Source organism: Pseudomonas putida, from assembly GCF_022627325.1.
Classification (GTDB): Bacteria; Pseudomonadota; Gammaproteobacteria; order Pseudomonadales; family Pseudomonadaceae; genus Aquipseudomonas; species Aquipseudomonas putida_X.
Genome location: NZ_JAETZZ010000009.1, coordinates 115,344 through 171,068 on the forward strand (window position 1 = coordinate 115,344; position 55,725 = coordinate 171,068).

Below are 55,725 nucleotides of genomic sequence, written 5' to 3' on the forward strand. Positions count from 1 at the left end.
TGAGCGATGGGGAATTGGTTGGGAGGCTGTATAGGTAGAGCATGTGGTTGTTTTAAATATAAAGTGCTCAGCGGTCTGTATTAGGCTTGATAGCTTTGAAGTGTGGTGTGTTTGCAGGTCTGCCGTTCAATTATTATAGATGGAGTTCTACAGCCTCCGGAAATAAAAAGCAGCTGAAAAAAAACCTTCAGGTGCGTGTCTTATTTCACTTCAGAAATCGCTTTATCCCTGCGGTAGCGATTGCCGAACCCCGCTGCGCTGCATACTTAACGCTTTGCTCGAACTAGTCAACTTCACATACTGATCACTGCGAAGCGCACTATAGTCCGGTTCACACTGGAAATATGATCCTGGCCAGTACTGACAGCATCTTCACCCCGCTCAATCTAACTACGAACGTACACCGCATAATCAGCCAGAATCTGCCAATCAATTCGTCGCACATCAACGGGGAGGGGCATTGCTGTTTGTTTAATCACAACTGGTTTTCATTGTTCACCTTTCCTATTATTTGGGTTGCTACTGTAAAGCGCAAAGAAATACGGTCCCGCCAGTATACTTCCGGCTAAGTAGACTGCCCATGTGTCTAAATCAGTCAGACATTTGATTAAGCCTGCGCCGGCGCTAAACACTGTTCCGTAAAGAGTGGCTCTTGTGTACAGGTTTGAGTAGAGAATATTTGGTGATTCAAGCAAGAAGAAAGCTATCTGTTTGTCAGCAATGCTTTGCCTAATTTTATTTGCTTTCTGGATGCCGTAGCTGCAAATCAAACCAAAAACAAAGAAGAGAACAAGTAGCGCGATCGTAAACGTGCGTTCAGAAGATAATTCTATGTTAAAAAATGGAATTGTATAATTGGTTTTTCCTTCTTTGGAAATTACCATTGAGTATGCAACAGCACAAACTATTAATCCTGATACTAGCGCTCGTTGAGCCAGTGTAAGCGCTTCGTTGTAATAAGCCACCTTCAATTCTTCAATGCTCAAAGTTCATAGTCCTATGGTTGCTTGCTGGTAAAGTTTAGGTGAAAGCTCGATTTATAGTGCTCTGCGGTCTAGAGTGGCCCGCTTTAATCTAAGAATGACATTTCTATGTTTGTTAGTATTGATGTCGAGGCTGTCATTTCTCTGTGTGCCATCCGAATTCTTTAGCGTGCCACTGAAAATAGCTAGCGCTTCCGGGCCACTTGTCAACACTTCTGCCTACAATGAAATTCACGGTTTCCTCTAAGTTTTCTGGTAACTATCGTCGTGGGTTATGCAGAATTTTCCCATCCACCACATATACAAAGCCATATTCAAATAAGCTGCCGCAGCCTAATGAAAACATGAGCATGGCTATGTTTTCCAAGTCCAAGCGCCGCAGGGACATCGATATTGAGGTGGCATCCATCACATGGGTAGTGACCGCACGAGCTGCCGGACCCGAATCGTACTTGCGGGTGAACCACCGCGGGAGCGGCGTGACCTTAAAGGTTCGGATCACTTGGGGTGCTGTCATCGACAGCTCTTGCGCTTTCCGGTCTACGCTTGTGGACAATATTCGTCAAGCAGCGCGATATCAGGGATTTAGCACCTGTGGATAAAACTATCCCCGGTGGACATCAGTGGTTTTCCACAGACGTAAGATGTGCCAGCAGTTTTTTTCTTAGGTATGGTCCTTTCAAACGGGACGGCTTTGCAGCCGCATTTGAAAGGACCCGCGCGGAGGAGCTTCATGCGGTGCTGTGGGTAACTTCACAGCGAGTTGAGGTGGTGGTGCCGCGGGCTACTCGGTCCTCTTGGCACTGCGAAGGCGCGTGACGTTCTCGCCCGTCTGTTTGGCAAACTCGTGCGGGGTCACATGGTCCTCGCGGTTCGCCTCCAGAAACCGACTCCACCAGGTCATGATCATCCGGCGCTCTTCGAGGAACTAGGCCTTGTGGGTATAAGCGGCCCGTACGTTATTGCGTTCCTTGTGACTCATCTGCAGCTCGATAGCCGTCTCCGACCACAGCCCGGACTCGACCAGCGCGCTGCACGCCATGGCTCGGAACCCGTGGCCGCAGATATCCACCTTGGTGTGGTAGCCCATCGTCCTGAGTGCGGCAAACCCCGGCCCCAAATGAGGTCGAACTGATTTCAGCGGGCGAGAGAAACACGATATTTCAGGGTCAAACCGCGAAACATTTCTAATTCCGCCAGCTGCAAGCCACTGCGCTAGATTCCCTTCTCCTGGCATCCATGCCGTCCCCAATCCAGCATCTCGCCGTGGGTACACCGTTGAAAAAGTTTGCGTTTGTGAGTGCAGCTGCTGAGCGTGAATACAAAGACCTTCCCAAAGACGTTCAGGACGATTTTAGTAAAGACCTGCGACGCATCCAGTATGGCCAGGACCCAGAGCGGCCGATCAAGTCGTTGTCCGAGTCGGTAGGGGCGGGTGCGATTGAGCTCATCATCAACGGCAGCCCTGCATTCCGATGCGTGTATGTGGCCAAATTTGCAGACATGGTCGTCGTGTTGCATTCGTTCGTAAAAACGACCAACAGGTCCGACCGGCACGCGATGCAGGTCGCCGAACAGCGGATGAAGGAGTTGAAGCAAGAACTGAGAAAAATGGGATACAGGGTTTAGCTGCCAGGCCTTTGGGTGATCACGATCTGGGGCGGTGAACCTGCATCGTTTGAGGGCAGGGTCAGGGTTGTGCGAAAGCCGAGCTTGTCCAGCATGTCCATCATGGCGTCCAAGGTGAATTTCTCGATCTTGCCATTTGCAAGCTCGGATATGCGGGATTGGGTTACGTTCAGCTTGGCTGCGGCATCATGCTGTTTGAGGCCCATTTTTTTGATGCAGTCAGTGATGAAAATGGACAAGTCCATTTTCAAGGCCATTTTGCTGGCGGTATCTGCGTCGTGGGTGGCGTGGAAAGGGCTTTCGTGGAATTGAAGCGCCATTGGCTTGCCTCGACAGAAATATCTAAAATTTGCGATAAATCGTAGTGGGGATTGGTTGGCTAGTCAAAGCGTTTGTGTTGGAGGGTGTGTCTGTTTGTGAGCTGGGCTGGTGATCAGAGAATTGCTTCTGCTTGGGGTGGTTGGGGCTGCTGCGCAGCCCATCGCAGGCAAGCCAGCTCCTACACCGATCGTGGTGGCTTCAGGGCATCTGTAAGGCAGGGGATTGGGCGCTGCAGGGGGGAAAACAAAAAAGGCCCACCTTTCGGTGAGCCTTTTTTGATACTGCGTATGGTGCCGGCACCAGGAATCGAACCCGGGACCTACTGATTACAAGTCAGTTGCTCTACCATCTGAGCTATACCGGCAATGGGGCGTCATTATAACGATCGGTTGGCGCCTGTAAACCACTTCCTTGCGATTGTTTGAAAATGACCTAAGTCACCGGCCTAAAAGGAGAAATTTCCTACCAGCCGCGGTGGATGGTGTTGACGTTTGGTTCGGTCTTGGCGGGGTTGAAGAACAGCTTGTCGTTATCGCAGCCACGCTTGCGGCAGGGGCTTTCTACGCGCAGGGGCAGGCCGTTGTCGCCGCCCAGTTGCATGCCGGGGGTGTTCCAGTCCAGGTTGCTGGTGTGCTGTGGCGTGGTACCGCTGCCAGTGGCGCAGGCAGTCAGGGCCAAGGAGAAGGTCAGCAGGGCAAGGGATTTGGCGTGAGGCACGATGTCGAGGTCCGTTAGTCCATGTCGATTCTGGCGCAACGCCAGACGGTCGCGGGGCTGGAGGGCAGCGCGCGACGTAGCTTTTTAGTGATTTGGGGGCGGATCATACACCGTTGGGCCGGGCTCGCGGTGGATCTGCGTCGCATTGTGATCACTGTGTAGGCCTTCCGAGGTTAAACACGCCCCCCAAAATACGGTGGTGCTCTTTCGCTGGGAGCGCAGCTGTAAGGTATTTCTGAATCTAAAACCAAATGCTTCAGTAACGGAGCACTTGGGAATTATCCTACGAGCGCTACCGAAGCTTCACTGTTGGCGGGGAAATGCCCCAGGGATACCGTTCCTGGGTCGCCAATTATTCCTGGTGACCGGGCGTGAGAAACCCGATGTGGAGCTACTTGGCTAGCCTGTTATGGCGGTCGTACGCGGGCAGACTTCGGTCTGGCCGAGCTTTGTAGCTCCCTCGGTTTTCTCACCCCGCGTATGACTGCCACCTAGATCTGTGAGAAAGATCCGCGTGGCAGATTCCCAGTCAACGGAGCTGCTGCCATGAAGAAAATCGTTCCAGACCCACCTCGCCCTCTCATCACCACCCCGTACTTCACCATCCACAGCGACATTTCCCCAACCGACGCCATCGCGCACGCCGGCGAGCTCCTGCGTGCCGTAGTCGAAACCCTCGACGACCACTGCCGTGACCACGCCGGCGAGCCCGGCCTGAACCTGCTGGCAAACGCCAACCACGCGGCCTACTCAGCCTATGTACTGATCCAGCATGCCAAGCGGAGCTGGGACGATACGCAGAATGGGGAGTCGTTCACATGAGCCTTGAAACAAAGCCCCTCACCACAGCCGGTGTCGAAACGTTTCTCGAAGTCGGCAACCCGCCCGTGAAGCTCTTGCGCGTACAACCCGGCATCCCTGTAGACCACGCCTATGAACAGGTTTCGATATTGCTGGGCTACATCAAACACCTGGTGCGCGAAGGCGATATGGAAGATGACCACAAGCTGTTGGGCGCCGCCGATTACCTCAGCGTATTGGCCAAGGCGTTGATGAACGATATCGAGATGGCCAAGAACAAACTGCACTGACTTGGAACGCACCCGTGGGCCCGGCAAGCCGGCGCCCACAATCAGGCAGTAGCCGCACCAATCCAGCGCTATTTGCCTAATCGAATATTTGTTTATGCACAAGAGGCATCAGCCCCATTCGCGAAAGGCGTGCCGATCCCATGCACCGCTGGTCTTTGCGCAAAGGCCTGTTTTTACTGGGGTTGCAGCTGCAGCGGGAATAAGCCGAACGGTTGAAATAACGCTTGGATCCAACCATTCATCACAAGCTTGTTCACAGACTTATCCACAGGTTGTGCCGTGCTAATGGTCGCGCTCGGCAAGCAGCAACAGATTGCGTGGGGTGAGTGGATAATCGCAGAACGTGCCCAGGCGTACGGCGTAGCCTTGCGCTTCTAGAAACAGGGCGCGGTCGAGTACCAGCCACATTTCCAATGGCCTTCTGAACAGGTTGCGTACCCGTTCCAGGTTGCGCACCTGGGCAAGGCGTTGCCAGCCCTCGGCTTCCAAGGCATCCCAGTCGGGGTTGATGGTCAGGTCCAGCTCACGCAGGGCGGCCAGATCGCGGCAGTACTGCTCGAAGGGTTTGGCCAACCAGGCCACCGGCAATGACGGTGTGGGCAGGTACTCATCACACTGGCGCTGGCGGCGCTGCAGCAGGTCGAAGCCAAGGCGCCTGGCCATCGAGCAGTCGCGCTGGTGGCGAACCCGGGCGCCGGCGGTGACGGTCTCGCTTAGAGGCAGGCCCAGGTCCAGCAGCGAGAGTTGCAGCGACGAGTGCTGCGCAGCGGTGGATAACGGCTGGTAGTGCTCGCCCTGGATGCGGTTGTAGCAGCAGGGCGCCACGGCAAGATGGCGGCAGCCTTGCTCACTGGCCACACGCAGCAAGTGCACATGCAGGTCGCCGCAGGCATGCAGGGCGACCACGCTCTTGTCGCTGCCCAGGTGGCGGCAGCTGTCCGCTGCCATCACATCCTGGTGCACATGGGTGGCCGGTAGCTGGTGGTGGTCACTCAGCGCTTGGCCGGCGGTGACCAGTTGGGCGTCGTACTCCAGGCAGGTCAGCTGCTGGCCGGGCTGCAGCAGGCGGCGGCCGAGGTAGCCTTTGCCTGAGCACCAGTCCAGCCAGTGCTGGGTCTGCGTGTGGAAGCTCAGGCGGCGGCTGAAGGCCTCGATCTGCTGCCACTTACGGCCTGGGACATTGACGTCCAGGCGGTGTGCGGCGGGCGGCAGGCCGATGTCAGGCAGCTCGCCCAGGGCGCTCAGCCGTTGGGCTTGTTGGGCAAGGTGTGGAAACGGTGCGGGCACGCCTTGCGGGTCGAGGGCGGCTTCGGCATCGCTCAGGCTGCATTGGCGCAGGTGGGCGGACAGTACGGGGTGTTCGGCTTCCCAGGGCAGGCGCAGGGTGGTGAACGGCCTGGGTTTCCACAGCGGCTGGTGCTCGGTCAGGAACTGGTCGAGGGCCAGGAAGCGGTCGCGTAGTTGGTGGCTGTGGAGAAAAGGGGGCATGGCGCTAGGCATTGGTTAAGGTGAAGGGCCCACCGCCGTCAAACCGGCGTGACGGCGGTGGGTAGCAGAGCAGCCCGGTGGTCGTTAACGCCCTTGGCAGGCATCCACCCGCAACCAGCGTTCCAGCAGCTTGAAACCTTGCACCAGCAGGAACGAGATCACCAGGTAGAACACCCCGGCAGCGAAGAAGATCTCCACCGGCAGGTAGGTACGGGCAATGATGGTCCGTGCCATGCCGGTCAGCTCCAGCAGGGTCACCGTACTGGCCAGGGCGCTGGCCTTGAGCATCAGGATCACTTCGTTGCTGTAGGCCGGCAGGCCGATCCGCGCAGCGCGGGGCAGCATGATGTAGAACAGCGTCTTGCCACGGGACATGCCCAGCGCCCGCGCCGCTTCAATTTCACCCTTGGGGATCGACTGCAGCGCGCCGCGCAGGATCTCGGCGATATACGCAGCAGTGTGCAGGGTCATGGTCAGCACCGTGCACCAGAACGGATCGCGCAGGTAGGGCCAGAGGCTGCTCGAGCGCACCGCGTCGAACTGCGCCAGGCCGTAATAGACCAGGAACAGCTGCACCAGCAGCGGTGTACCGCGGAAGAAGAAGATGTAGCTGAAGGGCAGGGCGCGCACGTACCAGTGCCGCGACGAGCGGGCGATACCCAGCGGTATCGCCAGGATCAGCCCGGCAACGACCGCGATGGCTACCAGCTCCAGGGTCAGGGTGGCACCCTGGGCCAGGCGCGGCAGCCACTTGATGATCACTTCCCAGTTCATTGTTCGGCCCTCGCAAAGCCGCGAGCGGCGCGTTTTTCCATGAAGTGCATGCCGGTCATGGCGACCACGGTCAGGCCCAGGTAGATGCAGGCTGCGACCATGTAGAAGGTGAACGGCTCCTTGGTCACGGTCACGCCGATCTGCGCGTGGCGCATGATTTCTTCAAGGCCGATCACCGATACCAGGGCGGTGTCCTTCATCAGGATCATGAACAGGTTGCCAAGGCCCGGCAGGGCGATGCGCCACATTTGCGGGAGGATGATCCGCGAAAGGATGCGCCCTTTGGAAAGGCCCAGCGCCAGGCCCGCTTCACGGTGGCCCTTGGGGATCGCCAGGATGGCGCCACGGAATACCTCAGTGGCGTAGGCACCGAAGCACAGGCCCAGGGCGATCACGCCGGCGGCGAAGGCACTGAGTTCCAGGCCGGGCATGTTGAGGGCTTCGCCGAGGCTGTTCATCAGGCCGACGGTGCCGAAATAGATAAGCAGGACCCAGAGCAGTTCGGGCACGCCGCGAACCAGGGTCGAGTAGAAGCCGCCAAGCCATTGCAGGGGCTTGAGCGGGGAGGTCTTGGCCAGGGCGCCGAGCAGGCCCAGGACCAGCCCCAGCAGCAGGGCGCAAAGCGCCAGTTTTACGGTCATCAGGGTGCCAGCCGCCAGGGCCGGACCGAATCCGTGCAGGTCGATATTCATGGGCAGGGTCGTTCTAGGGACCGGCGCGCCGCAAGGGCGCGCTGGTCGGGGCGAATCATTCGATGCTGAATGGGAAGTACTTGTCGTTGATCTTCTTGTACGTTCCGTCAGCCTTGATTTCTGCCAGGGCCTTGTTCAGCTTCTCGCGCAGCGGGTCGCCCTTGCGTACGGCGATGCCGATCTTGTCGCTGTCGACCACAGGCTCGCCTTTGAACTCGAAGTTCATGCCGTCCTTGCTCTTGAGCCACTCGTACTGCACGTACTTGTCGGCCAGGATGCCGTCCACTCGGCCAGAGATCAGGTCGAGGTAGGCGTTTTCCTGGGTGTCGTACAGCTTGATGTCGATATCGCTGCCGTAGGTGTCTTCCAGCCAGGTGCCGGCCAGCGTGGCGCGCTGAGTGCCGATGATCTTACCTTTGAGGTAGGACGCATCGGTCTTGAAGTCGACGTTCTTCGGCGCGATGAACTGCAGCTTGTTGGAGTAGTACGGGTCGGTGAAGTCGACGGCCTGCTTGCGCTCGTCGGTGATCGACAGCGACGACACCAGGAAGTCGAACTTCTTGGCGTTGAGGGCCGGGATGATGCCGTCCCAGTCGGAGGTGACGACCGAGCACTCGACTTTCATCTTGGCGCACAGGGCGTCGCCGATGTCTTTGTCGAAGCCGACCACGTTACCGCTGGCGTCCTTGTTGTTGAACGGCGGGTAGGCCGCTTCGATACCCATGCGCAGTTTTTCTGCAGCCATGGCGTTGGCCGAAAACACCAGCGTGGCGGCAGCTGCCAGGAGGAATTTCTTGTAAGTCTGCATGTGTTGCTCCGTTAGCGGTGGCTGGACATGAATTGCTTGCAACGCGCCGAGGTCGGGTTTTCGAAGACCTGCTGCGGCGATCCTTGCTCTTCAACCAGGCCCTGGTGCAGGAAAACCACTTCACTGGACACCTGGCGGGCAAAGTTCATCTCGTGCGTCACCAGCAGCATGGTACGGCCTTCTTCGGCCAATGCGCGGATAACGTTAAGCACTTCCTGGACCATTTCCGGATCGAGCGCCGAGGTGGGCTCATCGAACAGGATGACTTTAGGCCGCATGGCCAGGGTGCGGGCGATAGCAGCACGCTGCTGCTGGCCACCGGAAAGCTGGGCGGGGTAGCTGTGGCGTTTGTCGTAGATGCCGACCTTGTTCAGCAGTGCTTCGGCCGCTTCGGTGGCTTCGGCCTTGCTCTGGCCGAGTACCCGGCGTGGCGCCTCGATGATGTTGTCGAGGATCGACATGTGCGGCCACAGGTTGAAATTCTGGAAGACGAAGCCGATTTCGCTGCGCAGGCGGTTGATCTGGCGGTTGTCGGCAGCGATCAGGTCGCCGTTCTTGGCGGCCTTGAGCTTGAGAGCCTCACCGGCAACCAGGATTTCGCCCTGGTGCGGGTTTTCCAGCAGGTTGATGCAGCGCAGCAGGGTGGACTTGCCGGAGCCGGACGATCCCAGAATGGAGATCACGTCACCGTCACGCGCGGTCAGCGAAATGCCCTTGAGAATTTCCTGGTCGCCGTAGCGTTTGTGCAGGTTGCGGATTTCCAGCGCGGGCGTGGCCTGGGCCATGTGCGGTCCTCATGTGTTCGGGTGCGTTCCCAGCTGTTGGCGGCCTTCCTGGCGTGCGCCAAGCTAGCATAGCGGCATCAGGGCGGCCAACAGGGTCGCAAGGGGCTTTGGGCAATGCTGGGGCAGTTTGTCGCATCGCTGCAGTGCAACGTCGCGCAGATGTCCGCGAGGGTCTCGCCCAGCGCCGTAGCCTTGATGAAAAAAGGCGCGATGGTGCCAGCTTTGGGCGGCACTGGGAAGCGCTTTTGGGCCGTTTGCGGCTAAAGGTGCTGTCGCTGGCGAGCATTCGGGGCTACCCAACGATAGGCCAACCGCAGCAAAGGGTTGTACCGCAGGGTTGCACTTTTTTGCATTGCAACGGTGCAAAGGTGTTACCGAGGAGCACCTTTGGTGCGATTGTAAGTGGGTATTTCTGTAATCTTACCCTTCCTGCCGCTTTTGATGGCCTTTCGGTCAGGCCTTGGCCGAATGGCCTGCAGGCCGCTCGCTTTGCGGCCTGCCAGCTTCATATGACGAATGTGCCGGGCAGGTGGCCCGCTTATTGCCCTATGCAAACCGCCGATTGCAGTGACGCCTAAATCAACCCCGGGCGCGCTTTAACCCACAGTCGGGTGGTCCACTCCTTACAAAGGTAGTTTTATGAGCGGTAACAATTCCAATGACCTCGCTCAGGGGCTCAAACAACGGCATGTGACCATGCTGTCCATTGCTGGCGTTATCGGCGCCGGCCTGTTCGTCGGCTCCGGCCACGCCATCGCTGCTGCAGGCCCTGCCGTGCTGCTGGCCTATGCCGCTGCGGGCACCCTGGTGGTGCTGGTGATGCGCATGCTGGGTGAAATGGCGATCGCCTCGCCGGATACCGGTTCCTTCTCCACTTATGCCGACCGCGCGATTGGCCGCTGGGCCGGTTTCACCATCGGCTGGCTGTACTGGTGGTTCTGGGTGCTGGTGATCCCGCTGGAGGCCAACGCCGCCGCCGCAATCCTGCATGCCTGGTTCCCGGCCGTTGACCTCTGGGCCTTCTCCCTTTTGATCACCTTGGCGCTGACCCTGACCAACCTGTGCAGTGTGAAGAACTACGGTGAGTTCGAGTTCTGGTTCGCCCTGCTCAAGGTGCTGGCGATCATTGGCTTCATCGTTGTGGGCTGTATCGCCATGTTCGGCCTGATGCCGAGCAGCCAGGTCAGCGGTGCCAGCCACCTGTTCGACACTCAGGGCTTCATGCCCAATGGCCTGGGCGCTGTGCTGGCGGCCATGCTGACCACCATGTTCTCGTTCATGGGTACCGAGATCGTCACCATCGCTGCTGCCGAATCCAAAGACCCGGGCAAGCAGATCAGCCGTGCCACCAACTCGGTGATCTGGCGTATCTGCCTGTTCTATCTGGTGTCGATCTTCCTGGTGGTGGCCCTGGTGCCGTGGAACGATCCGGCGCTGGCCGAGGCCGGTTCCTACCAGACCGTGCTGAGCCGCATCGGCGTGCCGAATGCCAAGCTGATCGTCGACATCGTGGTGCTGATCGCTGTAACCAGCTGCTTGAACTCGGCGCTGTACACCTCCTCACGCATGCTGTTCTCGTTGAGCAAGCGCGGTGATGCTCCGGCCATCGCCCAGCGCACCACCAAGGCGGCGACCCCGCATGTGGCCGTGTTGCTGTCCACCGCGGCGGCGTTCCTGTGTGTGTTCGCCAACTACGTGGCGCCTGCCCAGGTGTTCGAGTTCCTGCTGGCGAGCTCCGGCGCCATCGCGCTGCTGGTTTACCTGGTGATCGCCGTTTCGCAGCTGCGCATGCGTAGCCAGCGTGAAGCGCGTGGTGAAAAGATCGTCTTCAAGATGTGGCTGTTCCCGGGGCTGACCTGGGCGAGCATTGTCTTCATCGTTGCCGTGCTGGTGGTGATGGCGCTGCGTGAGGATCACCGAGCGGAGATCATTGCGACTGCACTGCTGAGTATTGGTGTTGTGGCGGCTGGCTTGCTGGTGCAACGCAAGCGGCAGGTTGCCGGGCGGGTGGCGCTGGATCACTGATCCGCGCTGGCTTCAAGGCAAAGGCCGCGCCCTGCGAGGGGTGCGGCCTTTTTTGTGTGCCTGGGCTGGCCCTATCGCCGGCAAGCCGGCTCCTACATGGACTGCGCCGGCTTTTAGCAATTGGGTAAGACAGTTGTTTCCACAGGGTTAGGCAGCGCAGCACAGACGGTGGCGCAAAAAGCTCACCGGCAAGGGCATCGAATTTGCGCTGCCAGGGCCGGTGAGCATTCAGCCGAACTGTTTCTGCTGCTGTTGCTGCTTGGCCACCAGTTCGGAAGCGGCGATATAGGCTTCCTGGAACTCGTCGCTCTCCAGCCAGGCCATGGTGGTGTCTTCGTCGGCGCCATCTAGCCAGGTGCGATAAGCGTTGAACACCAGCACGATGTAGTCGGTGGCGTGCTCTTCCTTGTGGCCCTTGAGCACCAGTGCCAGCAGCGGGTCCACCAGGAACACCGAGATCATCGAAACCAGGCTGGTCTCCTGGGCGGCCTTCATCTTCACGAACAGCTCTTTGTAGCTGTCGGTTTCCATGGCCTTGTTGAACACCTGCTCGACACTGGCGCTGTCACCGGCGCTGGGTTTCACGGCCTGGCCGCTGCGCACCATGCGGTTTTGCTTGGCCTTGCTGGCGGCGCGTTTGGCGCGTTTCTGTTGCTTGGTAGTGGTGGCCATGGGGCGGGAAATCCTTGGGGGCGAAAATGTGCGTATTGAAGCCTAATTGCCCGGGAAACCCAAGCCCCGGCCATTCAGCGCTCAGGCGTACAACTTTCATCCTCCTCGAACCCGCGCGAAGCCCGGCCAACCAGCAAGTCATCCGGCGCGTACGCCACGCTGGGGTCCTTGCCCGGGTAATCCAGCGAATGCAGGAAATGCCGGATGCAGTTGATCCGCGCACGCTTCTTGTCATCGGACTTGATCACCGTCCACGGTGCATCGCCAGTGTCGGTGTGGAAGAACATCGCCTCCTTGGCGGCGGTGTAGTCCTCCCACTTATCCAGTGACTTGATGTCGATAGGCGAGAGCTTCCAGTGCTTGAGCGGGTCGTCCCGGCGTGAGATGAAGCGGCGCAGCTGCTCTTCGCGGTTCACCGAAAACCAGTATTTGAACAGCAGGATGCCGCTGTTGCACAGCATGCGCTCCAGGTCCGGCGCCTGGCGCATGAACTCCAGGTACTGCAATGGTGTGCAGAATTCCATCACCTTCTCGACCCCGGCGCGGTTGTACCAGGAGCGGTCGAAGAACACCATTTCACCAGCCGTGGGCAGGTGTTGGATGTAGCGCTGGAAATACCACTGGCCCTTTTCCTGCTCGGAAGGTTTCTCCAGCGCGACGATGCGCGCACCCCGTGGGTTCAGGTGTTCCATGAAGCGCTTGATGGTGCCGCCCTTGCCTGCCGCATCCCGCCCTTCGAACAGCACCACCACGCGCTGGCCGGTGTCCTTGACCCAGCTTTGTACCTTCAGCAGCTCGATCTGCAGCGCGTGCTTGGCCTTTTCGTATTCCTGGCGGCGCATGCGGGTCGGGTAGGGGTAGCTCGCCGGTAGCCGGGCAGAGGTGCTGTCCTCGTTGCTGCCTTTCGGCGCGCTGGCCACTTCCAGGGCCGCCGGTTCCTGGCTGACCTGGGTGATGGAGGGCTCAGGTTTGCGTTGGCGGGCGCGGCGGGCGCGAGGCTTGGGTGCGGTGCTGGGCGTCGGTTCTGCGGGGGCGGGGAGCAGGAGGGGGGATTCTTCGCTCATGGAGGTCCTTGCGAGGTCGATTCGAATGTTCGACTGCAATTGTGGGTTTGAGCGAGAGGGGGTTAGTTGATGCGGGTCAACGCTACGGGGTAGGCAAACAGGCTGAAAAATTCCAGGCAACAAAAAACCCGCACTGGGCGGGTTTCTTGTTGTCGCTTCGGGTAACTTTGCAACCACCAGAAGCTGAAGGTGGTGCCCAGAGACGGAGTCGAACCGCCGACACGAGGATTTTCAATCCTCTGCTCTACCGACTGAGCTATCTGGGCGACGAGGTGAATTAAATAGATTTCCAGACCGCTCGTCAACGACTTTTTGAAAAAATTTTAAATTAATTCCGTCGCTTACGATTTTCAGGGTCATTCGGCCGGTGGAACGTAACCTTCCGCCTGCGCGTAATCTTCGCCGGCGAAAAACTTGTCCATCTCGCCCTGAAGGAACTTGCGGTCCTCGGCGTTCATCATGTTCAGGCGCTTCTCGTTGATCAGCATGGTCTGGTGCTTCTGCCAGTCGGCCCAGGCTTGCTGCGAGATGTGCTCGAAGATGTCCTGGCCCTTGGCGCCCGGGTAAGGCGGGCGCTCCAGGCCTGGCAGTTGTTCTTTGTATTTGCGGCACATCACGGTGCGGGTCATCGGGCATCTCCTGCAATCAGTTCGTTGGCCGCGCGTTTGAGCAGCTTTTTGACCGGGGCGGCGAGGCCCAGGCGCGGCGGGGTGGCGAGGTTATACCAGAGCCAGTCGGCCTCGGCCACGTGCTGGCCGACGGGGTCGACACGCACCAGCCATGGCTCGATCGCCAGCTGGAAATGGCTGAAGGTATGGGTCAGGCCGTCCAGCGCGCGGCTTTCGGCCAGGCGCAGGCCATGCTGGTAGGCCAGGTCATCGAGCTGCTCGATGGCGTCCAGCTCCGGCAGGCTCCACAGGCCGCCCCACAGGCCGCTGGACGGGCGCCGGTACAGCAGGATGGCGCCTTCATGGTTGGCCAACAGCGGCATCAGCGTGCGCCGCTGGGGCAGCGCTTTGCGCGGTTTGGGTTCGGGGTAGCGCGTTTCTTCGCCATGCAGGTGCGCTTCGCAGCCGCTGCGCACGGGGCACAGCAGGCAAGTTGGCTTGCTGCGGGTGCACAGCGTGGCGCCCAGGTCCATCATCGCCTGGGTATAGTGGTTGGCGCGTTGTTGCGGGGTGAAGCGCTCGGCGGTGGCCCATAGGGCATTGGCCACCTTCGGCTCGCCTGGGTAACCGGCCTGGGCGGTGAAGCGGGCCAGCACGCGTTTGACGTTGCCGTCGAGGATCGGCGCACGGATACCCATGCTGATGCTGGCAATGGCACCGGCGGTGGAGAGGCCGATACCTGGCAGCTCGGTAAGCTGTTCGACACTGCGCGGGAACTCACCGCCGTATTGCTCGACGACGATCTTCGCGGCCTTCTGCAGGTTGCGTGCGCGGGTGTAGTAACCCAGGCCGGTCCACAGGTGCAGCACCTCGTCCTCCGGTGCTTCGGCCAGCGCCTGCACGGTGGGCAGGGCCTGCATGAAGCGGTCGAAGTAGTTCAGCACGGTGCTGACCTGGGTCTGTTGCAGCATGATTTCCGACACCCACACCCGGTAAGGGTTGATGCCTTGCTGCCAGGGCAGGTCGTGCCGGCCGTGCTGGTCGTACCAGTCCAGCACGGCGCTGGAGAACTGCGCAGGGCTCATCGCTTGAACAGCCCCTTGAGCGCGTCTTTCAATTCTGGGCTCACTTTGTCTCCGAGTTTTTCATCAAGTTTTTCATCGATCTTGTCTTTGAGGCGGTTGCCGGCCAGCTTGGCGGCAACCTTGCCCAGGCCGTCCTGGTCAAGGCGGCAGGCCTTGGCACCAAGCTCCAGCGGGCCACGGCAACGCAGCGGCAGTTCGACGCCGACGTAACGCTCATTGACCTGGCAGGCCGGGTCGGGCATGGCGCGCTGGTCACCTTCGACGATCACCCCGACGTTGTAGTCCATGCCGAGCACGCGCAGGTCCAGGTCGCCGTGGCCGTTGACGGTCAGGCCTGGGATGCGTGCCTTGAGGTCCGGGTTGCTGGCCACGCCGTTGCGCACCACCAGGCTGCCGCGCAACTCCTGGAACGGTGTGTCCTTGCCGCGTGGCTCGCCGCTGAGGGTCTTGCGGTTCAGCGTGGCGATGGCCTGGCAGAGCTGCTGTTCCAGGTTGGCGTTGACCAGCACGCCGTCGTTGATGGTGAAGTTTGCGTTGCCGTTGAGGGTGTCCACCAGTGCCTTCTGGCTGTTACCGGTGGCTGTCAGGTCGCTGCTGAGGGTCAGCAGGCCTTTGACCGGCGGGGCCTGGTCTTTGTCTTCAGCCTTGATGAAGTGCTCAACCGGCACGCGGTTGATCTTGGTGTTGACGCCAATCTGCGGCACGGCTGGGCGCACATCGACGGTGCCTTTGGCTTCGAAGCTGCCGTTATAGAGGCCGCCGCGCAGGGTCTGCAGGGTGATCAGGCCGCCCTGGCCGTTCGCTTGCAGTTGCGCGTCGTTGATCGGCAGCTTGTCCAGGGTCAGTGAGCCGAAGGCCAGGTCGGCCTGCAGGTCGAGCGTGCGCAGGCGGTCCACCGGCAGCAGCTTGTCGTTGCTCCAGGCTACCTGGGTGGGGGCGTTAGGCAGCGGAGAACTGCCGGCACCGGCGATGGCGCTGGCTTCCTGTTGCTTGACCTCGTTCTGGCGCGCTGCGGTGGCACCCTTGGCTTCATCGCTCTTGGCCGGCATGTAGCGGTCGGCGTCGAACGTGTCGGCCTTGAGCTGCAAGCGCAACGCTTGCTTGGCAAAGTTCTCGACGGCAACGCGGCCGGTGAAGGTGCTGTCGTCGAGTTTTACCGCGAGGTCTTCCAGGGCCAGGCTGTTTGGCGTGCCCTGCAGGCGGCTGACCAGCTCCAGCTTGTTGAAGGCTGCGGGGTCGCTGGTGGCCGGCAGGGGGTGGCCGATGCCATCGAGGAAGGTGCGCAGGTCGAACTGCGCGATGGACAGCCCACCGCTGAGCTGCGGCGTCTTGTCCAGGTCGCGCAGGTTGAGCTCGCCCAGGGCGCGCAGCTGGTTGGCCGAGATTTTCAGGCCGTTCCAAGTGGCGACGTTGGCTGCCATGTCGACCAGCAGCTGGCCTTGGGCCGCGAAGGTCATGGTCTTGCCGGCCAGCGGCTCGCCCGAGGTTTCGCCGGACAGGCGCATGTCCTCGAAGTTATAGCGCTTGAGCTTGCGGTCAAAGCGCAGCTCGCCGGCAAGTTCGGTGCGTGCCTTCATGTTCGGCTGGCTGGCGCTGAGGAAGGCGCTGGCCTTGAGCGGGATGTTCGCACCCTCGTGAATCGGGCCGGTGCTCAGCTGGATGCTTTCGGCGCTGTAGCTCTGGCCGGTCTTGGCATCGCTGTAGTGCACGCGGGCGTTGTTCACGGTCAGGCTGTCGATGTCGAGCTTGACCGCACGTTCGCTGCTGCTCTCTGCAGAGGCGTTGGGCTGATCTGCAGGCGCAGGTGCACTGGCGGTCGGGCCGGTTTGCGCAGGCAGCGGTTTGCCGATGTCTTCCCAGTTGCCATGGCCCTGTTCATCACGGTTCAGGGTCAGGTTCAGGCCTTCGACGCGCACATCGCTCATCTGCACTTCACGGCGCAGCAAGGGCAGCACGCGGACCGACAGGCCAAGCATCTGCAGGTCGGCGAACGGCTCCTTGGGCTTGTTCAAGGTGGCGATGCTGGCTTCGTGAAGCTCCAGGCCCAGCCAGGGGAACAGGCTCCAGCCGATGTCGCCATTGAGGGTCAGCTCGACGTGGGCCTTGTCGCGCGCCAACTGGCGGATCTCGTCTTTATAGTCGTTGGGATCGAAGAGGTGGGTCAGGGCGAAGCCCAGCGCCACGATGATCAGCAGCAACCCGAGAAGCCCCAGTCCCAGGAGTTTGCCGAACGCTTTCATGGGCGAGTCCTTGTAGTCCGTATTTGATTTTCAAGCGCCAGAGTATAGCGCCGCAGTGGTATGCCCAGCGTACTCGACAAGAGATACAGAGCATTTCCTACCGATTGATCAGGTGTTGTGGCTTTCGACAGTTGTGGTTTGGGCAGTTCCTTTTACCTGTACCGCAAGCAATACCGATTCAGCCGTTCGAAAAATAACGATATCAGATTGCTTTCATGTCATAGGCGAACTGGTACTCTTTCGGCGCCTGCGAAGCGGCCGCGACGTATTGTCGCGGAACGTTGCCATGAAACGGCCGAGCCTTACGTGCCAGCAAAAGAGCCGGGCATTCAATGCGCACGCATCGTCTACCTACAAAAGGATCACATCCATGAACAGCAGTATCACGGCAGGAGCGGTGGCCAGCGCGCCAAGCTTCTTGTCGAAGGAGCGCATCATCGCCCGCCCCGGTTTCAACCGCTGGCTGGTACCCCCGGCCGCGCTGGCCATTCACCTGTGTATCGGCATGGCCTACGGTTTTTCCGTGTTCTGGTTGCCGCTTTCCCAAGCCATCGGCATTACCGCCCCGGTAGCGTGCTCGGCGGACATGGGCTTCATTGCTCGCATGTTCAGCGCCGAGTGCGACTGGCCCATTTCCATGCTGAGCTGGATCTACACCCTGTTCTTCGTGTTCCTGGGTTGCTCGGCAGCGGTGCTGGGCGGTTGGTTGGAGCACGCAGGGCCGCGTAAGGCGGGCCTGGTGTCGGCCCTGTGCTGGTGCGGCGGCATGCTGATTTCGGCGATTGGCGTGAAGACCCATCAGCTGTGGCTGATGTGGCTGGGCTCCGGCGTGATCGGCGGTATCGGCCTGGGCCTGGGTTACATCTCGCCGGTTTCGACCTTGATCAAGTGGTTCCCGGACAAGCGCGGCATGGCCACTGGCATGGCGATCATGGGTTTTGGCGGCGGTGCCATGGTCGGTGCACCGCTAGCCACTGCGCTGATGGGGCACTTCGGCAATGAGCATGAAGTCGGCGTATGGCAGAGTTTCGTGGTCATGGCGGCGATCTACTTCGTGTTCATGACCGCTGGCGCCCTGGCGTACCGCGTGCCGCCGACCGGCTGGAAGCCAGAAGGCTGGACTGCGCCGGTGAAGAAAGCCAATGCGATGGTCACCGACCGTCACGTGCACGTCAGCGTTGCCTGGAAAACCCCGCAATTCGCGCTGATCTGGCTGGTGCTGTGCCTGAACGTTTCTGCGGGCATCGGCATCCTGGGCATGGCGTCGCCGCTGCTGCAGGAAGTGTTCGCTGGCAAGCTGCTGGGCAACGAGCTGAGCTTCAGCGAGCTGAACGCCGCACAATTGGCGCAGATTGCCGCCATTGCCGCGGGCTTCACCGGCCTGCTGAGCCTGTTCAACATCGGTGGGCGGTTCTTCTGGGCGTCGTTCTCGGACTACATCGGCCGCAAGAACACCTACTTCGCCTTCTTCGCCCTGGGTGTGGGCCTCTACAGCCTGGTGCCGAACATGGGCCATCTGGGCAACGTGGCACTGTTCGTGGCGGCCTTCTGCATCATCCTGTCCATGTATGGCGGTGGCTTCGCCACGGTGCCGGCCTACCTGGCTGACCTGTTCGGCACGCAGATGGTCGGTGCCATCCACGGCCGCCTGTTGACGGCCTGGGCCGCTGCTGGCGTGCTGGGCCCGGTGCTGATCACTTACCTGCGTGAGTATCAGTTGGCCGCGGGTGTGGAGCGTGCGGCGGCTTATGACATGACCCTGTACATCCTCGCTGGCCTGCTGGTGCTGGGCTTCGTCTGCAACTTGCTGGTGCGCCCGGTAGCCGACAAGCACTTCATGAGCGATGCCGAGCTTGCGGCCGAGCGTGCCCTGAGCCACGACAAAGGTGCCGATGGTGCGCGTGCGCTGGAGTGGCATGCAGCGCCTGGCAGCCTGCCGCTGGTGCTGATCGCGTGGGCGGTAGTGGTGATTCCGCTGGCCTGGGGGGTGTGGATTACCCTGCAGAAGACGGCGGTGTTGTTCCACTAAGGGGTATGACAGCCAGCTGACTGGCTGGCTGTCCTGGCCTCATCACCGGCAAGCCGGCCAACTGGATTGCGCCGGTTTTAGACACTGGGCAAGCCAGTTGCCCTCACAGGTTTCTCCGCTGGGCTTGAGTTCTGGCGGGGCTTTGGGGGAGGCGTCTTGCCGGTGATCGGCCTGCCGAGCAGCCCCTTGCGATGCCATATGTCATCCGCGTTCCAAGCTTGAGCGTTCTGGGCCTATAATGTAGCCCTTTTCGCCCAATGATTTTGCGGAGCTGGTGATGGTCGAACGTAAGGCTTCCGTCGAGCGCAATACCCTGGAAACCCAGGTCAAGTGCTCGATCAACCTCGATGGCAGTGGCAAGGCCCGATTCGATATCGGCGTGCCTTTCCTTGAACACATGCTCGACCAGATTGCCCGGCACGGGCTGATCGATCTGGATATCGAGTGCAAGGGTGACCTGCATATCGACGATCACCATACCGTCGAAGACGTCGGTATCACGCTGGGCCAGGCATTCGCCCAGGCCATCGGCGACAAGAAAGGCATCTTCCGTTACGGCCATGCCTATGTGCCGCTGGACGAAGCGCTGTCGCGTGTGGTCATCGACTTCTCTGGCCGCCCAGGCCTGCAGATGCACGTGCCCTACACCCGCGCCACCGTTGGCGGCTTCGATGTCGACCTGTTCCAGGAGTTTTTCCAGGGCTTCGTCAACCATGCGTTGGTTACCCTGCACATCGACAACCTGCGTGGCCATAACACCCACCACCAGATCGAAACCGTGTTCAAGGCCTTCGGTCGTGCCCTGCGCATGGCCGTGACCCAGGACGAGCGCATGGCCGGGCAGATGCCATCCACCAAGGGATGCCTGTAAATGCAGACGGTAGCCGTAATCGACTATGGCATGGGCAACCTGCACTCGGTAGCCAAGGCGCTCGAGCACGTCGGCGCCGGCAAGGTGATGGTCACCAGCGATGCTGCGGTGATTCGCGAGGCTGACCGTGTGGTGTTCCCGGGCGTCGGCGCGATCCGCGACTGCATGGCCGAAATCCGCCGCCTGGGCTTCGACAGCCTGGTGCGTGAAGTCAGCCAGGACCGGCCGTTTCTGGGCATCTGTGTAGGCATGCAGGCGCTGCTGGAGCACAGCGAAGAAAACGACGGTGTCGACTGCATCGGCCTGTTCCCTGGCCAGGTGCGCTTCTTCGGTAAAGACCTGCAGGAAGGTGGCGAACACCTGAAAGTGCCGCACATGGGCTGGAACGAAGTCACTCAGGCCGTCGACCACCCGCTGTGGCACGACATCTCTGATCGTGCGCGCTTCTATTTCGTGCACAGCTACTACATCAATGCCGGCAAGCCGGGGCAAGTGGTCGGTCGCGGCCATTATGGCGTCGACTTCGCTGCCGCGCTGGCCGAGGGCTCGCGCTTTGCCGTGCAGTTCCACCCGGAGAAGAGCCATACCCATGGCCTGCAACTGCTGCAGAACTTCGTGGCCTGGGACGGGCGCTGGTAAATGAGCAGGTCGAAGACCAAGGCCCCCGTCATCACCCTGGCCCCCGAGCAGGAGCGCGAAGCGCTCGACACCCTCAAGCGCTTCCTCGAAGACCGCTTCGAGCTGCAGCTGGGGTCGTTCGAGGTGGCTGAGGTCCTCGAGCTGTTCAGCAAAGAGATTGCACCCCATTACTACAACAGGGCGATTGCCGATGTTCAGCTGCACCTCAAGGAGCGGTTCGAGAGCATCGAGAGCGACCTGTGGGCGTTGGAAAAAAGCTGAAAGCTTCAAGCCTCAAGCTGCAAGCCAAAGCTGGACCGCCATCGAAAACACGACGCGCATGCTTGCAGCTTGTCGCTTGCAGCTTGCCGCTTGAATTGACGAAGGAAAGAGCATGCTGATTATCCCCGCTATCGATCTGAAGGACGGTGCCTGCGTGCGCCTGCGCCAGGGCCGCATGGAAGACTCCACGGTATTTTCCGACGACCCGGTGAGCATGGCCGCCAAGTGGGTGGAGGGTGGTTGCCGCCGCCTGCACCTGGTCGACCTCAACGGCGCCTTCGAAGGCCAGCCGGTCAACGGTGAAGTGGTCACTGCCATCGCCAAGCGTTACCCGAACCTGCCGATCCAGATCGGCGGGGGTATCCGTTCGCTGGAAACCATCGAGCACTACGTCAAGGCTGGCGTCAGCTACGTGATCATCGGCACCAAGGCGGTCAAGCAACCTGAGTTCGTCGCCGAAGCGTGCAAGGCCTTCCCCGGCAAGGTCATCGTTGGCCTGGACGCCAAGGACGGTTTCGTCGCCACCGACGGCTGGGCTGAAGTGAGCTCGGTGCAGGTCATCGACCTGGCCAAGCGCTTTGAGGCCGATGGCGTCTCGGCGATCGTCTACACCGACATCGCCAAGGACGGCATGATGCAGGGCTGCAATGTGCCGTTCACCAAGGCACTGGCCGAAGCCACCCGCATTCCGGTGATCGCTTCGGGCGGTATCCACAACCTGGGTGACATCAAGGCCCTGCTGGACGCCAAGGCCCCGGGCATCATCGGTGCCATCACCGGCCGTGCCATCTACGAAGGCACCCTCGATGTCGCCGAGGCCCAGGCCTTCTGCGACAACTACCAAGGCTGAGGACTGAACCATGGCACTGGCCAAGCGCATCATCCCTTGCCTGGACGTGGACAACGGCCGGGTGGTCAAGGGCGTCAAGTTCGAGAACATTCGTGATGCCGGCGACCCGGTGGAAATTGCCCGTCGCTACAACGAGCAGGGTGCCGACGAAATCACCTTCCTCGACATCACCGCAAGCGTCGATGGCCGCGATACCACCTTGCATACCGTCGAGCGCATGGCCAGCCAGGTGTTCATCCCGCTGACCGTGGGCGGTGGCGTGCGTACCGTGCAGGACATCCGCAACCTGCTCAATGCCGGTGCCGACAAGGTTTCGATCAACACCGCCGCGGTGTTCAACCCTGAGTTCGTGGGTGAGGCTGCCGACCGTTTCGGTTCGCAGTGCATCGTGGTGGCCATCGATGCCAAGAAGGTGTCTGGCCCCGGTGAAGCGCCGCGCTGGGAAATCTTCACCCATGGCGGGCGCAAGCCGACCGGGCTGGACGCGGTCGAGTGGGCGAAGAAGATGGAAAGCCTGGGTGCCGGTGAGATCCTGCTGACCAGCATGGACCAGGACGGCATGAAGAACGGTTTCGACCTGGGTGTGACCCGTGCCATCAGCGATGCGCTGGGGATTCCGGTGATCGCTTCGGGTGGTGTGGGTAACTTGCAGCACCTGGCTGACGGGATTCTGGAAGGGCATGCCAGCGCGGTGCTGGCGGCGAGCATCTTCCACTTTGGTGAGTACACGGTGCCGGAAGCCAAGGCCTACATGGCTGCCCGCGGTATCGTCGTTCGCTGACAGATTGATTGGGGCCGCACAGCGGCCCCGGTTGCATTAGCCGTGGCTCTTGCCGAGCAGCGCGTGGTATAGCTCGGTATCCCCAAGTATCCCCACTACCTTGTCGTTATCTTGCAGCACCAGCTTGTTGCCAGTCTGGTAACGGATCTGCAGCGCCTCGCGCATGCCGATATCGGCATTGACCAGTGTCGGCCGCCGCTCCAGCAACTCGACATCCTCTCCAGGTGCCCAGTTCTGCAGGTCCAGCCCGTTCTGCCCTTGGCGTGCACGCTTGAGCGAGCCACCTTCGCCCAGGTCCAGCCACGAATCGATGCCTGGGTCCAGGCATACCGAGCCGTTGATCCGTTTGCAGTTGTCCAAGGTGCGCATCAGGCTGCGGCCGCACAGCACGTTCAGCGGGTTGGTGTGGGCCACGAAGGTGCGTACGTAGTCGTCCGCCGGGTTGAGCACGATCTCCTCGGGCTTGCTGTACTGAACGATCCGCCCATCCTTCATGATGGCGATGCGGCTGCCCAGCTTGAGCGCTTCGTCCAGGTCGTGGCTGACGAACACGATGGTCTTGTTGAGCTTGCGCTGCAGCTCCAGCAGCTCGTCCTGCAGGCCCTGGCGGATCAGTGGGTCGAGGGCCGAGAACGGTTCGTCCATCAGCAGGATGTCAGCGTCCATCGCCAGTGCCCGGGCCAGGCCCACGCGCTGCTGCATGCCGCCGGAGAGTTCGTCCGGCTTCTTATTGCGCCACTGGGTCAAACCCACCAGCTCAAGCTTCTCGTCCACCAGCTTGCGCCGTTCCTTTTCAGGGCGGCCCTGCATTTCCAGGCCAAAGCTGATGTTCTCGCGCACCGTCAGCCAAGGCATCAGGGCGAACTTCTGGAACACCATGGCGATGCGCTTGGTGCGCATCATCTTGAGCTCTGCCGGGGTGCAGTGGGCAATGTCGATGTGCTTGCCTTCGTGCTCGACGAACAGCTTGCCGCGGCTGACGGTGTTCAGGCCGTTGATGCAGCGCAGCAGGCTCGACTTGCCCGAACCGGACAGGCCCATCAGCACGCAGATCTCGCCCTTGTTGATATCCAGGTTGGCCTTTTCGACACCCACCACCAGCCCGGTCTGCTTGAGGATCTGCTCCCGGGTCTTGCCCTGATCGAGCAGTGCCAGCGCTTCACGCGGCTTGTTGGAGAAGATGACGTCGACATCTTCGAAACGAATGATGCTCATGCTTCACCCCTTACCGTGACTTCCGGTTGCTTGCAGATACGGTCGAGCATGATGGCCAGCAGTACGATTGCCAGGCCCGCTTCGAAGCCCAGGGAAATGTCGGCGGTGTTCAGTGCGTTGACCACGGGTTTGCCCAGGCCATCGGCGCCCACCAGGGCCGCGATCACCACCATCGACAGCGACAGCATGATGCACTGGGTAACGCCGGCGGCGATGCTCGGCATCGCGTGGGGCAGTTCGATGCGGGTCAGCAACTGGCGCCGCGAGCAGCCGAAGGCCTTGCCGGCGTCCAGCAGCTCCTGCGGGACGTCGCAGATGCCCAGGTAGGTCAGGCGAATCGGCGCGGCGATGGCGAACACCACCGTGGAGATCAGCCCAGGCACCACACCCAGGCCGAACAGTGTCAGGGTTGGGATCAGGTAAACGAAGGTGGGCACCGTCTGCATCAAGTCGAGCACCGGGCGCATCGCGGTATAGAACATCGGTTTGTGCGCGGCAACGATCCCCAGCGGTACACCGATGGCCACACAGACCACGGTGGCAAAGGTGACTTGCGCCAGGGTTTCCATGGTCTCCTGCCAATAGCCCAGGTTGAGGATCAGCAGGAAGGAGAGGGCGACGAACACAGTCAGTGCCCATTTGCGCTGAATCAGGTGCGCGAGGGCGGAGAACAGGGCGATGAGGACGAACGGGTTGAACCAGGTCAGAGTGCCGGTGACGCCCTGGATCATGAATTCCAGGCCTTGAGCGATGGCGTCGAAGTAATCGGCGCCATTCTGGGTCAGCCATTCGACGAATGACGCGATGTACTCACCCAGGGGTATTTTCTGATCGATAAGCATGATAGCGAGCTTCCACCTGCAAAGATTGAAATCAGTCCGGGGCGAGCACGGTCCCACCCCGCGGTGTTGCCTTCGTCTTGCGTTATTGCGTCAGTTTGGCTTTGGCCGCCTCAAGGCCCGGTTTGCCGTCCACGGTGGTCACACCGGCGAGCCAGGCGTCCAGCTTGCCTGGGTTGTCCTTGAGCCACTTCCTGGCAGCTGCGTCGGGCTTCATCTTGTCGTCCAGGACATAGCCCATCATGGTGCTTTCATCCTTGAGCTCGAACGACAGGTTCTTGAGCAGTTGGCCTACGTTGCTGCACTCCTGCACATAGCCCTTGCGGGTATTGGTCAGCACGGTTGCCTTGCCCAGTTCGGGGCCGAAGAAGTCGTCCCCGCCGGTCAGGTACTGCATCTTGAAGCGGGTGTTCATCGGGTGAGGTTCCCAACCGAGGAATACGATCGCCTCCCCGCGCTTCTGCGCCCGGTCCACCTGCGACAGCATGCCGGCCTCACTGGACTGCACGATCTTGAAACCGGCGTCCTTCAGGCCGAAGGCGTTCTTGTCGATCATGCTCTGGATGGTGCGGTTGCCGTCGTTACCCGGTTCGATGCCGTAGATCTTGCCTTCCAGTTCCTTCTTGAACTTGGGAATGTCGGCAAAATCCTTGAGGCCCTTGTCGTACAGCGACTGGGGTACGGCCAAGGTGTACTTGGCGTTTTCCAGGTTGGCGCGCACGGTTTCGACAGTGCCGGCGTCGCGGTACTGCTTGATGTCGTTTTCCATGGTCGGCATCCAGTTGCCGAGAAACACGTCCAGGTCCTTGCCGGCGGCCAGCGACTTGTAGGTCACCGGTACCGAGATCATGGTGGTGTGAGTCTTGTAACCCAGTGCTTCGAGCACAACGCTGGTGGTCGCGGTGGTTACCGTGATGTCGGTCCAGCCGACATCGGAAAAACGTACCGTCTGACACTGCTCGGGTTCTGCGGCCTGGGCCAGCAAGGGGGCGGACAGCAACGCGGCCAGCAACAGCGAGGGTGAACCTTTCATGGATGGACTCCTGTGATTTTATCTTCGGGTTCGCGAGGGCTGCCGGGCTTTCTCAGGGTCCGGTCAACCAGGCCTGCAGAGGGCAGGATGCGAGGCCGTGCAATACGAGTCGCTTTCGATAATCCACCAGCGCCGGGCAATCGCCTACAGGTGGGGTCGTAACCAGTACGGAACGGGTCGCTTTGAGTACTGGCGATGTCGCATATGGCATTTTCCTCCCCTGGCTGCGTATTTTTCCGTCATCGGAGCGCCTGAAAGCGGCGCACATGCAGGTAAAACGGCGCGGCGCTGCTGGACAAAAGTACGTCGGTTGCAGACGGCGAGGGGGGGCGCAAAAGCCTGATGATGCGTGCATTCGTGGCGGCTCGCAGCTTCAGCCTAGCAGTTGCCCCGCCCTGCGCATGGCGCGCAGAGACAAGCCCAGCAAGAGGTGTAGCGACAATGGCCATCAGCGTGTTCGACCTGTTCAAGATCGGAGTCGGGCCCTCCAGCTCCCATACCGTCGGCCCCATGCGTGCGGGCGCCCTGTTCGTCCAGGGCCTGCGTGAGCGCGGCGAGCTTGAGCAGGTGAAAAGGGTGCAGGTGCGGTTATACGGCTCGCTGTCGGCCACCGGTATTGGCCACGGCTCCGACCACGCCACCATCATGGGCCTGATGGGCGAATGGCCGGACGCCATCGACCCGGCCCAGATCGTCCCACGCATCGCCGACCTGCGCGAAACCAATACCCTGAAGCTGGATAACCGCCTGCCCATCGAATTCGTCTGGGCGCGTGACATGCTGCTGCTGGACGAGAACCTGCCGTACCACCCCAATGCCATGACCCTGATCGCCGAAGGCGAGCAGGGCGAGCTGCACCGTGACACCTATTACTCGGTGGGGGGCGGTTTCGTGGTCGATGCCGCCCAGGCCGCCAGTGGTGTGCTGGATGCCGACCAGACGGTGCTGCCGTACGATTTCAACAGTGCCGCAGAGCTGCTGCGCCTGTGCAAGCAAAACGACCTTAGCGTGTCGCAATTGATGATGGCCAACGAGAAGGTCTGGCGCAGCGAGCAAGAGATCCGCGCCGGCCTGCACACGCTCTGGCAAGCCATGCAGGAATGCGTGCACAACGGCCTCAAGCATGAGGGCACGCTGCCCGGCGGGCTGAATGTGCGCCGCCGGGCCGCCAGGCTGCACCGTAGCCTGCAGGAGATCGGCAAGCCCAATGTGATCGGCTCGACCATGAGTGCCATGGAGTGGGTCAACCTGTTCGCCCTGGCGGTCAACGAAGAGAACGCCGCTGGCGGGCGCATGGTCACTGCGCCCACCAATGGCGCGGCCGGCATCATCCCGGCTGTGCTGCACTACTACATGCGTTTCAGCGATGCGGTCGACGAGTCCAACGTGGTCGACTTCTTCCTGGCCGCCGCCGCAGTGGGCATCCTGTGCAAAAAGAATGCATCGATTTCAGGTGCCGAGGTGGGTTGCCAGGGTGAAGTCGGTTCAGCGTGCGCCATGGCGGCGGCTGGCCTTGCCGAAGTGCTGGGGGCGACCCCGGCGCAGGTGGAGAACGCCGCCGAGATCGCCCTCGAGCACAACCTTGGCCTGACTTGCGACCCAGTCGGTGGCCTGGTGCAGGTGCCGTGCATCGAGCGCAACGCCATTGCCGCAGTCAAGGCCATCAACGCCGTACAGATGGCCCTGCGCGGTGACGGCGAGCACTTCATCTCCCTGGACCAGGTGATCCGCACCATGCGCGACACCGGCGCCGACATGCACGACAAGTACAAAGAGACCTCACGCGGCGGTTTGGCGGTCAGCGCCATCGAATGTTGATGCGCTGACTGTGAGCTACTTTTGTCAAGACGCCCCGTTTTGGGGCGTCTTCGTATCAGCCGATCGTCGGATGTCGCGATCAGTGTCACCATTGTCGGTGACACTAAACAGTGTCGTTTCTGGGCAACCTGCCTTGGGCGTGTCACCAAATTGCTCATAAGTGACACGCAAAGGCGCTGGCCCGCCGGTTTGGGTTTTTTCAACAACCCGATCGGCGAGCCGGAATTGCTGAAAAAAGGCGTCGTTTTTGGGTTTTTTTGGATGGCCGTTCAATTTCAGGCACGGCCCTTGCGTTGAGATTGGCAAAGCCCCTGCGAATGAATTGGGGCCATTACAAAAAATCAGTGCCCGCCTGAGGCACACCCTGTTTTTGTGTGAGGAGAAATCGCGATGACGTCGTACACCTCCGGGAATCCAACCCAGAACCGCACAGCACCCCAGTCCATCGGGTTTCTCCTTCTGGACAACTTCACCCTGATTTCCTTGGCCTCGGCCGTGGAACCGCTGCGCATGGCCAACCAGCTTTCCGGCCGTGAGCTGTATCGCTGGCACACGCTCACCGTCGATGGCGGCCAGGTGTGGGCCAGCGATGGCTTGCAGATCACGCCGGACGCCTCCATCGCCAACGCCCCTCCCATCGACACCGTTATCGTCTGCGGTGGCGTGGGGATCCAGCGTTCGGTTACCCGTGAGCATGTCACCTGGCTGCAGGCCCAGGCGCGTCAGTCGCGCCGTTTGGGCGCTGTGTGCACCGGTAGCTGGGCGCTGGCCTGTGCCGGCCTGCTCGATGGTTTCGACTGCAGCGTGCACTGGGAATGCCTGGCGGCGATGCAGGAGGCGTTTCCGCGGGCCAACATGAGCACACGCCTGTTCACCCTCGACCGCAACCGCTTCACCAGCTCTGGCGGCACTGCGCCGCTGGACATGATGCTGCACCTGATCAGCCGCGATCATGGCCGCGAACTGTCGGCGGCGATCTCTGAGATGTTCGTTTACGAGCGCATTCGCAACGAGCAGGACCACCAGCGCGTGCCGCTCAAGCACATGCTGGGAACCAACCAGCCGAAGCTGCAGGAAATCGTCGCGCTGATGGAGGCCAACCTCGAAGAGCCGATCGACCTGGACGAACTGGCCGTGTACGTGGCCGTGTCGCGTCGCCAGCTTGAGCGGCTGTTCCAGAAGTACCTGCACTGCTCGCCGTCGCGCTATTACCTGAAGCTGCGCCTGATCCGTGCGCGGCAGCTGCTCAAGCAGACGCCGATGTCGATCATCGAAGTGGCCTCGGTGTGCGGCTTCGTCTCCACGCCGCACTTCTCCAAGTGCTACCGCGAGTACTTCGGCATTCCGCCGCGTGATGAACGAGTGGGCTCAAACACCGCACAGCAAGTGGCAATGATGCCGATTCCGCAAGCCATGACCCTGTCGCCGCACAGCGGGCCGATGGCTGCGCTGAGCCAGGCGCGCAACGAGTCGACCTTTGCCAGTGTGAGGCTCTGACCTCTACGGGGGGGGGCTGCGTTGCAGCCCCATCGCCGGCAAGCCACGGAATCGCATTAGCTTCTACGAATTGGGTCAGACTGTTGCCCCCGCAGACTGGACTGTCCGCAAACGTTCGGCGCCAATCCATGGGGCTGAGGAAGCGCCGGCTCACCACCAGGCCTGAGAGCAGTGTCCAAACTCCTGGAGGCAGTCCAACCTGTGGGAGCCGGCTTGCCGGCGATGGGGCCGGTGCAGGAAAAATTCTTCAGGCCCGCTTGTTGAAACTCGCAAGCGCCGGCAACAACTGCTTGTCGATGGCCTGGCGCACCGCCGGCAAAATCGTCGCACTGCCGGTATACATCTGCTCGACCATGCCCTTGAGTGCCCGCGCATTGGGCTCGGTCAACCCACGCACCACCGCCTCGCAGGCCTGCTCGGCACTGGCCCCGGCTGGGATATCGAACCCGCGCGCGCGCAGTTGGCCGGCGAGGTCGTCCTGATCAATCAAATCCGCATGCATCATGGCTGTTGTCCCTTTTATCGCTAAGAGAGTGCTGCTGTGATTTACGACTGATTCTGTGACGAGTGCGACATACCCGCAACAACAGAATACCGGCATGGCTGCTTTGGCTAAGAACAGGTCGTTTACGGCTAAATTCGCCGGGTCGCAACTGCGCACACTCACGCCATCTACCGCAACGGAGGGTTTGGTCACCTTCTTCATGCACAGTGGATGTTGCTCGCTCTTGGCCCCGGATGCTCACGGCTTTGCGGGGCAATTTTTTTTGGTTCATGCCAGACCTGGCATTTTTGCCAGTTGTCTGCTCATCAGCGATTGGGTCCACTGTGGGGAAACCACAGGGAGTCAATAGCGATGGTCACGGTACGAATTTTTTTCAGATATTTGCTAGTGCTGACATTAGTCAGCGCAGGTGGTTGTAAGGCGTTGGAGCCAGGTTTGGCTTCAGCTACGGCTGGGCCTTTGTACCAGCTACAGGCTACGCCGGCGCGCGACACGTTGAAGGCCACCGCCACCGGGAAGTTGGCCAGATTATTGGAAGATCCGGCGGCTGAGCAGGTGACGTTGATAAACGCCAATCTACATTTGCTCGATGCGCACATAAAAACGCTGACGGTGAGCGTGCCTGGTGGCAATGCCGTGCAGTTCAATCAACGTCGCGCTGGAACTGTTTTTGAAAACATCGACGGGTGGGTCGGCTACCGTCCCAATGATTGGAAGAGCAAAACGGGCTCTACTGCTGAAATTCCTGTCGACCCACTTTACTATCTATCCGTCGTGCGAAACGGTGAGAAGATTTGGGCCAACCTGACCCTCGGTGGCCAGCCTTATCGCATCGAGCCGATAGAGGGCAAGCAGCATGTACTGGTAAAGATCGACGAATCAAAACTTCCCAAAGAAGCCGAGCCAATACGTGAACAGGTGGATGTTGTAGAGCCGGTCCCACTCCGGGAACCTAGCCCTGCCCAGAGTGTGATTCGCGTACTTTTTGTTACCACCAACCAGCTACGCGAGAGATACCCTGACTTCTATGAGAAAACGCTTCTGGCATTGCAGGACGCTAATCAGTACTTGGAAAACAGCCAAGTCAATGCGCGTTACGAAAATGCCGGCTTTTTTTCCGCGAGTTACGATGAGGGATCAAAAGATACTAAGACGATGCTATACGATATGAAAAACAACGGTCCTGCCTTAGGGGCTGCAATACACACGGTCAGGGAGGACAGGCGCGCCGATCTCGTCAGCATGCTCATTGTGAACTACGAATATTGCGGCTACGCGTTTATAGATAGTTCCAAAAGCAGCGCTTTTTCCACAGTCAGTTGCTATGGCGTCTTGGCGCACGAGTTAGGACATAATTTTGGTGCGGGCCATAATAACGAAGGTGAAAAATCGAGCTACGACTATGGTTATCGCCATCCGGAAGATCCCCGGTTCCGCACGATAATGTCATATGGGTGTGCGACAAGCTGCCCGGAAATCGCTTATCATTCCAACCCTCGCCTTACTTATCAGGGACAGCCGATGGGGACTGTCGCCCACAACGATGTCGCGCGCCGCTTCAATGACCGTCGGGAAACGGTAGCGAATTTCTATGAAAACTACACACCTGTCACGATAACGCTATACAAAGGGGAGAACTACCAAAGCCAAATATGTTCCTTCACGGCGGAAGTAGGTCACTATTACTCCTTCAATGACAGTCATCCCTGTGTGGCGGCGCGCGAGGAAGTCAGGTCGATGAAAGTCAGAGGTTTCAGAGGTGATCTTAGATACTATGTGTATATTGAAGGTCCAAAAGGGACAATTCCAAATGGATATTTTGGAAACTACGTCGGCGATTTTGATGTGCCCAGCTTGCGGTATTCTGCGCCAGGAAGCCTTCCGGAAGGCCTTAAAAGAGTTCCAAATTTGTTTGGCACGGCCATGATCAGGCTAGGCCTCACCGACGGAGGCCCACAAAATAAATAGGTGCTTCACGAACTCGCGGCGAAGACCAACAGCAACGCTACTTTTTGGATGATGTTTGTGCGAGCGAACACATCAAAAACTGGCGTTCTAGTGGACGACATCAATACATTGCTGCTGAAGCAGGGGCCAATCTTCCGGTGAGGTGATTTTGCAGTACTGGATATTTGCCAGGTGTTCATGCATTGCGGCTGAATACCTGGCGAAGCCTCTACCGGGCAAGACGCATCACTCTGGCAACGTGCTCGGGTGACGCCAAGTCCATCTGTGAATCCAGGATGCTTTGCAGAGCCGCCTCGGTCTTCTGGGTAAAGGGCGCAGCTTTAGGCCCGGCCAAGTCTACGTGCAGCAGCATCTGCTCACTGGCGGCCAGCACGTCTTCGAACCCCGCTCTGTGCAGGCTGTGATAAACGTGCAGACGCTTACGATCAAAGCCCAAGATGTGCGTCTGTACCCACACCTCGGTACCGAGTTTCACCTCGTGCAGGTAGTTGATATGCGCCTCCAGGGTGAACAGCGAGTTGCCGCTTTGCCCACGGCTATCGGTATCCAGGCCAATGCGCTCCATCAGCGCATCGGTGGCGTAGCTGAAAATGAGCAGGTAGAAGGCATCGCGCAGATGCCCGTTGTAGTCGACCCAGTCCTCCTGGACTGGGGTGCGGTAGGTGATCAGTGCGGGCATCGCTTGCTCCTCAATCGCCAAAGGCCATGCCGTGTGTGGCTTTGCTGGTCTTCACCGCCTCCAGCACTGCCAGCAGGGTGTCATCACGATAGCGCTCCAGCGCGGCGATGCTGCGCTCGCCCAGTTGCTCGGAGGTGCCGTCGACCACATCGTCGATCAGCTTGTCGGTCAGCTCGGGCGCTGGCAGGTAGGTCCAGGGCAGCTTCAGGGCAGGGCCGAACTGCGACATGAAGTGGCGCATGCCGGCATCGCCACCGGCCAGGGTGTAGGTGAGGAAGGTACCCATGAACGACCAACGCAGGCCGGCGCCGAAGCGGATGGCATCGTCGATCTCACCGGTGGTCGCCACACCGTCGTTGACCAGGTGCAGCGCCTCGCGCCACAGCGCTTCGAGCAGGCGGTCGGCGATGAAGCCTGGCACTTCCTTGCGCACGTGCAGTGGGCGCATACCGAGTGCGGTGTAGATGGTTTTGGCGGCTTCAATGGCATCGGGTGAAGTGCGGGAACCGCCGACGATCTCGACCAACGGCAGCAGGTACACCGGGTTGAATGGGTGGCCGACGACGCAGCGTTCAGGGTGGGTGGACGACTCGTAAAACTCGCTGGGCAGCAGGCCCGAGGTGCTTGAACCGATGATCGCGTCTGGCTTGGCTGCGGCGCTGATTCTGGCGTGCAGGTCGAGTTTGAGGTCCAGCCGCTCTGGCGCGCTTTCCTGGATGAAGTCGGCGTTGCGCACGCATGCTTCGATGGTGCTGACGAACGTCAGCCGGCCCTGGGAGGCACCTTCGGCCAGGCCTTGCTTTTCGAGCGCCGGCCAGGCGTTGGCGATCCGCTTGCGCAGTGCCTGTTCGGCGCCGGGAGCCGGGTCCCAGGCCACCACGTCCAGGCCGTGGGCGAGGGCGCGGGCGACCCAGCCGCTGCCGATCACGCCGCTACCCAGGGCGGCAAAGGTCTTTATCTCGGTGATGAAAGGCATATCGGTCTCCTGAAGGAATCAGCGGCGCTTGAGGTTCATTTTTTCCCGGCCTTCTGCCGGGCTGAGCACACGGCCGCCCATGCGGGTAATGATCTCGGCAGCGCGTTCCACCAGCTGGCCGTTGCTGGCCAGCACGCCGCGGTCCAGGTACAGGTTGTCTTCCAGGCCGACCCGCACGTTGCCGCCCAGCAGCACGGCCTGCGCAGCCATCGGCATTTGCATGCGGCCGATGCCGAAGCCGGCCCAGGTGACATTGGCTGGCAGGTTGTCGACCATCGCCTTCATGGTGGTGGTATCGGCCGGCGCGCCCCATGGGATGCCCAGGCACAGCTGGAACAGCGGGTCGTCCAGCAGGCCTTCCTTGATCATCTGTTTGGCGAACCAAAGGTGGCCGGTGTCGAAGATTTCCAGCTCGGCCTTCACGCCAAGCTCGGTGATGCGTTTGGCGCCGGCGCGCAATTGCGCCGGCGTGGAAACATAGATGGCGTTGCCGTCGCCGAAGTTGAGGGTGCCGCAATCGAGCGTGCAGATCTCCGGCAGCAGGGCTTCGACGTGGGCCAGGCGCTCCAGCGGGCCGATCAGGTCGGTGCCGGGGCCGAACGCCATGGGCGACTCGCCCGGGCCGATTTCCAGGTCGCCACCCATGCCGGCGGTGAGGTTGACGATGATGTCCACGTCGGCTTCGCGGATGCGCTCCATGACCTCGCGGTACAGGTTCACGTCGCGGCTGAAACGGCCGGTTTGCGGGTCACGGACATGGCAGTGGACCACGGTGGCGCCGGCGTTGGCGGCCTCGACGGCGGCCTCGGCGATCTGCTTTGGGGTGACCGGGACCAGGTGGCTCTTGGCGACTGTGTCGCCGGCGCCGGTGAGGGCGCAGGTGATGATGACGTCGTTATTCATGGTTGGGTTCCTTTTCTGGTCTGTGGTGGCCCAATCGCCGGCAAGCCGGCTCCCACAGGGTTCGCGGTGAACCCTGGTGGGAGATGACGCTGGGGGAGCCGGTTTGCGGGCGATCAGGCCCTGTCAGTTGGCGGTAAGCTTGAGGTTGTCCGCCGCAGGCTTGCCATCGAAGGTGGTGACCCCTTCAAGCCAGCGCGCCTTGTCCTCGGGGTGGTCCTTGAGCCATTGGCGCGCTGACTCCAGGGCGTCCTTGTGGTCGAGCAGCGGCTGCATCATGCGGCTCTCGTCTTCGGCGCTGAATTTCAGGTTGGCCAGCAGGCGATGGGCGTTGGGGCAGCGTTGTGCGTAATCCGGCGCGGTGACGGTCCACACCGTGGCGCGGCCCTCGTCAGGGCCCAGGGCATCCTGGCTATCGCCCAGGTAGACCATGTCGATGTTCACGTTCATCGGGTGCGGCGCCCAGCCGAAGAACACCACCGCCTGCTTGCGGCGCACGGCGCGGTCGACTGCGGCGAGCATGCCGGCCTCGCTGGACTCGACCAGCTGGAACTTGCCCAGGCCGAACTGGTTCTTGGCGATCATCGCCTTGATCTGGGTGTTGGCGCCGGACCCGGGTTCGATACCGTAGATCTTGCCGCCCAGCTCTTTCTCGAACTTGTGGATATCTGCGAAGCTTTTCAGGCCTTTGTCGGCCAGGTACTTAGGTACGGCCAAGGTGGCCCTGGCATCCTCCAGGCTCGGTTGGTCGAGCACCTTGACCTGCCCGGCATCGATGAACGGTGTAATGGTCTGGGTCATGATCGGGTTCCAGTAACCCAGGAACATGTCCAGGCGCTCGTCGCGGATGCCGGCGAAGATGATCTGCTGCGAGGCGCTGGTCTGTTTGGTCTGGTAGCCCAGGCCGTCGAGCAACACTTGCGCCATGGCGCTGGTGGCGATGACGTCGGTCCAGTTGACCACGCCAAGGCGCACGTTCTTGCAGGCCGCAGGTTCGGCGGCGAAAAGCGGTGTGACAACGATGCTGCTCAGGGCAAGGGACAACAGGCTGCGGCGGATCAAGCTGTGCATGGTGGCTCTCCATCGGCAGTGCATATTGTTATTGAGGGCGGCCTCTGCGGACCGTGTGAATACGCTACGCTGGCGGCAGGGTGGAAAATCGCACCCTGGCGACCAACATTTGCACGGAAGCGACCACCTGCGACGTGGAGCAAGCAATGCCGCAACTGATCCATTTCCTGCTGCTGCCGGGGTTCTCGGCCATGGGCTTCATCAGTGCCCTGGAGCCGCTGCGCGTGGCCAACCGGTTCAAAGGGCCTTCGTACCGCTGGCGCGTGTTGAGCCTGGATGGCGGCGCCGTGGCGGCCAGTAACGGCATGTCGGTGAATGCCGATGGTGCGCTGGGGGAAGGGGAGGCGGGTGCAATACTGTTGATCGTCGCCGGCTTCGAGCCGTTGCGGTGTTATGGCCCGGCGCTGCAGCAGGCGTTGCGCCGCCTCGATCACGAAGGCGTGATTCTCGGCGGCATCGATACCGGCCCCGTAGTGCTCGCCGAAGCGGGCCTGCTCGACGGCCACCGCGCTACTTTGCATTGGGAAGCGCTGGACGCCTTCAAAGAGCGCTACCCTCGCTTGCATGCGACCCAGGAGCTGTTCGAGATCGACCGTCGGCGCATCACGTGTGCGGGCGGCACCGCCTCCATCGACCTGATGCTCGACCTGATTGCCCAAGCGCATGGCAGTGAGCTGGCCGTGCAGGTGTCCGAGCAGTTCGTACTTGGGCGAATCCGCCCGCGCCAGGACCACCAGCGCATGCAGATCGCCAGCCGCTATGGCATCAGCAACAAGAAGCTGGTGAAGGTGATCGGGGAGATGGAGCGCAACACCGAGCAGCCACTCAATACCCAAGTGCTTGCCGATGCGGTGCAGGTGACGCGGCGGCAGCTGGAGCGGTTGTTCCGCTTGCACCTGGATGACACGCCGAGTGGGTTTTATCTGCGTTTGCGGTTGGACAAGGCGCGGCAGTTGTTGCGCCAGACTGACATGAGCGTGTTGGAGGTGGCGGTGGCGTGTGGGTTCGAGTCGGCTTCGTACTTCACCCGTTGCTACCGGGCGCGGTACGAACTGTGCCCAAGGGAAGATCGGCTTATCAGGGCGGTTTGACTACACCTGCGTGATGCCGTGGAAGGATCATCTCCAAGAGGTGCACGAATGGGGGGCTCAGCAGGGGGCACAGGAGCCCCGATCAATTTCCGCCCGTGGGGGGGAGACTGATCGGGAGCGCTCAAGCACCAGGCTTGAGCAAAACCAGGCTTGGCGTTTGCAGCCTCTGGACGCACTAGCGAGAAAGCAGGGCATGATCAGCAGCATAGGGTCCTATGGCGTTGATCGTTCACGCACGCGTGCCTGATCAATCCTCAGGGGCTGGTTCATCACTGTTTTGCGAGCCCAGGCTGCGCAAATACTCCGATCGCTCATCGCTACGCTGCGCAATACAGCTATTCCAGGCTATCTGGAACGCCTTGCTACCCGCTCGCTCACCGTGGGTTTCGATTTTGCAATCGGCATCGCGCAATTGAGCCCAGACCTTTCTGGCAGACTCAATCTGCGACTGCAGGCCGGCGTCATCACCATACTGATCGAGCATCCGCTGCACCATGTCGTCATAGGCCGAGTTCAGTTCACGTTCGGCGGTCTGCTTGTTGAATTCTGCGCAGGCGAACGTCTGCTGGTCGGTGTCGACATTGTCGCAAGGCGTGCTTTCTTCCTCACCGGCCTGGGCCCCGCTCATGAAGGCCAGCAGCACCAGCCATGCCATTGATTTCATCCGTTTCTCCTCAACAGGCTGTTGAATCGCCGAGATTCTCGCTCAGGCGCAGGCTCGGCGATAGCTCCCCGGGCAAATGTTCATGCAACGGCCGAGAAGGGTCGTTATCGAGACTGTCTCGCATCCCCTGACGGCGTCCCAGACCCGCCATGTCGCGCATTGACGCTTTCGGCAAACCCCCTGTCGTTTTTGCATCGGGGCGCCCTCGGACACAGGCATATGCTGGCCCCAAAGCGCCGGCACAACGTTCGGTGCGAACCCACTCAATAAAAGGGGACAGCCTGATGAGCCCAGCCGAGCTTCACGCCGACAGCATCGTCATCGACGGTTTGATCATCGCCAAGTGGAACCGCGAACTGTTCGAGGATATGCGCAAAGGCGGGCTGACCGCAGCCAACTGCACGGTGTCGGTCTGGGAAGGCTTCAAGGCCACCGTCGACAACATCGCTGCGAGCCAGAAGCTTATCCGCGACAACAGCGACCTGGTGATGCCGGTGCGCACCACCGCCGACATCCGCAAGGCCAAGGAACTGGGCAAGACCGGGATCCTCTTCGGCTTCCAGAATGCTCATGCCTTCGAGGACCAGATCGCCTACGTGGATGTGTTCAAGCAGCTGGGCGTGGGCATCGTGCAGATGTGCTACAACACCCAGAACCTGGTCGGTACAGGCTGCTACGAGCGTGATGGTGGGCTGTCGGGTTTCGGTCGCGAAATCGTCGCCGAGATGAATCGCGTGGGCATCATGTGCGACCTGTCCCACGTTGGCTCCAAGACCTCCGAAGAGGTCATCCTGGAGTCGAAAAAGCCAGTCTGCTACTCCCACTGCCTGCCCTCGGGCCTCAAGGAGCACCCGCGCAACAAGTCGGACGAGGAGCTCAAGTTCATCGCCGACCATGGCGGTTTTGTCGGCGTGACCATGTTCGCGCCGTTCCTGGCCAAGGGCATCGACTCCACCATCGACGACTACGCCGAAGCCATCGAGTACACCATGAACATCGTCGGTGAAGACGCCATCGGTATCGGCACCGACTTCACCCAGGGCCACGGCCAGGACTTCTTCGAGTACCTGACCCACGACAAGGGTTACGCCCGTCGCCTGACCAATTTCGGCAAGATCATCAACCCGCTGGGCATCCGCACCGTCGGCGAGTTCCCCAACCTCACCGAGACCTTGCTCAAGCGCGGCCACTCCGAGCGTGTGGTGCGCAAGATCATGGGCGAGAACTGGGTAAATGTCCTCAAGGACGTCTGGGGCGAGTAAGCCGCTCTCCAAGCCTCAAGGCCCCGGCCAGCAACGTCGGGGCAATCACACAAAATTTTTATGGAGTTGAGTTTCCATGGCCAAGATCGCCCCGCAATTGCCAATCGAAGTCGACAGCGAAACCGGTGTCTGGACCAGCGACGCCCTGCCGATGCTGTATGTACCGCGCCATTTCTTCGTCAACAACCACATGGGTATCGAGGAAGTGCTGGGCGCCGACGCCTACGCCGAGATCCTCTACAAGGCGGGCTACAAGTCCGCCTGGCACTGGTGTGAAAAAGAAGCCGAGTGCCATGGCCTGGAAGGCGTGGCGGTGTTCGAGCACTACATGAAGCGCCTGTCCCAGCGTGGCTGGGGCCTGTTCGAAATCCAAGACATCGACCTGGACAAAGGCACCTGCAGCGTCAAGCTCAAGCACTCGGCGTTCGTGTACGTGTATGGCAAGTGCGGCCGCAAGGTCGACTACATGTTCACCGGCTGGTTCGCCGGCGCAATGGACCAGATTCTCGCTGCCCGTGGCAGCTCGATCCGCACCGTGGCCGAGCAGGTCTACGGCGGGTCGGAAGAAGGCCACGAAGATGGCCTGTTCGTTACAAAGCCGTTGTAAGCCGGAGATAGCGTCATGGCATTCGAAGCAATGTTCCAGCCGATCCAGATCGGCAAACTGACCATCCGCAACCGCGTGCTCAGCACCGCGCACGCCGAGGTCTACGCCACTGACGGCGGCATGACGACCGACCGCTATGTGAAGTATTACGAAGAAAAGGCCAAGGGCGGCATCGGCCTGGCGATCTGCGGCGGCTCGTCGGTGGTGGCCATCGACAGCCCGCAGGAATGGTGGTCATCGGTCAACCTGTCGACCGACCGTATCATCCCGCACTTCCAGAACCTGGCCGACGCCATGCACAAGCATGGCGCCAAGATCATGATCCAGATTACCCACATGGGGCGCCGCTCGCGCTGGGACGGTTTCAACTGGCCGACCCTGATGTCGCCTTCCGGCATCCGTGAGCCCGTGCACCGCGCCACCTGCAAGACCATCGAGGTGGAAGAGATCTGGCGGGTGATCGGCAACTACGCGCAAGCTGCGCGGCGCGCAAAAGAGGGCGGCCTGGACGGTATCGAATTGTCCGCTGTGCACCAGCACATGATCGACCAGTTCTGGAGCCCGCGGGTCAACAAACGTACTGACGAGTGGGGCGGCACCTTCGAAGGCCGCATGAAGTTCGGCCTGGAAGTGCTCAAGGCGGTGCGCGCCGAAGTCGGCGATGACTTCTGCGTGGGCATGCGGATCTGTGGTGACGAGTTCCACCCCGATGGCCTCAGCCACGAGGACATGAAGCAGATCGCCGCCTACTACGACGCTACTGGCATGATCGACTTCATCGGCGTGGTCGGCTCGGGTTGCGATACCCACAACACCCTGGCCAACGTCATCCCCAACATGAGCTACCCGCCAGAGCCGTTCCTGCATCTGGCTGCCGGCATCAAGGAAGTGGTCAAGGTCCCGGTGCTGCACGCGCAGAACATCAAAGACCCGAACCAGGCCACGCGCATCCTCGAAGGCGGCTACGTGGACATGGTCGGCATGACCCGTGCGCACATCGCTGACCCGCACCTGATCGCCAAGATCAAGATGGGGCAGATCGACCAGATCAAGCAGTGCGTCGGTGCCAACTATTGCATCGACCGGCAGTACCAGGGCCTGGATGTGCTGTGCATCCAGAACGCTGCGACCTCCCGTGAATACATGGGCGTGCCGCACATCATCGAGAAGACCACCGGCGTCAAGCGCAAGGTGGTGGTAGTCGGTGCCGGCCCGGCCGGTATGGAGGCAGCCCGCGTGGCAGCCGAACGCGGCCACGACGTGACCCTGTTCGAGAAGAAGGACCAGATCGGCGGGCAGATCACCATCGCCGCCAAGGCGCCGCAGCGTGACCAGATTGCCGGTATCACCCGCTGGTACCAGTTGGAGCTGGCGCGCCTGAAGGTCGACCTGCGGCTGGGCACTGCCGCTGATGTGGCCACCCTCGAGGACCTGCGCCCGGACGTGATCGTGCTGGCAGTAGGCGGGCACTCGTTCCTGGAGCAGAACGAGCACTGGGGCGCTGACGAAGGCTTGGTGGTCAGCAGCTGGGACGTGCTCGACGGCAAGGTCGCGCCGGGCAAGAACGTGCTGGTGTACGACACCATCTGCGAATTCACTGGTATGTCGGTGGCCGACTTCATCGCCGACAAGGGCAGCCAGGTCGAGATCGTCACCGACGACATCAAGCCGGGCGTGGCCATGGGCGGCACGACCTTCCCGACCTACTACCGCAGCATGTACCCCAAAGAAGTGATCATGACCGGCGACATGATGCTGGAAAAGGTCTACCGCGAAGGCGACAAGCTGGTGGCGGTGCTGGAGAACGAATACACCGGCGCCAAGGAAGAACGCGTGGTCGACCAGGTGGTGGTCGAGAACGGTGTGCGTCCTGACGAAGCACTGTACTACGCGCTCAAGGAAGGCTCGCGCAACAAGGGCCAGATCGATGTGGAGGCGCTGTTCGCCATCAAGCCACAGCCGATCCTTAGCCAGCCGGGCGAAGGTTACCTGCTGTACCGCATCGGCGACTGCGTGGCCCAGCGCAACGTGCACGCGGCGATCTACGACGCCTTGCGGCTGTGCAAGGACTTCTGAAGCAGCGGCAAGCTTCAAGCGGCAAGCTGCAAGAAGAAGCCATCGTTGTCGCCTTCGCTTGCAACTGAAGTCTTGAGAGTTGCTTGGGAATGACTCTGTAACGCAGAGGTGATCTGCAAGGTACAAGCGGTAGGCAGAAGCTCCCCGGGCTTCTGCTTGCAGCTTGCGGCTTGCAGCTTGCAGCTGAAAAAGGTGCCTGCCATGTTGAACACCCTATTACCCATCCTGCTGTTCGCTGCCCTTGGCCTGGCGGTGCTCGGCGCCCTGCGCCGGGTGCGCATGTGGCGGCGTGGCCGAGCCTCCAAGGTCGATCTTCTCGGCGGCCTGCTGGCCATGCCGCGCCGCTACCTTGTGGACTTGCACCACGTGGTCGAGCGCGACAAGTACATGTCCAAGACCCACGTGGCCACTGCGGGCGGCTTTGTGCTGTCGGCGGTGCTGGCAATCCTGGTGCACGGCTTTGGCCTGCAGAGCAAGATCCTTGGCTACGCCTTGCTGGTGGCCACCGTGATCATGTTCACCGGTGCCATCTTCGTCTTCAAACGCCGGCTCAACCCGCCATCGCGCCTGTCCAAAGGCCCGTGGATGCGCCTGCCGAAAAGCCTGCTGGTGTTCGCCGCAAGCTTCTTCATTGCTACCTTGCCGGTAGCCGGCATCCTGCCGGCCAACACGGGCGGCTGGGTGATGGTCGCGATACTTGGCCTGGGCGTGCTGTGGGGCGTGTCGGAACTGTTCTTCGGCATGACCTGGGGCGGCCCGATGAAACACGCCTTTGCCGGGGCCCTGCACCTGGCTTGGCACCGCCGCGCCGAACGCTTTGGCGGTGGCCGTTCGACCGGCCTGAAACCGCTGGACCTGGAAGACCGCAATGCCCCGCTGGGCGTGGAAAAGCCGGTGGACTTCACCTGGAACCAGCTGCTGGGTTTCGACGCCTGCGTGCAATGCGGCAAATGTGAGGCGATGTGCCCGGCGTTCGCCGCCGGCCAGCCGCTGAACCCGAAAAAACTCATTCAGGACATGGTCATCGGCCTGGCCGGTGGCACCGACGCCACGTTCGCCGGCAGCCCGTACCCTGGCAAGCCGATCGGTGAACACGGTGGCAATCCACACCAACCGATCGTCAATGGCCTGGTCGACGCCGAAACCCTGTGGTCGTGCACCACCTGCCGTGCCTGCGTCGAGGAATGCCCGATGATGATCGAGCACGTCGATGCCATCGTCGACATGCGCCGCCACCTCACCCTGGAAAAGGGCGCGACCCCGAACAAGGGTGCCGAGGTGCTGGATAACCTGATCGCTACCGACAACCCGGGCGGCTTTGCCCCGGGCGGCCGGATGAACTGGGCGGCAGACCTCAACCTGAACCTGCTGTCTGACGTGAAAACCACCGAAGTGCTGTTCTGGGTGGGTGACGGCGCGTTCGACATGCGCAACCAGCGCACCCTGCGTTCGTTCGTCAAAGTACTCAAGGCCTCGGGCGTGGACTTTGCCGTGCTCGGCCTGGAAGAACGTGACAGCGGCGACGTGGCGCGCCGCCTGGGTGACGAAGCGACCTTCCAGCAACTGGCCAAACGCAATATCCAGACCCTGGCCAAGTACAAGTTCCAGCGCATCGTCACTTGCGATCCGCACAGCTTCCATGTGCTGAAGAACGAGTACGGCGCACTGGGCGGCGACTACCCGGTGCAGCACCACAGCACCTACATCGCCGAGCTGATCGCAGCCGGGAAGCTCAACCTCGGGCAGCACAAGGGCGGCAGCGTCACCTATCACGACCCGTGCTACCTGGGCCGCTACAACGGCGAATATGAGGCCCCGCGCCAAGTGTTGCAGGCGCTGGGCATCGAAGTGCGCGAAATGCAGCGCTCGGGGTTCCGTTCCCGCTGCTGTGGCGGTGGTGGCGGTGCGCCGATCACCGACATCCCGGGTAAGCAGCGTATCCCCGACATGCGCATGGATGACATCCGAGAGACCCAGGCCGAACTGGTGGCGGTCGGCTGCCCACAGTGCACTGCGATGCTCGAAGGGGTGGTCGAACCGCGCCCACAGATCAAGGACCTCGCCGAGTTGGTAGCCGATGTGCTGATCGAAGAGGAAACGCCCGCGGCCCCAAAGTCGCTAACGGTTGAACGTGAACCTGCGGAGGTGCACTGATGAGCGACATCATCCGCCGCGACCCACGCGCCGAGTGGATCGCCCGTAACCGCCTGCATCCGCTGCATGCAGCGCTGCAGACGCAACAGACTCGCTGGATGGGGCCCAGTGGCCTCACGCGCAAAAACCCGCATGCCATCGCCGCCGGTTTCATCGGCCCCAATGGCCTCAAGCGTATCGACCGCAGCGGTGCCCAACAGGGCACCGGGGGCGGCGGGCGGCGTAGCGCGCCGGCCGAAGTGCAATTGCCGCTGCATCAGGTTGCAGCGCCTGCGTTCTACATCGCCGTGGTGCCCGACATGGTCGGTGGCCGCCTGAGCAGCCACGACCGCGACTTGCTCGGCCTGGCCCATAGCCTGGCCGGCAGCGATGGCGCGGTGTTGGCCGTGGTGTTTGGCGAGCACAAGGAAAGCACGTTTTCCACAGCCGGTGTCGATCGCCTGCTGGTTATGGAAGGTGAAGCGTTCGAAGGCTATGCACCTGAGCAACTGGTGCAAGGGCTGCGGGCTGTGGATAACCAGTTCACGCCACGCCACTGGCTGTTGCCCGATAGCCGCACCGGTGGTGGCGAACTGGGCCGGCGCTTCGCTGCTGCCTTGGGCGAGCGCCCGGCGACGCGGGTTTGGCAGGTCAAGGACGGCCAGTGCATCGGCCGTGCCGGCGCGGGCCAGCAGGACCTGCAACGCGCCATGCCACGGTTGATCCTGGCTGCGGCGGAATGTGCCGAACCTGTCAGCGAAACCCGCCATGAAGCGCTGCCAGTGGAGTTGTCCACAAGCGTTGCACGCAGCCTGTCGCGTATCGAGGACCTCGGCTCGGTGGCCGTGGACCCGGCCACCATTGCCATGGCCGAATCCGAGTTCATCGTTTCGGGCGGTAATGGCGTCAAAGACTGGGACCTGTACCACAAGGCGACCGCAGCCCTCGGCGCTACCGAAGGCGCCTCGCGGGTGGCAGTGGACGACGGCTTCATGCCGCGTAACCGCCAGGTGGGTGCTACCGGTACCTGGGTCACCGCACGGGTCTACGTGGCGGTGGGTATCTCGGGCGCGATCCAGCACCTGCAGGGCATCGGCGCTTGCGACAAGGTGGTGGCGATCAACATGGACCCGGGCTGCGACATGATCAAACGGGCCGACCTGTCGGTGATTGGCGACAGCTCGGCGATTCTCAAGGCACTGATCGAGGCTGTGGACAACTACCGCAGCGGCGGCCAGCGCGACGCGGCATAAGGGCACGAGCATGAGTACGAAAGTGATCAGCCTGGTTTCCATCGGGGCCCACCCAAGCTCCGGCCGCGCCCGGCGCGCTGAGCAGGATGCGCGCGCGGTGGAACTGGGTTTGCAGCTGGCTGGGGATAACTTGCAGGTGGTGCATGCTGGCGACCCACAGGAAGAAGCATTGCGCGCCTACCTGGGCATGGGCCTGGACCACCTGGATGTGCTGGAGCAGCCCGCCGGTGCTGATGTGCTGGGCGTGCTGGGCGATTACCTGCGCGACGCCGGGGCACAGCTGGTGCTGGCCGGCAGCCAGGCCGAGACGGGTGAGGGCTCGGGCATGTTGCCCTTCCTGTTGGCCGAAAAGCTTGGCTGGCCATTGATCGTGGGGTTGGCCGAGGTGGAGTCGATTGAAAACGGCACCGCCCAGGTATTGCAGGCGCTGCCGCGCGGTCAGCGGCGCCGGCTGAAAGTGCGCCTGCCGTTGCTGGCGACTGTGGATAACGCCGCGCCCAAGCCGCGCCAGAGCGCATTCGGGCCAGCGCGCCGGGGTGTGCTGGCGGCGCGCAATGTGGCGATCGTCGAGGATGATCTGCTGGCCGAGGCCGAGTTGCAGCCGGCACGGCCACGGCCCAAGCGGCTTAAGGTGATCAAGGCCAAGAGCGGCGCCGACCGGATGAAGGCTGCGACCGCCAAGGCCAGTGGCGGTGGCGGCAAGGTGCTGAAGGATGTTTCGCCACAGGAGGGCGCCGAGGCCATCCTCAAGCTGCTGGTGGAAGAGGGCGTGCTGCGCTGAAGCCCTACAGGCTCGCCGCCAAGGCCGCCCTCACGCTGTGGGGGCGGCCCATGAACACAGGCGCATGCGGTGCCATGCACCGCGGCTGCTTCGCAGGGCAACCCCGCGCCCACAACGACTCCTGATCTGCTGCATGCACCTTCTGCCTGTGCATAAGTCCATCTTGTTCCCCACCGCACCGCTGGCTTTGGCGAAACTGGCTCAACCGTCAGGTGCAACTCTGTTTTGCCCACGGAATCTGTTCGCCAAGGTGTGGATAAAGTGTTGGTGCATGGCTGGAGGCCATATATATAGAGGCCTCCAGGGCTTTGATCATAAACTGATCAGGTCTGAGCCGGCTTATCAGACTCAGGTAGCCCTATCTTCGAGTGGATTTGCCCACAATCGCTGTTAGCGGGTCTGTGGATAATCTGTTCGACACTAGCTGTAAGCCTTGCAACACAAGGGGTGTGGAGAATTGGTCAGAAAACGATCAAATTAGATAAGACGTCTACTGTTGCAGGACTATCGGGGCTTCAAGTCGTTTATCCACAACCAGATTGCAGCGTTTGGCTCGATTGCCCACAATCTCTGTTGGTGTCTCTGTGGACAACGTGTACGGAGTAGCCTGTAGCCCACGAAATCCAAGGGCTTCATTGCTTTGATCAAATATTGACCAATTGCTTCGTAATCTTGCTTACAGCAGTGTAAGTGCACGCTGCAATGGGTGACTCACATGATGTGGGTAAGTCCTGCCGCCCCGTCATTTTTGTCAGTTAGCAGCATTGCTCGCAGCTGTTAAGGTGAGGTATCACAACCAGTTGGGCTCTCACATGCACCCTGCGCCGCGCACATCCACGCGAACCCGTGTAGAAGGGCTTTCAAGGCCCTATCTGCCCTACGGTGCCCGCCTCCTGGAAGATGGCGCGTTCCTCGCCTTTACCGGGCAGCCTGTCGATCCTCTGACGGGCTGTTACCACTTGGGTAATGGCCGGCGGGCCTACAACCCGGTGTTGATGCGCTTTCAATCCCCTGATCCTTACAGCCCATTTTCAATCGGCGGGCTGAATCCCTACGCCTATTGTGGAGGCGACCCTGTCAACCGGGCAGACCCCAGTGGAGCGAGTTGGCTGAGCACGGTGATAAGTGGCGTCAGCCTATTTTCAAGCGCGGTCACTTTAAGCGGGGCTGTTACCCGGACGGCCCGAAATGTGGTCAATCGCCTGGCCGCCCAACATTCCCAATCCATTTATAACGCGCCGGACTACAGAACCCGGCTAGGTAACATTGCCTTCGTATACACAGGAGGTATGGGGATGTTCGCGACGGGGTTCAACAGTGTAGAGCAAGGGTGGGTAGGTAATGTGCTGACCAGCCCTGGCCGTCGGCTGGGGCTGGGTAACGCGGTAGGAAACATAATAGGTGGTGGCTTCTCCAACGCCGAGGCGGCGCAGGCCGTATGGCGGGGGGTGGGGCAGCCTGGTGTGTCGGCGGGCAGGGTGGCTTGGGAAACGGTCTACGAAGTCACTGGCGCGAGGATGGTGGTTGAAGGGGCTTCCTACGTATGGGGAAGCGCAAGGGCATTGGGGGCGCGGATACATTCGGCTTATAGTGCGGCTGCGGAGGCTTGGCGAAGCTGGGGTCCCCGTCAAACTCCGAGTGCACCCCCTGACATACCTATGCAGGAAATCAGACGCTGACACGGCGATGCGCCGTGCCAGCGGGGCGGGGCGCGTTACTGCGCTTTCACCTCTTTCAGGTAGGGAGCAGGCTCTGCGCCCAAATTGGCCAACACGCGGTCGCTGTACCAGTCAATGAAGTTGACCACACCGAACTCGTAAGTCTTCGAGTAGGGCCCCGGCTGATACGCCGTGGAGTTGATACCGCGCTGGTTTTCTTCGGCCAGGCGGCGGTCCTGGTCGTTGGTGGCGTCCCACACCTTGCGCATGCGCTCCGGGTCGTAGTCCACGCCTTCCACGGCATCCTTGTGCACCAGCCACTTGGTGGTGACCATGGTCTCCTGGGCGCTGATCGGCCACACGGTGAACACGATCATGTGGTCGCCCATGCAGTGGTTCCACGAGTGCGGCAGGTGAAGGATGCGCATCGAGCCCAGGTCCGGGTTCTTGATGCGGCCCATCAGTTTCTGGCACGCCTGTTTGCCGTCCATGGTCATCGACACGGTGCCCTTGAGCAGCGGCATGCGCACGATGCGGTTACGCAGGCCATGGCTCTTGTGCAGGTACGGGATCTTCTCGGCTTCCCAAGCGGCGGCGGAGGCCGCCACGTGGTCCTTGAATTCCTGGCTGGCGCGCGGGTCGTTGGTGTCGTCCCACTCCAGCAGGGTTTGCAGCAACTCCGGGTGCGAGCCGGAGCAGTGGTAGCACTCGCGGTTGTTTTCCAGCACCAGCTTCCAGTTGGCCTTTTCCATCAAGGTGGTTTGCACTGCCACCTTGGTGTTCTCCATGTCATACGGTTCCATGTAGTGGTCCAGGGTGGCCAGGAACTCGTCGATCGCAGGTGGGTTTTCCGCCAGGCTGATGAAGATGTAGCCACCGGCGACTTTTACGTTCACAGGCTTGAGGCCGTACTCTTTCATGTCGAAGTCGGCGCCCATTTCAGTACCTGCGAACAGCAGGCGGCCGTCCAGTTCATACGTCCACTGGTGGTAATGGCAGACCAGCTTTGCCACTTTGCCTTTCTCGTTGACGCACAGGCGTGAGCCACGATGGCGGCAGACGTTGTGGAAGGCATGCACCTTACCTTCGCTTCCGCGCACCACGATGATCGGGTTCTTGCCGATCTGCAGGGTGATGTAGTTGCCCTTGGCCGGGATTTCGCACGTCATGCCGGCAATCAGCCATTCCTTGTGGAAGATCTCCTGCATGTCGATCTGGAACAGACGCTCGTCGGTGTAGAACGGCTGGGGCAGCGAGTAGGTGCGCTCGCGGGTCTGCAGCATCTCGGCGGTGGCCTTGCGTGCAGCTTCCAGTGGATCGCCCAGGCTCAGGGTTGCGGTGACGTCCATCGTGTAATCCTCGGGGCCGTATTCGGCCGGCAAAAGGTGGCTAATCGTTGTTGTGGTGCCGCAAGAGCATCTGTGAAAAAACAGCAGGTTCTTTTGCCGTGGAGTGTGCGTCCGAAGACGCCGCGAACCGTATCCATGGGCGACATGGCCGATTTGAATTACGACGCGCCAGCCCTTGTAGCACGGGGCTGGTCGCGATAAGCACGCCGATGTCGCAGGCAGGAATGTGCGACGCCTTCAGCTTGCGCATTATCGCAGCCATGAAAAGGGCCATTAGTCGGCCGCTGGAGATGAACATGTCCGATACTTTCCTCAATCCGGTCACCACCCAGACCTGGGCCAATGGCCGCCACATCGTGCGTTGCGTCAAGGTCATCCAGGAGACCTGGGACGTGCGCACCTTCTGCTTCATGGCCGACCAGCCGATCATGTTCTTCTTCAAGCCTGGGCAGTTCGTCACCCTGGAACTGGAGATCGAAGGCAAGCCGGTGATGCGCTCCTACACCATCTCCAGTTCGCCGTCGGTGCCCTACAGCTTTTCGATCACCGTCAAGCGGGTGCCAGGCGGGCATGTGTCCAACTACCTGCACGACACCATGCACGAAGGCTTTGAAGTGCCTGTGCACGGCCCGGTGGGGCTGTTCAACGCCATCGACTTCCCGGCTGCCAAGGTGCTGTACCTCTCTGGCGGTGTCGGTATCACGCCGGTGATGTCCATGGCCCGCTGGTTCTACGACACCAATGCCAATGTCGACATGGTGTTCGTGCACAGCGCCCGCTCCCCCAAGGACATCATCTACCACCGCGAACTGGAGCAGATGGCGTCCCGCATCCCCAACTTCAGCCTGCACATCATTTGCGAGAAGCACGGTCTGGGTGAGCCTTGGGCGGGTTATCGCGGCTATCTGAACCAACGGCTGATGGAACTGATCGCGCCCGATTACATGGAGCGCGAGGTGTTCTGCTGCGGCCCGACGCCCTACATGACTGCGGTCAAGCGCATGCTCGAGGCGGTCGGCTTCGACATGAAGAACTACCACGAGGAGTCGTTCGGCGCGACGCCGGCAGAGGCCAAGGCCGATGCCGTGGAGCATGCCGAGCAGGCGGCCGATGCGCCGGAAGTGGACGTGTCCGAGCTCAACCTGGTGGAGTTCATCGGCAGCGAGAAGAGCATCCGGGTCGTTCCTGGCGAGACCGTGCATGCGGCGGCGGCCAAGGTCGGGCTGATGATCCCCAAAGCTTGCGGCATGGGCATCTGCGGGACCTGCAAGGTGCTCAAGCTGGGTGGCGAGGTGGAGATGGAGCACAACGGCGGGATTACCGAGGAAGATGAAGCCGAGGGCTATATCCTATCGTGCTGCAGCGTACCCAAAGGGGACGTGCGGATCGATTACTGATCCGGTAATTGCTGGGGCCGCAAAGCGGCCCCGGTGCTGTCAGGTGCGAAAGCGCGCCACCAGCCCATTCAAATCCACAGCCAGGCGCGACAGCTCTGCGCTCGCCGCGCTGGTCTGATGTGCGCCGGTCGCGCTCTGCACCGACAAGTCATTGATGTTCACCAGGTTGCGGTCAACCTCTCGCGCCACCTGGGCTTGTTCTTCCGCCGCGCTGGCGATTACCAGGTTGCGTTCATTGATCTGCGCCACAGCCCCGGCAATGGTGTCCAGCGCCATACCGGCGCCCTTGGCGATGTTCAGCGTCGACTCGGCGCGTTCGGTGCTGGTGCGCATCGATTCGACCGCCTGTTCGGTGCCGCCTTGGATGCTGCCGATCATCCGTTCGATTTCGCTGGTCGACTGCTGGGTACGGTGTGCCAGCGCACGCACTTCATCCGCCACCACCGCAAACCCACGGCCCGCTTCGCCGGCACGCGCCGCTTCGATGGCCGCATTGAGCGCCAGCAGGTTGGTCTGGTCGGCCAGGCCGCGGATCACATCCAGTACCTTGCCGATGTCGCGCGATTGTTCGGCCAAGTGAGTGATCAGTTTGGCGGTGGCCTGCACATCACCGCTCATCCGCTCGATCGCGCCTACGGTTTCCAGCACCAGGTCACGCCCGTCGCCGGTCGAGCGGCTGGCTTCGCTGGAGGCTTCTGAGGTGCTCACAGCGTTACGCGCCACTTCCTCGACGGCGCTGGTCATTTCGGTCACCGCCGTGGCGGCCTGCTCGATCTCATTGTTCTGCTGTTGCAGGCCGCGCGCGCTCTCGTCGGTAACGGCGTTCAGCTCTTCGGCGGCCGACGCCAGCTGGGTAGCGGAGCCCGCGATCAGCTGCAGGGTGTCGCGCAATTTTTCCTGCATGCGCCCCATCGCGCGCAGCAGGCGCGCGGCCTCATCGGTGCCTTCGGCGCGGATGGTATGGGTCAGGTCACCGTCGGCAATCTGCTCGGCGGCCTGGAGGGCTGCGTCGATGGGTTTGACGATGCTGCGGGTCAGCAGCAACGCGCAGAGGAAGGTCAGCACGGATGCGGCAACCAGCAGGCCGATTACCAGGACGAAGGCCGCTGAGTACTGGTTGGCGGCGGTTTCGTTGGTCTCGCGGGTCTGGTCGGTGTTGATCCGCACCAGGGTGTTCATGACCTTGTTGATTTGCTCGGAGTTGGCCAGCAGGTCGCGGTTGAGCAGGTCACGCAGTTCATCAGTGCGGTTGGCCTGGCTCAGGCTGCGCATGCGCGACTCCAGCTGACGGTACTGGTTGAGCAGTTCGGTGTACTGGTCGAAGGCGGCCTGTTCGTCTGCCGCGCTGATCAGTGGCAGGTAGGCCTGGCGAGCGCGGTCGATCTCGGCGTTGCGCTGGTCCAACAGGTTGAGGGTGTCGCGCTGTACTTCCGGTTCGCGGTTGAGCAGCAATCGGTAGGCGAGGGTGCGCAGGCGCAGGTTGAGCGAGGTCAGCTCGTCCAGGGTCTTGATACTGGGCACGCTGATGTTTTCGATGGCAAGGCCCGCCTGGCGGATGTTGCCCATCTGCATGAGCGAGAAGATACCAAGGCCGAGCATGAGCAAGCCGATCAAGGCGAACCCGAGCAAGGCGCGGGGGGCGATATTCATGTTGCGTAGGGACATGGCGGGACGAATCCAGGCAAAAGGAGTGGACGCGTTCCCTGCGACGAAATATGACTTGCCTGGCTATCGGTCGTGACTGGCCAGTCTTGAGTGTGAACGGCAAAAATTGTGAGCCTGCTATCCATTTACCTGACCGGCGGTTGACCCAGGTCGGAACAAGGCGCCCGATACCCTGTCAATCTGCGGGTTAGAAACCTTGAGATTCCGATATTTAATGGCGAGTGCTCACACTTTTCTTTATCGTGTGCGCCCTTTGCAACAACCCGAGATAGACCCCATGCTGGAAGCCTCCCTGAATCAACTCGAGCAACTGGTCAGCGACCTGATGCAGAAAAACGCTCAACTCACCGAGCAGAACACCACGCTTGGCCAGGAACTGGCCCAAGCCAAGGAAGAGAACGAAACCCTGCAACTGTCGTTGATGGAGCAGGAAGAAAAGCACGGTGCCACCGCTGCGCGCATCCAGGCGCTGGTTGAACGCGCCAGCGCAGGTGTCGTCGGCGCATGAGACTGCAAGCGCAGCCGGTCAATGTCGTGTCGATCCTCGGCAACGACTATTCGATCAAGGCGCCCGAAGGCCAGGAAGAAACCCTGGCGCAGGCGGTACGCATGCTCAACACCGCCCTTGCCGAAACCAAACGTTCGTACCCGACCCTGATCGGCGACAAGCTGCTGGTGCTGGCCGCCCTGAATCTGTGTTCCAAGCAGGTTGAACTGCAGAAGGAACATCAGCAGACACTGGAGCGTACACAGGCACAGATCGACGCCACGGTGGACGCGATCGTTCGGACCATCGCCGAACAGTAAAAGCACGCTGTCAGTACTGCGGGGACGGGTTTGCCTGCCCCCGCAGTCTCTGCAACCTTGTCGCAGGTCGCTGGTATTAATGGATACCTGAGTGTATACACTTTCCCCCAAACAATTATTCCTGGGGAGGAAGGGGCATGGGTATCTGGCGTCGAAGTATCCAGTGGCAATTGATCGCGAGCATGGGCGCGGCACTGCTGGCGAGCATCCTGGTGGTCGTGATCATTTTCACCGTGGCGCTCAACCGCCTCACCGATCGCTATCTGGTCGACACAGCCCTCCCGGCCAGCATCGAAGCCATTCGCAACGACATCGAGCGAATGCTCGGCAAGCCGCTGGTTGCCGCAGCCGACATCGCCGGCAACACGCTGCTGCGTGACTGGCTGGCCGCCGGTGAAGACGCCGGCGAAATGCCACGCTTTATCGAATACCTACAGGCCGCCAAGCAGCGCAACCAGGCCTTCACCACGCTTTTCGCCTCGACCGAAACCGGCCACTACTACAACGAAAATGGCTTGGACCGCACCCTCAGCCGCGACAACCCCAAAGACACGTGGTTTTACGGCTACATCGACAGCGGCGCCGAGCGCCTGATCAATATCGATATCGACGGTTCCACGGGCGAGCTGGCGCTGTTCATCGATTACCGTGTGGAAAAGGACGGCAAGTTGGTCGGTGTGGCCGGCATGGGCCTGCGCATGACCGAGTTGTCACAACTGATCCATGACTTCAGCTTTGGCGAGCACGGCAAGGTGTTTCTGGTACGCAACGATGGCTTGATCCAGGTGCATCCGGACGCTGCCCTCAGCGGCAAGCGACAGCTTGCGCAACAGCTCGATGAACAGGCGGCCAAGGCGGTGATCAGCGGTGAGCCGGGTTTGCGCACCAGCCGATTCCAGCGTGACGGTGAAGACTTTCTGGCCTTGGGCTTACCCCTGCGCGACCTGAACTGGACCTTGGTTGCCGAGGTGCCGGAGTCAGAGATCTATGCACAGATGCGTCAGGCCCTCTGGCTTACCACGTTGATCGGCGGTGGTGTGGCGCTGCTTTCGCTGTTGCTGGTGGTGGTGCTGGCGCGTGGCTTGGTACAGCCTGTGCGCCGAGTGACTGCCGCGTTGGTGCAGATAGGCAGTGGCGGCGGCGACCTCAGCCATCGTCTGGACGATTCGCGTCAGGACGAACTGGGCGAACTGGCCCGCGGATTCAACCGATTTCTCGACAGCCAGCGCGGCCTGATCGGCGAAGTGCTGCGCACCACCGAGCGCTTGCATCGTGCAGTCGAGCAGGTGACGCAGGTGGTGGACAACACGGCCGAACGTTCCGGGCGGCAGCAGGAAATGACCGAAATGGTCGCCACCGCCGTGCACGAAATGGGGCTTACCGTGCAGGACATTGCCCGCAACGCCGGCGATGCTGCGCAAGCTTCGCAGTCAGCGCGTGAGGAAGCCTTGCAGGCGCGTGAGGTGGTACGCCGGTCGATCCAAGGTATCGAGGGCATGTCGGGTGATATCGGCAAGGCGGCGGATGCGGTGGCGCAACTGGCCGACGAAGTCGCCTCCATCGATGAAGTATTGGCGGTGATCCGCAGCATCTCCGAGCAGACCAACCTTTTGGCGCTCAATGCTGCCATCGAGGCGGCGCGGGCAGGGGAGATGGGGCGCGGCTTTGCCGTGGTGGCCGATGAGGTGCGGACGCTGGCGCGGCGTACCCAGGTGTCCACCGATGAAGTTCAGCAGATGATCCAGCGCCTCAAGCACGGCGCAGGTTCGGCGGTGACGTCGATGCAGGCGGGGCAGCAGGCGACGGGGAGTGGCGTGGCGTCGAGCCAGCGAACCGGGGCCTCGTTGGGGGCGATTACCGACCAGGTCGAGCACATCAGCGACATGAACCACCAGGTGGCCACGGCGACGGAAGAGCAGTCGGCGGTGACCGAGGAGATCAACCGGACGGTGCAGGGGATTTCTGACCTGGCCAGGCAGACCGCGGCGGAAGTGCAGGGGTGTCGGCAGGAATGCCAGGCGTTGCGCGGGCTGGCCGATGACCTGGCCCGGCAGATGAGTGGGTTCAAGCTTTAAACACGCAGGCCAGGTTACGGTCCATCGTGACCCATGCCGCTCCCGGAGTGCCGGCGCCAATGGAAGCGGCGTTGGTACGGTGGGCGGCTAACCCAAAAGATGCTCATGCTGAGTCTTTGGTTTCAGTGATCCACCAAGACATGTTGTCCAGCACTTTATACTCGAACTGCTGTTCTTTGACCGAATACTTGAGTTCGTCGCCGTCGCTGATGATTTCTAACTTATCGTCCTGCAATAAATTGACGAGCATGTATTTATCGGAAATGCCTTCAATTTCATAGCTTTCATCATGCGGTGTGATGAGATACACGATGGTTTCAGTGCTGTTTGCAGTGCGTTGCTCAATGGTTGCCTTGAGCGCATTCCGGGTTCTTTCACTGATTGAAACTTTTGCCTTTTGGGATTTATCCAGCGTGATTGCCACGCTCTCATCGCCGTTGAGCCGTTCCTGCGAGATCTTGACCACGGTGCCTGAGGTTCCATGGTGGCTAAAGTAGTGCCCAGGCTTGAGAGCGCGGAAGTACTTGAGGTTCTCGGCTTCAATACCTGGCAATTCGTTATCGTTGATCAATATTCTAGTGGCCATGATACGTCCTCGGAAAACTCAGCCACTGAGGGTTGTGGCCCCGAAGAACATAAAACCTCTGTGACGGGCTGCAAACTGGCAGAACTGTCAGGTGACGTTCAGTGCAAGGCTGTTGTAAGCGTTGTCGAACAGGCGGTTTGGCGGGCCGTAAGGCCCGCCGGGCGATGACGTCAGGCGCCGATGACGCTACGGATATCCGCTGCCAGTGAGCGCACCCGTTCCTCTTCGGTATCCCATGAACACATGAACCGCGCCCCGCCGCTACCAATGAAGGTGTAGAAGCGCCAACCTCTGGCGCGCAACGCTTCCAGCGCGGGCTCCGGCATCTGCAGGAACACCCCGTTGGCCTCTACCGGGAACATCAGCTCTACCCCCGGCAGGTCACTCACCAACGACGCCAGCAACTGTGCGCAATGGTTGGCGTGGTTGCCATGGCGCAGCCAGGCGCCGTTTTCCAGCAGCCCCACCCAGGGTGCCGACAAAAAGCGCATTTTCGAGGCCAGTTGCCCGGCCTGCTTGCAGCGGTAGTCGAAGTCCTCGGCCAGGTCGCGGTTGAAGAACAGGATCGCCTCACCGACCGCCATACCGTTCTTGGTGCCGCCAAAGCACAGCACATCCACGCCGGCCTTCCAGGTCAGCTCGGCCGGGCTGCAGCCAAGAAATGCGCAGGCATTGGTGAACCGCGCGCCGTCCATGTGCAGGTTCAGGCCCAGCTCTTTGCAGGTGGCGCTGATCGCCTTGAGCTCATCGGGGCGGTACACGGTACCGACTTCGGTAGCCTGGGTGAGGGTCACCACACGGGGCTTGGGGTAGTGGATGTCTTGGCGCTTGAGCGCCACTTCACGGATCGATTGCGGCGTCAGCTTGCCGTTGACGCTGGGCGCGGTGAGCAGCTTGGAGCCGTTGGAGAAAAACTCCGGCGCGCCACATTCATCGGTTTCTACGTGGGCGGTCTCGGAGCAGATCACGCTGTGGTAGCTCTGGCACAAAGAGGCCAGGGCCAGCGAATTGGCGGCGGTGCCGTTGAAGGCGAAAAACACTTCGCAGTCGGTTTCGAACAGCTCGCGGAAGTACTGGGCGGCGCGCTCGGTCCACTGGTCGTCGCCGTAGGCGCGGTCGTGGCCGATGTTGGCCTTTTCCATCGCTGCCCAGGCTTCGGGGCAGATACCGGAATAATTGTCGCTGGCGAATTGTTGGCTTTTGTCTGTCATGACACGGTCCTGTGAACGAAGCAGAACAGCACTCTAAACCATCGATTCAGCGGTTGCCTATACAAGCTCTGCACGGTTGCTGGTGTGGGGTTCTCATGCCGGTCGAATCGCCGGTAAGCGGTCCCTGGCGGGGCTCCAGTGGCCTTGGCAGCAGTGGGGCAGTCAGTCTGATCAGGGCTGCTGCGCAGCCGATCGC

At 61.0% G+C, this 55,725-nt stretch carries 53 protein-coding genes, 2 tRNA genes and 3 pseudogenes (1 of these 58 cut by a window edge); 27 read left to right on the forward strand and 31 right to left on the reverse strand.

Going from position 1 to position 55,725, the window contains the following annotated elements:
- Positions 1–38, forward strand: the final stretch of a protein-coding gene (locus JNA92_RS15655; protein WP_241805560.1) for a retron Ec48 family effector membrane protein. It extends 724 nt beyond the left edge of the window; only the last 38 of its 762 coding nucleotides appear in the window; its start codon lies off the left edge, out of view; it ends in the stop codon at positions 36–38.
- A 450-nt stretch (positions 39–488) separates the two neighbouring features.
- On the opposite strand, the gene JNA92_RS15665 is transcribed toward JNA92_RS15655, so the two are convergent.
- The 3 genes and pseudogenes from JNA92_RS15665 to JNA92_RS15675 all read right to left on the reverse strand — a co-directional run.
- A complete protein-coding gene (locus JNA92_RS15665) occupies positions 489–986 on the reverse strand; it encodes a hypothetical protein (RefSeq protein ID WP_241805563.1) in 498 nt (165 codons plus the stop codon).
- Positions 987–1,242: 256 nt separating this feature from the next.
- Positions 1,243–1,500 carry a hypothetical protein gene (locus JNA92_RS15670; protein WP_241805566.1) on the reverse strand — a complete coding sequence of 86 codons (258 nt, stop codon included), beginning with the start codon at positions 1,498–1,500 and terminating at the stop codon, positions 1,243–1,245.
- Between the two features lie 267 nt (positions 1,501–1,767).
- Positions 1,768–2,088 (reverse strand): annotated as a pseudogene (locus tag JNA92_RS15675) (tyrosine-type recombinase/integrase); the annotation flags it as partial.
- Between the two features lie 173 nt (positions 2,089–2,261).
- Here JNA92_RS15675 and JNA92_RS15680 point away from each other — a divergent pair.
- Positions 2,262–2,612, forward strand: a complete 351-nt coding sequence (locus JNA92_RS15680; protein ID WP_241805703.1) for a type II toxin-antitoxin system RelE/ParE family toxin — start codon at positions 2,262–2,264, stop codon at positions 2,610–2,612.
- Here JNA92_RS15680 and JNA92_RS15685 read toward each other — a convergent pair.
- From JNA92_RS15685 to JNA92_RS15695, 3 genes are all read right to left on the reverse strand, one after another.
- Positions 2,609–2,932 (reverse strand): helix-turn-helix domain-containing protein, encoded by a 324-nt coding sequence (locus tag JNA92_RS15685; protein ID WP_241805567.1) that lies wholly within the window; start codon positions 2,930–2,932, stop codon positions 2,609–2,611. The genes JNA92_RS15680 and JNA92_RS15685 overlap by 4 nt on opposite strands.
- Before the next feature lie 289 nt (positions 2,933–3,221).
- Positions 3,222–3,297: transfer RNA gene (locus JNA92_RS15690), tRNA-Thr, on the reverse strand.
- Between the two features lie 98 nt (positions 3,298–3,395).
- Positions 3,396–3,650, reverse strand: a complete 255-nt coding sequence (locus JNA92_RS15695) for a hypothetical protein (protein WP_241805568.1) — start codon at positions 3,648–3,650, stop codon at positions 3,396–3,398.
- A gap of 546 nt (positions 3,651–4,196) precedes the next feature.
- On the opposite strand from JNA92_RS15695, the gene JNA92_RS15700 reads away from it, so the two are divergent.
- Positions 4,197–4,472, forward strand: a complete 276-nt coding sequence (locus JNA92_RS15700; protein WP_241805569.1) for a hypothetical protein — start codon at positions 4,197–4,199, stop codon at positions 4,470–4,472.
- The gene (locus JNA92_RS15705) at positions 4,469–4,741 is read left to right on the forward strand and encodes a DUF3077 domain-containing protein (RefSeq protein WP_241805570.1); all 273 of its coding nucleotides are present in this window, start codon (positions 4,469–4,471) and stop codon (positions 4,739–4,741) included. Before JNA92_RS15700 ends, JNA92_RS15705 begins: the two co-directional genes overlap by 4 nt.
- A gap of 282 nt (positions 4,742–5,023) precedes the next feature.
- Here JNA92_RS15705 and JNA92_RS15710 read toward each other — a convergent pair whose 3' ends face one another.
- From JNA92_RS15710 to JNA92_RS15730, 5 genes are all read right to left on the reverse strand, one after another.
- Positions 5,024–6,229 carry a methyltransferase gene (locus JNA92_RS15710; RefSeq protein WP_241805571.1) on the reverse strand — a complete coding sequence of 402 codons (1,206 nt, stop codon included), beginning with the start codon at positions 6,227–6,229 and terminating at the stop codon, positions 5,024–5,026.
- Positions 6,230–6,313: 84 nt separating this feature from the next.
- A complete protein-coding gene (locus tag JNA92_RS15715) occupies positions 6,314–7,003 on the reverse strand; it encodes an ABC transporter permease (RefSeq protein WP_012316687.1) in 690 nt (229 codons plus the stop codon).
- A complete protein-coding gene (locus JNA92_RS15720) occupies positions 7,000–7,695 on the reverse strand; it encodes an ABC transporter permease (protein WP_241805573.1) in 696 nt (231 codons plus the stop codon). The genes JNA92_RS15715 and JNA92_RS15720 overlap by 4 nt, the downstream gene beginning before the upstream one ends.
- A gap of 55 nt (positions 7,696–7,750) precedes the next feature.
- On the reverse strand, positions 7,751–8,503 hold the full coding sequence (locus JNA92_RS15725; RefSeq protein WP_115273105.1) for an ABC transporter substrate-binding protein: 753 nt from the start codon (positions 8,501–8,503) through the stop codon (positions 7,751–7,753).
- A gap of 11 nt (positions 8,504–8,514) precedes the next feature.
- Positions 8,515–9,288 (reverse strand): ABC transporter ATP-binding protein, encoded by a 774-nt coding sequence (locus JNA92_RS15730; RefSeq protein WP_012316684.1) that lies wholly within the window; start codon positions 9,286–9,288, stop codon positions 8,515–8,517.
- A gap of 639 nt (positions 9,289–9,927) precedes the next feature.
- Here JNA92_RS15730 and gabP point away from each other — a divergent pair.
- On the forward strand, positions 9,928–11,313 hold the full coding sequence (gene gabP / locus JNA92_RS15735; RefSeq protein ID WP_241805574.1) for a GABA permease: 1,386 nt from the start codon (positions 9,928–9,930) through the stop codon (positions 11,311–11,313).
- 228 nt (positions 11,314–11,541) lie between these two features.
- Here the strand turns inward: gabP and JNA92_RS15740 are convergent, their stop codons facing one another.
- From JNA92_RS15740 to JNA92_RS15765, 6 genes are all read right to left on the reverse strand, one after another.
- Positions 11,542–11,985: a hypothetical protein gene (locus JNA92_RS15740; protein WP_241805575.1), complete on the reverse strand. Its 444-nt coding sequence runs from the start codon at positions 11,983–11,985 to the stop codon at positions 11,542–11,544.
- 74 nt (positions 11,986–12,059) lie between these two features.
- A complete protein-coding gene (ppk2, locus tag JNA92_RS15745; protein ID WP_241805576.1) occupies positions 12,060–13,049 on the reverse strand; it encodes a polyphosphate kinase 2 in 990 nt (329 codons plus the stop codon).
- Between the two features lie 190 nt (positions 13,050–13,239).
- Positions 13,240–13,315 (reverse strand) — tRNA-Phe (locus tag JNA92_RS15750).
- A gap of 90 nt (positions 13,316–13,405) precedes the next feature.
- On the reverse strand, positions 13,406–13,678 hold the full coding sequence (locus JNA92_RS15755) for an oxidative damage protection protein (RefSeq protein WP_125924973.1): 273 nt from the start codon (positions 13,676–13,678) through the stop codon (positions 13,406–13,408).
- Entirely contained in the window at positions 13,675–14,742 is a 1,068-nt protein-coding gene (mutY, locus tag JNA92_RS15760) for an A/G-specific adenine glycosylase (RefSeq protein WP_241805577.1), read from the reverse strand. The genes JNA92_RS15755 and mutY overlap by 4 nt, the downstream gene beginning before the upstream one ends.
- On the reverse strand, positions 14,739–16,982 hold the full coding sequence (locus JNA92_RS15765; protein WP_241805578.1) for an AsmA family protein: 2,244 nt from the start codon (positions 16,980–16,982) through the stop codon (positions 14,739–14,741). Before JNA92_RS15765 ends, mutY begins: the two co-directional genes overlap by 4 nt.
- A gap of 370 nt (positions 16,983–17,352) precedes the next feature.
- Between JNA92_RS15765 and JNA92_RS15770 the strand changes: the two genes are divergently transcribed.
- From JNA92_RS15770 to hisF, 6 genes are all read left to right on the forward strand, one after another.
- Positions 17,353–19,011 (forward strand): OFA family MFS transporter, encoded by a 1,659-nt coding sequence (locus tag JNA92_RS15770; protein WP_241805579.1) that lies wholly within the window; start codon positions 17,353–17,355, stop codon positions 19,009–19,011.
- 277 nt (positions 19,012–19,288) lie between these two features.
- Positions 19,289–19,882, forward strand: coding sequence for an imidazoleglycerol-phosphate dehydratase HisB (hisB, locus tag JNA92_RS15775; protein ID WP_012316676.1), 594 nt, complete (start codon positions 19,289–19,291; stop codon positions 19,880–19,882).
- Positions 19,883–20,521: an imidazole glycerol phosphate synthase subunit HisH gene (gene hisH / locus JNA92_RS15780; RefSeq protein WP_241805581.1), complete on the forward strand. Its 639-nt coding sequence runs from the start codon at positions 19,883–19,885 to the stop codon at positions 20,519–20,521.
- Complete coding sequence (locus tag JNA92_RS15785; RefSeq protein WP_241805582.1) at positions 20,522–20,782, forward strand: DUF2164 domain-containing protein; 261 nt, start codon at positions 20,522–20,524, stop codon at positions 20,780–20,782.
- A 112-nt stretch (positions 20,783–20,894) separates the two neighbouring features.
- The gene (gene hisA / locus JNA92_RS15790; protein WP_003255731.1) at positions 20,895–21,632 is read left to right on the forward strand and encodes a 1-(5-phosphoribosyl)-5-[(5-phosphoribosylamino)methylideneamino]imidazole-4-carboxamide isomerase; all 738 of its coding nucleotides are present in this window, start codon (positions 20,895–20,897) and stop codon (positions 21,630–21,632) included.
- Between the two features lie 10 nt (positions 21,633–21,642).
- Positions 21,643–22,413, forward strand: coding sequence for an imidazole glycerol phosphate synthase subunit HisF (gene hisF, locus JNA92_RS15795; protein ID WP_241805584.1), 771 nt, complete (start codon positions 21,643–21,645; stop codon positions 22,411–22,413).
- A 36-nt stretch (positions 22,414–22,449) separates the two neighbouring features.
- Here hisF and choV read toward each other — a convergent pair whose 3' ends face one another.
- The 3 genes from choV to JNA92_RS15810 form a co-directional block, all read right to left on the reverse strand.
- Entirely contained in the window at positions 22,450–23,628 is a 1,179-nt protein-coding gene (choV, locus tag JNA92_RS15800) for a choline ABC transporter ATP-binding protein (RefSeq protein WP_241805586.1), read from the reverse strand.
- On the reverse strand, positions 23,625–24,473 hold the full coding sequence (gene choW / locus JNA92_RS15805) for a choline ABC transporter permease subunit (protein ID WP_241805704.1): 849 nt from the start codon (positions 24,471–24,473) through the stop codon (positions 23,625–23,627). The genes choV and choW overlap by 4 nt, the downstream gene beginning before the upstream one ends.
- 79 nt (positions 24,474–24,552) lie before the next feature.
- Entirely contained in the window at positions 24,553–25,500 is a 948-nt protein-coding gene (locus JNA92_RS15810) for a choline ABC transporter substrate-binding protein (protein ID WP_241805587.1), read from the reverse strand.
- A gap of 441 nt (positions 25,501–25,941) precedes the next feature.
- Between JNA92_RS15810 and JNA92_RS15815 the strand changes: the two genes are divergently transcribed.
- Complete coding sequence (locus tag JNA92_RS15815) at positions 25,942–27,318, forward strand: L-serine ammonia-lyase (protein ID WP_241805588.1); 1,377 nt, start codon at positions 25,942–25,944, stop codon at positions 27,316–27,318.
- 390 nt (positions 27,319–27,708) lie between these two features.
- The gene (locus tag JNA92_RS15820; protein WP_241805589.1) at positions 27,709–28,815 is read left to right on the forward strand and encodes a GlxA family transcriptional regulator; all 1,107 of its coding nucleotides are present in this window, start codon (positions 27,709–27,711) and stop codon (positions 28,813–28,815) included.
- Between the two features lie 247 nt (positions 28,816–29,062).
- Here JNA92_RS15820 and JNA92_RS15825 read toward each other — a convergent pair whose 3' ends face one another.
- A complete protein-coding gene (locus tag JNA92_RS15825) occupies positions 29,063–29,320 on the reverse strand; it encodes a hypothetical protein (protein WP_039604371.1) in 258 nt (85 codons plus the stop codon).
- 351 nt (positions 29,321–29,671) lie between these two features.
- On the opposite strand from JNA92_RS15825, the gene JNA92_RS15830 reads away from it, so the two are divergent.
- Positions 29,672–31,288: a reprolysin-like metallopeptidase gene (locus JNA92_RS15830; RefSeq protein WP_241805590.1), complete on the forward strand. Its 1,617-nt coding sequence runs from the start codon at positions 29,672–29,674 to the stop codon at positions 31,286–31,288.
- A gap of 208 nt (positions 31,289–31,496) precedes the next feature.
- On the opposite strand, the gene JNA92_RS15835 is transcribed toward JNA92_RS15830, so the two are convergent.
- The 4 genes from JNA92_RS15835 to choX all read right to left on the reverse strand — a co-directional run bounded on the left by JNA92_RS15835 (position 31,497) and on the right by choX (position 34,914).
- Entirely contained in the window at positions 31,497–31,967 is a 471-nt protein-coding gene (locus tag JNA92_RS15835; RefSeq protein WP_241805592.1) for a thioesterase family protein, read from the reverse strand.
- 10 nt (positions 31,968–31,977) lie between these two features.
- Entirely contained in the window at positions 31,978–32,943 is a 966-nt protein-coding gene (locus JNA92_RS15840; protein WP_241805594.1) for an L-carnitine dehydrogenase, read from the reverse strand.
- Positions 32,944–32,961: 18 nt separating this feature from the next.
- Positions 32,962–33,846 (reverse strand): 3-keto-5-aminohexanoate cleavage protein, encoded by an 885-nt coding sequence (locus JNA92_RS15845; protein WP_241805595.1) that lies wholly within the window; start codon positions 33,844–33,846, stop codon positions 32,962–32,964.
- 123 nt (positions 33,847–33,969) lie between these two features.
- On the reverse strand, positions 33,970–34,914 hold the full coding sequence (choX, locus tag JNA92_RS15850) for a choline ABC transporter substrate-binding protein (RefSeq protein ID WP_241805596.1): 945 nt from the start codon (positions 34,912–34,914) through the stop codon (positions 33,970–33,972).
- Positions 34,915–35,060: 146 nt separating this feature from the next.
- Here choX and JNA92_RS15855 point away from each other — a divergent pair, with 146 nt between their 5' ends.
- On the forward strand, positions 35,061–36,005 hold the full coding sequence (locus JNA92_RS15855; protein ID WP_241805598.1) for a GlxA family transcriptional regulator: 945 nt from the start codon (positions 35,061–35,063) through the stop codon (positions 36,003–36,005).
- 247 nt (positions 36,006–36,252) lie between these two features.
- Here the strand turns inward: JNA92_RS15855 and JNA92_RS15860 are convergent, their stop codons facing one another.
- A complete protein-coding gene (locus JNA92_RS15860; protein ID WP_241805600.1) occupies positions 36,253–36,669 on the reverse strand; it encodes a lysozyme inhibitor LprI family protein in 417 nt (138 codons plus the stop codon).
- Positions 36,670–36,953: 284 nt separating this feature from the next.
- On the opposite strand from JNA92_RS15860, the gene JNA92_RS15865 reads away from it, so the two are divergent.
- The 7 genes from JNA92_RS15865 (at position 36,954) to JNA92_RS15895 (ending at position 46,460) form a co-directional block, all read left to right on the forward strand.
- The gene (locus JNA92_RS15865; protein ID WP_003257506.1) at positions 36,954–37,931 is read left to right on the forward strand and encodes a dipeptidase; all 978 of its coding nucleotides are present in this window, start codon (positions 36,954–36,956) and stop codon (positions 37,929–37,931) included.
- A gap of 76 nt (positions 37,932–38,007) precedes the next feature.
- A complete protein-coding gene (locus JNA92_RS15870) occupies positions 38,008–38,538 on the forward strand; it encodes a DUF5943 domain-containing protein (protein ID WP_012316656.1) in 531 nt (176 codons plus the stop codon).
- A gap of 15 nt (positions 38,539–38,553) precedes the next feature.
- A complete protein-coding gene (gene dgcA / locus JNA92_RS15875) occupies positions 38,554–40,614 on the forward strand; it encodes a dimethylglycine demethylation protein DgcA (protein ID WP_241805604.1) in 2,061 nt (686 codons plus the stop codon).
- Between the two features lie 201 nt (positions 40,615–40,815).
- A complete protein-coding gene (gene dgcB, locus JNA92_RS15880) occupies positions 40,816–42,768 on the forward strand; it encodes a dimethylglycine demethylation protein DgcB (protein WP_241805605.1) in 1,953 nt (650 codons plus the stop codon).
- The gene (locus tag JNA92_RS15885; RefSeq protein ID WP_241805606.1) at positions 42,768–44,000 is read left to right on the forward strand and encodes an electron transfer flavoprotein subunit alpha/FixB family protein; all 1,233 of its coding nucleotides are present in this window, start codon (positions 42,768–42,770) and stop codon (positions 43,998–44,000) included. The genes dgcB and JNA92_RS15885 overlap by 1 nt, the downstream gene beginning before the upstream one ends.
- A 10-nt stretch (positions 44,001–44,010) precedes the next feature.
- A complete protein-coding gene (locus JNA92_RS15890; RefSeq protein WP_241805607.1) occupies positions 44,011–44,781 on the forward strand; it encodes an electron transfer flavoprotein subunit beta in 771 nt (256 codons plus the stop codon).
- Positions 44,782–45,593: 812 nt separating this feature from the next.
- Positions 45,594–46,460, forward strand: coding sequence for an RHS repeat-associated core domain-containing protein (locus tag JNA92_RS15895; RefSeq protein WP_241805608.1), 867 nt, complete (start codon positions 45,594–45,596; stop codon positions 46,458–46,460).
- A gap of 35 nt (positions 46,461–46,495) precedes the next feature.
- Here the strand turns inward: JNA92_RS15895 and gbcA are convergent, their stop codons facing one another.
- The gene (gene gbcA / locus JNA92_RS15900) at positions 46,496–47,788 is read right to left on the reverse strand and encodes a glycine-betaine demethylase subunit GbcA (protein ID WP_241805609.1); all 1,293 of its coding nucleotides are present in this window, start codon (positions 47,786–47,788) and stop codon (positions 46,496–46,498) included.
- 296 nt (positions 47,789–48,084) lie between these two features.
- On the opposite strand from gbcA, the gene gbcB reads away from it, so the two are divergent.
- Entirely contained in the window at positions 48,085–49,185 is a 1,101-nt protein-coding gene (gene gbcB / locus JNA92_RS15905) for a glycine-betaine demethylase subunit GbcB (protein ID WP_241805610.1), read from the forward strand.
- Positions 49,186–49,224: 39 nt separating this feature from the next.
- Here the strand turns inward: gbcB and JNA92_RS26090 are convergent, their stop codons facing one another.
- Positions 49,225–50,097 (reverse strand): methyl-accepting chemotaxis protein, encoded by an 873-nt coding sequence (locus tag JNA92_RS26090; protein WP_431312465.1) that lies wholly within the window; start codon positions 50,095–50,097, stop codon positions 49,225–49,227.
- Positions 50,080–50,850 (reverse strand): annotated as a pseudogene (locus tag JNA92_RS26095) (MCP four helix bundle domain-containing protein); the annotation flags it as partial. The gene JNA92_RS26090 and the pseudogene JNA92_RS26095, both read right to left, overlap by 18 nt.
- A gap of 277 nt (positions 50,851–51,127) precedes the next feature.
- Between JNA92_RS26095 and JNA92_RS15915 the strand changes: the two are divergent.
- The 4 genes and pseudogenes from JNA92_RS15915 to JNA92_RS26105 all read left to right on the forward strand — a co-directional run bounded on the left by JNA92_RS15915 (position 51,128) and on the right by JNA92_RS26105 (position 53,732).
- The gene (locus tag JNA92_RS15915; RefSeq protein ID WP_012316647.1) at positions 51,128–51,358 is read left to right on the forward strand and encodes a hypothetical protein; all 231 of its coding nucleotides are present in this window, start codon (positions 51,128–51,130) and stop codon (positions 51,356–51,358) included.
- A complete protein-coding gene (locus tag JNA92_RS15920) occupies positions 51,355–51,657 on the forward strand; it encodes a cell division protein ZapA (RefSeq protein WP_012316646.1) in 303 nt (100 codons plus the stop codon). Before JNA92_RS15915 ends, JNA92_RS15920 begins: the two co-directional genes overlap by 4 nt.
- Positions 51,658–51,839: 182 nt before the next feature.
- Positions 51,840–52,868: pseudogene (locus JNA92_RS26100) on the forward strand (HAMP domain-containing protein); the annotation flags it as partial.
- A gap of 135 nt (positions 52,869–53,003) precedes the next feature.
- On the forward strand, positions 53,004–53,732 hold the full coding sequence (locus tag JNA92_RS26105; RefSeq protein WP_431312466.1) for a methyl-accepting chemotaxis protein: 729 nt from the start codon (positions 53,004–53,006) through the stop codon (positions 53,730–53,732).
- Between the two features lie 103 nt (positions 53,733–53,835).
- Here the strand turns inward: JNA92_RS26105 and JNA92_RS15930 are convergent, their stop codons facing one another.
- Together JNA92_RS15930 and JNA92_RS15935 are read right to left on the reverse strand one after the other, a co-directional pair.
- Entirely contained in the window at positions 53,836–54,318 is a 483-nt protein-coding gene (locus tag JNA92_RS15930) for a hypothetical protein (protein ID WP_241805615.1), read from the reverse strand.
- A gap of 170 nt (positions 54,319–54,488) precedes the next feature.
- Positions 54,489–55,529 (reverse strand): low specificity L-threonine aldolase, encoded by a 1,041-nt coding sequence (locus JNA92_RS15935; RefSeq protein WP_241805616.1) that lies wholly within the window; start codon positions 55,527–55,529, stop codon positions 54,489–54,491.
- Positions 55,530–55,725: the final 196 nt, after the last annotated feature.

Coding starts and splice junctions, on each gene's coding strand:
- JNA92_RS15740 (WP_241805575.1), bottom strand. CDS start 11,985: ATGGCCACCACTACCAAGCAACAGAAACGCGCCAAACGCGCCGCCAGC.
- hisB (WP_012316676.1), top strand. CDS start 19,289: ATGGTCGAACGTAAGGCTTCCGTCGAGCGCAATACCCTGGAAACCCAG.
- JNA92_RS15785 (WP_241805582.1), top strand. CDS start 20,522: ATGAGCAGGTCGAAGACCAAGGCCCCCGTCATCACCCTGGCCCCCGAG.
- JNA92_RS15755 (WP_125924973.1), bottom strand. CDS start 13,678: ATGACCCGCACCGTGATGTGCCGCAAATACAAAGAACAACTGCCAGGC.
- JNA92_RS15825 (WP_039604371.1), bottom strand. CDS start 29,320: ATGATGCATGCGGATTTGATTGATCAGGACGACCTCGCCGGCCAACTG.
- choV (WP_241805586.1), bottom strand. CDS start 23,628: ATGAGCATCATTCGTTTCGAAGATGTCGACGTCATCTTCTCCAACAAG.
- JNA92_RS15670 (WP_241805566.1), bottom strand. CDS start 1,500: ATGACAGCACCCCAAGTGATCCGAACCTTTAAGGTCACGCCGCTCCCG.
- gbcA (WP_241805609.1), bottom strand. CDS start 47,788: ATGGACGTCACCGCAACCCTGAGCCTGGGCGATCCACTGGAAGCTGCA.
- gbcB (WP_241805610.1), top strand. CDS start 48,085: ATGTCCGATACTTTCCTCAATCCGGTCACCACCCAGACCTGGGCCAAT.
- mutY (WP_241805577.1), bottom strand. CDS start 14,742: ATGAGCCCTGCGCAGTTCTCCAGCGCCGTGCTGGACTGGTACGACCAG.
- JNA92_RS15720 (WP_241805573.1), bottom strand. CDS start 7,695: ATGAATATCGACCTGCACGGATTCGGTCCGGCCCTGGCGGCTGGCACC.
- JNA92_RS15855 (WP_241805598.1), top strand. CDS start 35,061: ATGCCGCAACTGATCCATTTCCTGCTGCTGCCGGGGTTCTCGGCCATG.
- JNA92_RS15845 (WP_241805595.1), bottom strand. CDS start 33,846: ATGAATAACGACGTCATCATCACCTGCGCCCTCACCGGCGCCGGCGAC.
- JNA92_RS15935 (WP_241805616.1), bottom strand. CDS start 55,529: ATGACAGACAAAAGCCAACAATTCGCCAGCGACAATTATTCCGGTATC.
- JNA92_RS15770 (WP_241805579.1), top strand. CDS start 17,353: ATGAACAGCAGTATCACGGCAGGAGCGGTGGCCAGCGCGCCAAGCTTC.
- dgcB (WP_241805605.1), top strand. CDS start 40,816: ATGTTGAACACCCTATTACCCATCCTGCTGTTCGCTGCCCTTGGCCTG.
- JNA92_RS15835 (WP_241805592.1), bottom strand. CDS start 31,967: ATGCCCGCACTGATCACCTACCGCACCCCAGTCCAGGAGGACTGGGTC.
- JNA92_RS15810 (WP_241805587.1), bottom strand. CDS start 25,500: ATGAAAGGTTCACCCTCGCTGTTGCTGGCCGCGTTGCTGTCCGCCCCC.
- JNA92_RS15865 (WP_003257506.1), top strand. CDS start 36,954: ATGAGCCCAGCCGAGCTTCACGCCGACAGCATCGTCATCGACGGTTTG.
- dgcA (WP_241805604.1), top strand. CDS start 38,554: ATGGCATTCGAAGCAATGTTCCAGCCGATCCAGATCGGCAAACTGACC.
- ppk2 (WP_241805576.1), bottom strand. CDS start 13,049: ATGAGCGAAGAATCCCCCCTCCTGCTCCCCGCCCCCGCAGAACCGACG.
- choX (WP_241805596.1), bottom strand. CDS start 34,914: ATGCACAGCTTGATCCGCCGCAGCCTGTTGTCCCTTGCCCTGAGCAGC.
- JNA92_RS15840 (WP_241805594.1), bottom strand. CDS start 32,943: ATGCCTTTCATCACCGAGATAAAGACCTTTGCCGCCCTGGGTAGCGGC.
- JNA92_RS15895 (WP_241805608.1), top strand. CDS start 45,594: ATGCACCCTGCGCCGCGCACATCCACGCGAACCCGTGTAGAAGGGCTT.
- JNA92_RS15860 (WP_241805600.1), bottom strand. CDS start 36,669: ATGAAATCAATGGCATGGCTGGTGCTGCTGGCCTTCATGAGCGGGGCC.
- JNA92_RS15725 (WP_115273105.1), bottom strand. CDS start 8,503: ATGCAGACTTACAAGAAATTCCTCCTGGCAGCTGCCGCCACGCTGGTG.
- hisH (WP_241805581.1), top strand. CDS start 19,883: ATGCAGACGGTAGCCGTAATCGACTATGGCATGGGCAACCTGCACTCG.
- gabP (WP_241805574.1), top strand. CDS start 9,928: ATGAGCGGTAACAATTCCAATGACCTCGCTCAGGGGCTCAAACAACGG.
- JNA92_RS15705 (WP_241805570.1), top strand. CDS start 4,469: ATGAGCCTTGAAACAAAGCCCCTCACCACAGCCGGTGTCGAAACGTTT.
- JNA92_RS15920 (WP_012316646.1), top strand. CDS start 51,355: ATGAGACTGCAAGCGCAGCCGGTCAATGTCGTGTCGATCCTCGGCAAC.
- JNA92_RS15765 (WP_241805578.1), bottom strand. CDS start 16,982: ATGAAAGCGTTCGGCAAACTCCTGGGACTGGGGCTTCTCGGGTTGCTG.
- JNA92_RS15830 (WP_241805590.1), top strand. CDS start 29,672: ATGGTCACGGTACGAATTTTTTTCAGATATTTGCTAGTGCTGACATTA.
- hisF (WP_241805584.1), top strand. CDS start 21,643: ATGGCACTGGCCAAGCGCATCATCCCTTGCCTGGACGTGGACAACGGC.
- JNA92_RS15885 (WP_241805606.1), top strand. CDS start 42,768: ATGAGCGACATCATCCGCCGCGACCCACGCGCCGAGTGGATCGCCCGT.
- JNA92_RS15890 (WP_241805607.1), top strand. CDS start 44,011: ATGAGTACGAAAGTGATCAGCCTGGTTTCCATCGGGGCCCACCCAAGC.
- JNA92_RS15730 (WP_012316684.1), bottom strand. CDS start 9,288: ATGGCCCAGGCCACGCCCGCGCTGGAAATCCGCAACCTGCACAAACGC.
- JNA92_RS26105 (WP_431312466.1), top strand. CDS start 53,004: ATGGTCGCCACCGCCGTGCACGAAATGGGGCTTACCGTGCAGGACATT.
- JNA92_RS15700 (WP_241805569.1), top strand. CDS start 4,197: ATGAAGAAAATCGTTCCAGACCCACCTCGCCCTCTCATCACCACCCCG.
- JNA92_RS15815 (WP_241805588.1), top strand. CDS start 25,942: ATGGCCATCAGCGTGTTCGACCTGTTCAAGATCGGAGTCGGGCCCTCC.
- JNA92_RS15915 (WP_012316647.1), top strand. CDS start 51,128: ATGCTGGAAGCCTCCCTGAATCAACTCGAGCAACTGGTCAGCGACCTG.
- JNA92_RS15870 (WP_012316656.1), top strand. CDS start 38,008: ATGGCCAAGATCGCCCCGCAATTGCCAATCGAAGTCGACAGCGAAACC.
- JNA92_RS15710 (WP_241805571.1), bottom strand. CDS start 6,229: ATGCCCCCTTTTCTCCACAGCCACCAACTACGCGACCGCTTCCTGGCC.
- hisA (WP_003255731.1), top strand. CDS start 20,895: ATGCTGATTATCCCCGCTATCGATCTGAAGGACGGTGCCTGCGTGCGC.
- JNA92_RS15930 (WP_241805615.1), bottom strand. CDS start 54,318: ATGGCCACTAGAATATTGATCAACGATAACGAATTGCCAGGTATTGAA.
- JNA92_RS15715 (WP_012316687.1), bottom strand. CDS start 7,003: ATGAACTGGGAAGTGATCATCAAGTGGCTGCCGCGCCTGGCCCAGGGT.
- JNA92_RS15685 (WP_241805567.1), bottom strand. CDS start 2,932: ATGGCGCTTCAATTCCACGAAAGCCCTTTCCACGCCACCCACGACGCA.
- JNA92_RS26090 (WP_431312465.1), bottom strand. CDS start 50,097: ATGGGGCGCATGCAGGAAAAATTGCGCGACACCCTGCAGCTGATCGCG.
- JNA92_RS15820 (WP_241805589.1), top strand. CDS start 27,709: ATGACGTCGTACACCTCCGGGAATCCAACCCAGAACCGCACAGCACCC.